48 protein-coding genes (1 of these 48 running past the window's edge) are annotated in these 57,671 nt (G+C 67.8%); 30 read left to right on the top strand and 18 right to left on the bottom strand.

Annotated elements, in window-relative coordinates; translation table 11 throughout:
* The 4 genes from ASV56_RS20525 to ASV56_RS20510 form a co-directional block, all read left to right on the top strand.
* A protein-coding gene (locus ASV56_RS20525; RefSeq protein ID WP_062563835.1) for an alpha-ketoacid dehydrogenase subunit beta crosses the window boundary here: on the top strand, window positions 1–830 show its 3' portion. Its footprint begins 187 nt before the window's first position; only the last 830 of its 1,017 coding nucleotides appear in the window; its start codon lies off the left edge, out of view; the stop codon is at window positions 828–830.
* Window position 831: 1 nt separating this feature from the next.
* A complete protein-coding gene (locus ASV56_RS20520; RefSeq protein ID WP_062563834.1) occupies window positions 832–2,133 on the top strand; it encodes a dihydrolipoamide acetyltransferase family protein in 1,302 nt (433 codons plus the stop codon).
* A 3-nt stretch (window positions 2,134–2,136) separates the two neighbouring features.
* Window positions 2,137–3,525 carry a dihydrolipoyl dehydrogenase gene (gene lpdA, locus ASV56_RS20515; protein WP_062563833.1) on the top strand — a complete coding sequence of 463 codons (1,389 nt, stop codon included), beginning with the start codon at window positions 2,137–2,139 and terminating at the stop codon, window positions 3,523–3,525.
* A gap of 73 nt (window positions 3,526–3,598) precedes the next feature.
* On the top strand, window positions 3,599–5,119 hold the full coding sequence (locus ASV56_RS20510; protein WP_062563832.1) for a phospholipase D-like domain-containing protein: 1,521 nt from the start codon (window positions 3,599–3,601) through the stop codon (window positions 5,117–5,119).
* On the opposite strand, the gene ASV56_RS20505 is transcribed toward ASV56_RS20510, so the two are convergent.
* Window positions 5,116–6,000 (bottom strand): LysR substrate-binding domain-containing protein, encoded by an 885-nt coding sequence (locus ASV56_RS20505; protein WP_062563831.1) that lies wholly within the window; start codon window positions 5,998–6,000, stop codon window positions 5,116–5,118. The genes ASV56_RS20510 and ASV56_RS20505 overlap by 4 nt on opposite strands.
* A gap of 112 nt (window positions 6,001–6,112) precedes the next feature.
* Here ASV56_RS20505 and ASV56_RS20500 point away from each other — a divergent pair, with 112 nt between their 5' ends.
* From ASV56_RS20500 to speB, 3 genes are all read left to right on the top strand, one after another.
* Window positions 6,113–7,342, top strand: coding sequence for an aminopeptidase P family protein (locus tag ASV56_RS20500; RefSeq protein ID WP_062563830.1), 1,230 nt, complete (start codon window positions 6,113–6,115; stop codon window positions 7,340–7,342).
* A gap of 131 nt (window positions 7,343–7,473) precedes the next feature.
* Window positions 7,474–8,802, top strand: coding sequence for an MFS transporter (locus tag ASV56_RS20495; protein ID WP_062563829.1), 1,329 nt, complete (start codon window positions 7,474–7,476; stop codon window positions 8,800–8,802).
* Window positions 8,803–8,876: 74 nt separating this feature from the next.
* Window positions 8,877–9,821, top strand: a complete 945-nt coding sequence (gene speB, locus ASV56_RS20490; protein WP_062563828.1) for an agmatinase — start codon at window positions 8,877–8,879, stop codon at window positions 9,819–9,821.
* A gap of 2 nt (window positions 9,822–9,823) precedes the next feature.
* Here the strand turns inward: speB and ASV56_RS20485 are convergent, their stop codons facing one another.
* The 6 genes from ASV56_RS20485 to ASV56_RS20460 all read right to left on the bottom strand — a co-directional run bounded on the left by ASV56_RS20485 (window position 9,824) and on the right by ASV56_RS20460 (window position 16,209).
* Window positions 9,824–10,804, bottom strand: a complete 981-nt coding sequence (locus ASV56_RS20485) for an ABC transporter substrate-binding protein (protein WP_062563827.1) — start codon at window positions 10,802–10,804, stop codon at window positions 9,824–9,826.
* A gap of 46 nt (window positions 10,805–10,850) precedes the next feature.
* Window positions 10,851–11,699 carry an ABC transporter permease gene (locus tag ASV56_RS20480; protein ID WP_062563826.1) on the bottom strand — a complete coding sequence of 283 codons (849 nt, stop codon included), beginning with the start codon at window positions 11,697–11,699 and terminating at the stop codon, window positions 10,851–10,853.
* On the bottom strand, window positions 11,696–12,559 hold the full coding sequence (locus ASV56_RS20475; protein WP_062563825.1) for an ABC transporter permease: 864 nt from the start codon (window positions 12,557–12,559) through the stop codon (window positions 11,696–11,698). The genes ASV56_RS20480 and ASV56_RS20475 overlap by 4 nt, the downstream gene beginning before the upstream one ends.
* Window positions 12,560–12,649: 90 nt before the next feature.
* Complete coding sequence (locus tag ASV56_RS20470) at window positions 12,650–13,435, bottom strand: ABC transporter ATP-binding protein (protein WP_062563824.1); 786 nt, start codon at window positions 13,433–13,435, stop codon at window positions 12,650–12,652.
* Between the two features lies 1 nt (window position 13,436).
* Window positions 13,437–14,888, bottom strand: coding sequence for a dihydropyrimidinase (gene hydA / locus ASV56_RS20465; RefSeq protein WP_062563823.1), 1,452 nt, complete (start codon window positions 14,886–14,888; stop codon window positions 13,437–13,439).
* Between the two features lie 70 nt (window positions 14,889–14,958).
* Window positions 14,959–16,209: a Zn-dependent hydrolase gene (locus ASV56_RS20460; protein WP_062563822.1), complete on the bottom strand. Its 1,251-nt coding sequence runs from the start codon at window positions 16,207–16,209 to the stop codon at window positions 14,959–14,961.
* A 131-nt stretch (window positions 16,210–16,340) separates the two neighbouring features.
* Here ASV56_RS20460 and ASV56_RS20455 point away from each other — a divergent pair, with 131 nt between their 5' ends.
* Both ASV56_RS20455 and ASV56_RS20450 read left to right on the top strand, forming a co-directional pair.
* A complete protein-coding gene (locus tag ASV56_RS20455; RefSeq protein ID WP_062563821.1) occupies window positions 16,341–16,988 on the top strand; it encodes a TetR family transcriptional regulator C-terminal domain-containing protein in 648 nt (215 codons plus the stop codon).
* Between the two features lie 15 nt (window positions 16,989–17,003).
* Entirely contained in the window at window positions 17,004–17,615 is a 612-nt protein-coding gene (locus tag ASV56_RS20450) for a TetR family transcriptional regulator C-terminal domain-containing protein (protein ID WP_062563820.1), read from the top strand.
* A 99-nt stretch (window positions 17,616–17,714) separates the two neighbouring features.
* On the opposite strand, the gene preA is transcribed toward ASV56_RS20450, so the two are convergent.
* Together preA and ASV56_RS20440 are read right to left on the bottom strand one after the other, a co-directional pair.
* Window positions 17,715–19,013 carry an NAD-dependent dihydropyrimidine dehydrogenase subunit PreA gene (preA, locus tag ASV56_RS20445; protein WP_062563819.1) on the bottom strand — a complete coding sequence of 433 codons (1,299 nt, stop codon included), beginning with the start codon at window positions 19,011–19,013 and terminating at the stop codon, window positions 17,715–17,717.
* Window positions 19,014–19,016: 3 nt separating this feature from the next.
* Window positions 19,017–20,354 carry an NAD(P)-dependent oxidoreductase gene (locus tag ASV56_RS20440; protein WP_062563818.1) on the bottom strand — a complete coding sequence of 446 codons (1,338 nt, stop codon included), beginning with the start codon at window positions 20,352–20,354 and terminating at the stop codon, window positions 19,017–19,019.
* Window positions 20,355–20,769: 415 nt separating this feature from the next.
* On the opposite strand from ASV56_RS20440, the gene ASV56_RS20435 reads away from it, so the two are divergent.
* The 5 genes from ASV56_RS20435 (at window position 20,770) to ASV56_RS20415 (ending at window position 25,886) form a co-directional block, all read left to right on the top strand.
* Window positions 20,770–21,657 (top strand): class II glutamine amidotransferase, encoded by an 888-nt coding sequence (locus ASV56_RS20435; protein ID WP_062564055.1) that lies wholly within the window; start codon window positions 20,770–20,772, stop codon window positions 21,655–21,657.
* Window position 21,658: 1 nt separating this feature from the next.
* On the top strand, window positions 21,659–22,342 hold the full coding sequence (locus ASV56_RS20430; protein ID WP_062563817.1) for a GltB/FmdC/FwdC-like GXGXG domain-containing protein: 684 nt from the start codon (window positions 21,659–21,661) through the stop codon (window positions 22,340–22,342).
* 11 nt (window positions 22,343–22,353) lie between these two features.
* On the top strand, window positions 22,354–23,679 hold the full coding sequence (locus ASV56_RS20425) for an FMN-binding glutamate synthase family protein (protein WP_156429277.1): 1,326 nt from the start codon (window positions 22,354–22,356) through the stop codon (window positions 23,677–23,679).
* Window positions 23,680–23,747: 68 nt separating this feature from the next.
* A complete protein-coding gene (glnT, locus tag ASV56_RS20420; RefSeq protein WP_062563815.1) occupies window positions 23,748–25,052 on the top strand; it encodes a type III glutamate--ammonia ligase in 1,305 nt (434 codons plus the stop codon).
* 117 nt (window positions 25,053–25,169) lie between these two features.
* Window positions 25,170–25,886 (top strand): FadR/GntR family transcriptional regulator, encoded by a 717-nt coding sequence (locus ASV56_RS20415; protein ID WP_253880190.1) that lies wholly within the window; start codon window positions 25,170–25,172, stop codon window positions 25,884–25,886.
* Here ASV56_RS20415 and ASV56_RS20410 read toward each other — a convergent pair.
* On the bottom strand, window positions 25,870–27,168 hold the full coding sequence (locus ASV56_RS20410; protein ID WP_062563813.1) for an ABC transporter substrate-binding protein: 1,299 nt from the start codon (window positions 27,166–27,168) through the stop codon (window positions 25,870–25,872). The two genes, ASV56_RS20415 and ASV56_RS20410, sit on opposite strands and share 17 nt — an antisense overlap.
* Window positions 27,169–27,332: 164 nt before the next feature.
* Between ASV56_RS20410 and ASV56_RS20405 the strand changes: the two genes are divergently transcribed.
* The 7 genes from ASV56_RS20405 (at window position 27,333) to ASV56_RS20375 (ending at window position 37,037) form a co-directional block, all read left to right on the top strand.
* A complete protein-coding gene (locus tag ASV56_RS20405) occupies window positions 27,333–28,676 on the top strand; it encodes an NAD(P)-binding domain-containing protein (protein WP_062563812.1) in 1,344 nt (447 codons plus the stop codon).
* Between the two features lie 66 nt (window positions 28,677–28,742).
* On the top strand, window positions 28,743–31,106 hold the full coding sequence (locus ASV56_RS20400) for a DUF1989 domain-containing protein (protein WP_062563811.1): 2,364 nt from the start codon (window positions 28,743–28,745) through the stop codon (window positions 31,104–31,106).
* A 269-nt stretch (window positions 31,107–31,375) separates the two neighbouring features.
* Entirely contained in the window at window positions 31,376–33,187 is a 1,812-nt protein-coding gene (locus ASV56_RS20395; protein WP_216635424.1) for an APC family permease, read from the top strand.
* Between the two features lie 66 nt (window positions 33,188–33,253).
* Window positions 33,254–34,393, top strand: a complete 1,140-nt coding sequence (locus ASV56_RS20390) for an aminomethyltransferase family protein (RefSeq protein ID WP_062563809.1) — start codon at window positions 33,254–33,256, stop codon at window positions 34,391–34,393.
* Window positions 34,394–34,458: 65 nt separating this feature from the next.
* Window positions 34,459–35,055 (top strand): dimethylamine monooxygenase subunit DmmA family protein, encoded by a 597-nt coding sequence (locus tag ASV56_RS20385; protein ID WP_062563808.1) that lies wholly within the window; start codon window positions 34,459–34,461, stop codon window positions 35,053–35,055.
* Complete coding sequence (locus ASV56_RS20380) at window positions 35,055–35,984, top strand: PDR/VanB family oxidoreductase (RefSeq protein WP_062563807.1); 930 nt, start codon at window positions 35,055–35,057, stop codon at window positions 35,982–35,984. Before ASV56_RS20385 ends, ASV56_RS20380 begins: the two co-directional genes overlap by 1 nt.
* Before the next feature lie 9 nt (window positions 35,985–35,993).
* A complete protein-coding gene (locus ASV56_RS20375) occupies window positions 35,994–37,037 on the top strand; it encodes a heme-dependent oxidative N-demethylase family protein (RefSeq protein WP_062563806.1) in 1,044 nt (347 codons plus the stop codon).
* Here the strand turns inward: ASV56_RS20375 and ASV56_RS20370 are convergent.
* Entirely contained in the window at window positions 37,034–37,993 is a 960-nt protein-coding gene (locus ASV56_RS20370) for a GlxA family transcriptional regulator (protein ID WP_062563805.1), read from the bottom strand. The two genes, ASV56_RS20375 and ASV56_RS20370, sit on opposite strands and share 4 nt — an antisense overlap.
* Window positions 37,994–38,121: 128 nt before the next feature.
* Here ASV56_RS20370 and ASV56_RS20365 point away from each other — a divergent pair, with 128 nt between their 5' ends.
* From ASV56_RS20365 to ASV56_RS20335, 7 genes are all read left to right on the top strand, one after another.
* Entirely contained in the window at window positions 38,122–39,372 is a 1,251-nt protein-coding gene (locus ASV56_RS20365; RefSeq protein WP_062563804.1) for a sarcosine oxidase subunit beta family protein, read from the top strand.
* A gap of 10 nt (window positions 39,373–39,382) precedes the next feature.
* Window positions 39,383–39,676 (top strand): sarcosine oxidase subunit delta, encoded by a 294-nt coding sequence (locus tag ASV56_RS20360; protein ID WP_062563803.1) that lies wholly within the window; start codon window positions 39,383–39,385, stop codon window positions 39,674–39,676.
* Window positions 39,673–42,603 (top strand): sarcosine oxidase subunit alpha family protein, encoded by a 2,931-nt coding sequence (locus ASV56_RS20355; RefSeq protein ID WP_062563802.1) that lies wholly within the window; start codon window positions 39,673–39,675, stop codon window positions 42,601–42,603. The genes ASV56_RS20360 and ASV56_RS20355 overlap by 4 nt, the downstream gene beginning before the upstream one ends.
* Complete coding sequence (locus ASV56_RS20350) at window positions 42,596–43,144, top strand: sarcosine oxidase subunit gamma (RefSeq protein WP_062563801.1); 549 nt, start codon at window positions 42,596–42,598, stop codon at window positions 43,142–43,144. The genes ASV56_RS20355 and ASV56_RS20350 overlap by 8 nt, the downstream gene beginning before the upstream one ends.
* Complete coding sequence (gene folD, locus ASV56_RS20345; RefSeq protein ID WP_062563800.1) at window positions 43,141–44,022, top strand: bifunctional methylenetetrahydrofolate dehydrogenase/methenyltetrahydrofolate cyclohydrolase FolD; 882 nt, start codon at window positions 43,141–43,143, stop codon at window positions 44,020–44,022. Before ASV56_RS20350 ends, folD begins: the two co-directional genes overlap by 4 nt.
* A 127-nt stretch (window positions 44,023–44,149) precedes the next feature.
* Window positions 44,150–45,034 carry a formyltetrahydrofolate deformylase gene (purU, locus tag ASV56_RS20340; protein ID WP_018001668.1) on the top strand — a complete coding sequence of 295 codons (885 nt, stop codon included), beginning with the start codon at window positions 44,150–44,152 and terminating at the stop codon, window positions 45,032–45,034.
* Window positions 45,035–45,141: 107 nt separating this feature from the next.
* Window positions 45,142–45,786: a helix-turn-helix domain-containing protein gene (locus tag ASV56_RS20335; protein ID WP_018001669.1), complete on the top strand. Its 645-nt coding sequence runs from the start codon at window positions 45,142–45,144 to the stop codon at window positions 45,784–45,786.
* Window positions 45,787–45,814: 28 nt separating this feature from the next.
* Here ASV56_RS20335 and ASV56_RS20330 read toward each other — a convergent pair whose 3' ends face one another.
* The 7 genes from ASV56_RS20330 to ASV56_RS20300 all read right to left on the bottom strand — a co-directional run bounded on the left by ASV56_RS20330 (window position 45,815) and on the right by ASV56_RS20300 (window position 55,747).
* Complete coding sequence (locus ASV56_RS20330) at window positions 45,815–47,197, bottom strand: ammonium transporter (RefSeq protein ID WP_082724954.1); 1,383 nt, start codon at window positions 47,195–47,197, stop codon at window positions 45,815–45,817.
* A 244-nt stretch (window positions 47,198–47,441) separates the two neighbouring features.
* Entirely contained in the window at window positions 47,442–48,734 is a 1,293-nt protein-coding gene (gene glyA / locus ASV56_RS20325; RefSeq protein WP_062563799.1) for a serine hydroxymethyltransferase, read from the bottom strand.
* A 12-nt stretch (window positions 48,735–48,746) separates the two neighbouring features.
* On the bottom strand, window positions 48,747–51,413 hold the full coding sequence (locus ASV56_RS20320) for a phosphoenolpyruvate carboxylase (RefSeq protein WP_062563798.1): 2,667 nt from the start codon (window positions 51,411–51,413) through the stop codon (window positions 48,747–48,749).
* Window positions 51,413–52,384, bottom strand: a complete 972-nt coding sequence (locus tag ASV56_RS20315; protein WP_062563797.1) for a 2-hydroxyacid dehydrogenase — start codon at window positions 52,382–52,384, stop codon at window positions 51,413–51,415. Before ASV56_RS20315 ends, ASV56_RS20320 begins: the two co-directional genes overlap by 1 nt.
* Before the next feature lie 11 nt (window positions 52,385–52,395).
* Entirely contained in the window at window positions 52,396–53,277 is an 882-nt protein-coding gene (gene sucD / locus ASV56_RS20310) for a succinate--CoA ligase subunit alpha (protein WP_018001674.1), read from the bottom strand.
* The gene (locus ASV56_RS20305; RefSeq protein WP_062563796.1) at window positions 53,277–54,473 is read right to left on the bottom strand and encodes a malate--CoA ligase subunit beta; all 1,197 of its coding nucleotides are present in this window, start codon (window positions 54,471–54,473) and stop codon (window positions 53,277–53,279) included. The genes sucD and ASV56_RS20305 overlap by 1 nt, the downstream gene beginning before the upstream one ends.
* Before the next feature lie 26 nt (window positions 54,474–54,499).
* Window positions 54,500–55,747, bottom strand: coding sequence for an aminotransferase class V-fold PLP-dependent enzyme (locus ASV56_RS20300; protein ID WP_062563795.1), 1,248 nt, complete (start codon window positions 55,745–55,747; stop codon window positions 54,500–54,502).
* 175 nt (window positions 55,748–55,922) lie between these two features.
* Between ASV56_RS20300 and ASV56_RS20295 the strand changes: the two genes are divergently transcribed.
* Together ASV56_RS20295 and ASV56_RS20290 are read left to right on the top strand one after the other, a co-directional pair.
* Entirely contained in the window at window positions 55,923–56,576 is a 654-nt protein-coding gene (locus ASV56_RS20295; RefSeq protein ID WP_062564053.1) for a response regulator transcription factor, read from the top strand.
* A 109-nt stretch (window positions 56,577–56,685) separates the two neighbouring features.
* Complete coding sequence (locus ASV56_RS20290; protein ID WP_062563794.1) at window positions 56,686–57,660, top strand: HpcH/HpaI aldolase/citrate lyase family protein; 975 nt, start codon at window positions 56,686–56,688, stop codon at window positions 57,658–57,660.
* Window positions 57,661–57,671: the final 11 nt, after the last annotated feature.

Below are 57,671 nucleotides of genomic sequence, written 5' to 3'. Positions count from 1 at the left end.
TCGTCGGCGCCGGCATCGGCATGGCCGCCTATGGGCTGAAGCCGGTGGTGGAAATCCAGTTCGCCGACTATGTCTATCCGGCCTATGACCAGATCGTGTCCGAGGCGGCGCGGCTGCGCTATCGCTCGGCCGGGCAGTTCACCTGCCCGATGGTGGTGCGCATGCCCACCGGCGGCGGCATCTTCGGCGGCCAGACCCACAGCCAGTCGCCCGAGGCGCTGTTCACCCATGTCACCGGCCTCAAGACCGTGGTGCCCTCGAACCCGCAGGACGCCAAGGGGCTGCTCATGTCGGCCATCGAGGACCCGGACCCGGTGATCTTCCTGGAACCGAAGCGGCTTTACAACGGCCCCTTCGACGGCCATCACGACCGCCCGGTCACCGCCTGGAAGACGCACGAGCTGGGCGAGGTGCCCGAGGGGCATTATACCGTGCCGCTGGGCAAGGCCGTCGTGCGCCGTCCGGGCCAGGCCGCGACGATCCTGACCTATGGCACCATGGTCCATGTCGCGCTGGCGGCGACGGCCGAGTCGGGCGTCGATGCCGAGGTGATCGACCTGCGCACCCTGCTGCCGCTCGACATGGAGACCATCACGGCCTCGGTTAACAAGACCGGCCGCTGCCTGGTGCTGCACGAGGCGACGCTGACCTCGGGCTTTGGCGCCGAACTGGCGGCGCTGGTGCAGGCGGAATGCTTCTGGCATCTCGAGGCGCCGATCCGGCGGGTTGCGGGCTGGGACACGCCCTATCCGCATACGCATGAATGGAGCTATTTCCCCGGCCCCGCACGGGTGGCCGAGGCGCTGCGTCAACTGGTCGAGGTGGCCTGACATGGGTATCCACGCAATCCGCATGCCCGACATCGGCGAAGGCATCGCCGAGGCCGAGATCGCCGAATGGCTGGTCAAGCCCGGCGACGTCCTGCGCGAGGACGACCCGATGGTCGCGGTGATGACCGACAAGGCCACGGTGGAAATCCCCTCGCCCGTCACCGGCACCGTGGTCTGGCAGGCCGGCGCGCCGGGCGAGATCATCGCCGTCGGCGCCGAGCTGATCCGGCTGGAGGTGGACGGCCCCGGCAATGTCGCCGGCGACGCCCCGGCCGCACCATCGCGCCAGGCCGAAACCGCGCCGGCCCCCGAACCCGCCCACGAACCGCCCCCCCACGAGCCGGCTGCGGCCCAGCCCAAGGCCGAACCGGAACCCGAGCCGCCACCCGCCAGGCCCGCGCCCCGCGCCACCACCACCACCACCGCACCGCTGCGCGCCGAGGGCGAAAAGCCCATCGCCTCGCCCTCGGTCCGGGCGCGGGCGCGCGAGGCGGGCGTGGACCTGCGCCTGGTGCGCGGCTCGGGACCGGCGGGCCGGATCGGGCATCAGGATCTCGACGCCTTCATCGCCTCGGGCGGCATTCCGGCACCCTCGGGCCCGCAACCCGACACCTCGGTCGAGGAGATCCGCGTCATCGGCCTGCGCCGCAAGATCGCCGAGCGCATGGAGGCCGCCAACCGCGTCCCCCAGATCACCATCGTCGAAGAGGTGGACGCGACCGCGCTGGAGGATCTGCGCGCCCGCATGAACGCCCATGGCAAGGGGCCGAAGCTGAACCCCCTGGCCTTCATCGCCCGCAGCGTCGTGCGCGCCGTGCATGAACAGCCGATCCTGAACGCGCATTACGACGCCGAGGCCAGCCTGATCCGCCGCTTCGGCGCCGTGCACCTGGGCATCGCCGCACAGACGCCCTCGGGCCTGATGGTCCCGGTCCTGCGCCATGCCGAGGCGCTGGACCTGCGCGCCACCGCCGCGGAAATCGCCCGCATCGGCGCCGCCGCCAAGGAGGGCACCGCGAAACGCGACGAGCTGACCGGCTCGACCATCACCATCACCTCGCTGGGCCCCTTGGGCGCCATCGCCTCGACCCCGATCCTGAACGTGCCCGAGGTTGCCATCGTCGGCGTCAACCGGCTGGCGGTGCGGCCGCATTGGAACGGCGCCGCCTTCGAGCCGCGCAAGATGATGAACCTGTCCTGCAGCTTCGACCACCGGGTGATCGACGGCTGGGACGCCGCCACCTTCGTGGCGCGGCTGAAAGAGCTGCTGGAGACCCCGGCGCTGATCTTCGTGGAGGGCTGAGCGATGCGCGAGATCCAATGCAGGCTGCTGATCCTCGGCGCCGGCCCCGGCGGCTATGTCTGCGCCATCCGCGCCGGGCAATTGGGCGTCGACACCGTCATCGTCGATGCCGAGCCACCGGGCGGCACCTGCCTCAACGTCGGCTGCATCCCCTCGAAGGCGCTGATCCACGCGGCCGAGGAATTCCACCGCATCGCGGCGCTGTCCTCGACTGCCGCGATGGGCATTTCGGCCGGGCCGCCGACCCTCGACCTGGCCGCCACCATGGCCTGGAAGGACGGCATCGTCAGCCGCCTGACCGGCGGCGTGGCGACGCTGCTGCGCAAGGCCAAGGTGCGGCTGGTGACCGGCATGGCCACCATCCGCGACGGCAAGACCGTCGAGGTGGCGACCCCCGAAGGCCCGGTCCGCATCCGCACCGAGGTGCTGGTCATCGCCACCGGCTCGGAGCCGATCGAGATCCCGTCCCTGCCCTTCGGCGGCAAGGTGATCTCCTCGACCGGGGCGCTGGCCCTGACCGAGGTGCCGGAACGGCTCGCCGTGGTCGGCGGCGGCTATATCGGGCTGGAACTGGGCATCGCCTTCGCCAAGCTCGGCGCCGCGGTCACCGTGGTCGAGGCCGGGCCGCGCATCCTGCCGCAATATGACGCCGAACTGACCCGGCCGGTCGCGCAGCGGCTGACGGCGCTTGGCATCCGCGTGCTGACCGGCGCCCGCGCCGGCGGCCTCTCGGACAGCGGCGCCCTGCGCGTGGCCGCCGCCGACGGGGCCGAGGAGATCGCCGCCGACAAGGTGCTGATCACGGTCGGCCGCCGCCCCCGCGCCACCGGCGCCGGCATCGACGGGCTGCGCCTGGCCATGGCCGGCCCGTTCCTGAAGATCGACGAGCGTTGCCGCACCTCGATGACCGGCGTTCTGGCCATCGGCGACGTGACGGGCGAGCCGATGCTGGCGCATCGCGCCATGGCCCAGGGCGAGATGGTCGCGGAACTGGTCGCGGGCCAGCCGCGCGCCTGGGACAAGCGCGCGATCCCGGCGGTCTGCTTCACCGACCCGGAAATCGTCAGCGTCGGCCTCGGCCCCGACGAGCTGCGCAGCCAGGGCCATGAGCCGCTGATCGGCCTGTTCCCCTTCGCCGCCAACGGCCGGGCGATGACGGCGGATGACGAGACCGGCTTCATCCGCGTCACCGCGCGGCCCGACACGCATGAGGTGCTGGGCATCCAGGCGGTCGGCGCCGGCGTCGCGGAACTGGCCGGCGGCTTCGCGCTGGCGCTGGAGATGGGCGCAAGGCTCGAAGACATCGCCGGCACCATCCACGCCCACCCGACCCGGGGCGAGGCGCTGCACGAGGCCTGCCTGCGCGCCCTGGGCCACGCGCTGCACATCTGAAGGCCGGCGCGCCCGCGGAACCGGGCGCCCGCCTTGGCGGTTCGGCATCACCGATCACGCGAAGGACAGCACGATGCAGGACCTGCAATTCACCCCCGGCCGCAACTGCTGGCGGGTCGCCACGGCGCGCTGCTTTTCGGTCATCGTCGACGGCGCCGATTATTTCCGCGCCCTGCGCGAATCGCTGCTCAAGGCCCGGCGGCTGGTGATCCTGATCGGCTGGGACTTCGACTTCGAGATCGAGATGCTGCCCGGCGAAAGCGACGCCGACGGCGACGCGCCCGACGGCATGCCGAACCAGATCGGCCCCTTCCTCGACGCGCTGGTGGACCGCCGCCCCGGGCTTGACATCTACCTGCTGAAATGGAGCGGCGGGGCGCTGATCGCGCCGGGCGGGCTGTTGCCGGCGGCGCGGATCAAGTTCCTGTCGCCCGAACAGATCCACCTGGCCTTCGACGGCCGCCACCCGATCGGCGCCTGCCACCACCAGAAGATCGTCGCCATCGACGATTCGCTGGCCTTCTGCGGCGGCATCGACGTGACCGACGGGCGCTGGGACAGCCGCGACCACACGCCCGGCGACCCCTGCCGCCGGCTGCGCGACGGCGCGGTGGCCCAGCCCTGGCACGATGCCACCACCGTGCTTTCCGGCCCCGCCGCCGCCGCGCTCAGCCGGCTCGGCCGCGCCCGCTGGGCTCGCGCCAACGATGCCGAGATGGACGAGGATTTCCGCCCCGGCGCCGATCTGTGGCCCGACAGCATCCCGGTCGGCTTTCACGACGTGCCCATCGCCATCGCCCGCACCCAGCCGCCGGAATCCGACAAGCCCAGCATCGCCGAGATCGAGCATCTCTATCTGGACAGCATCGCCGCGGCCCGCGATTGCATCTATCTGGAATCGCAGTATTTCGCCGCCGACAGCATCACCGCCGCCATCGCCCGCCGCCTGGCCGAGCCGGACGGCCCCGAGGTGATCATCGTCAACCCCCGCGCCGCCCAGGGCATGGTCGAGGACGAGGCGATGCACGTCACCCGCAGCCGCATGATCCGTCAGCTGCGGGCGCTGGACCGGCACGACCGCTTCCGCATCCTCTACCCGGTGAATGCGACGGGCGAGGACATCTATGTCCATGCCAAGGTCTCGATCGTGGACGACCGGCTGTTGCGCGTCGGCTCCGGCAACATCGACCGCCGCTCGATGGGCTTCGACACCGAATGCGACGTGGCGTTGCTGGCCAAGGACGCCGCCGACCGCCGCGCCGTCCGCGCGCTGCGCGACGGGCTGATCGCCGAACACCTGGGCCGCGACCCGGCCGAGGTGGCGCGCCGCATCGACGACACCGGCAGCGTGATCGCCGCCATCCAGCACCTGAACCGCGCCACCGGCCGCCGTCTGCGCCCCATCCGCCCGCGCAAGGAAACCCTGCTCGGCAGCCTGCTGGCCGACACACGCTTCTTCGACCCGCGCTATCGCCGCAGCGCCCAGGCCCGGCTGGGCATCACCTCGCGCCATGTCATGCTGGGCGGGGCGGCGCTGGCGGCCGGGCTGTTCCTGTGGTGCAGGACCCGGCCGAGCAGGCCGCGCCAGGACTAGCCGGCGTCGCGCTCGGCAAAGGCCCAGGCGCGAAACGCCGCCGCATCCTCGGCCAGCGCCGGCGGCAGCGCCTCGGTGCAAAGCAGGTAATAGTCGAACTGGTCCAGCACCGCCTCGGCCGACAGCTGCACCAGCCGGCCCGAATCGAGGTCGTCGCGGATCATCGCCAGCGGGCACAGCGCCACCCCCTGCCCGGCCAGCGCGGCGGCGCGCAGCAGGTTGAAATCCTCGAACAGCGGCCCGGGATCCTGCGGGTCCAGCCCCGATCCCGCCTGCGCCAGCCATTCCGCCCAGCCCGAGCGGTCGGTGTCGTGCAACAGCCCCGCCGCCTTGATCTCGGCCACCGTCGCCGTCGCCGGCAGCCGCTGCGGGCTGCACACCGGCACGCAGGCCCCCGACAGAAAGGCCAGCGTCTCGACCCCCGGCAGCTGCGGCACCCGGTCGGCATAGACGAAGGCCAGGTGAGTCGCGCTGAAGTCGATCTCATGCCCGTGCATGGCATAGACCACGCGCAGCGCCACCTCGGGGTGGCTTTCGCGGAACCGCGCCAGCCGCGGGATCAGCCAGCAGATCGCGACCGAGGGGATGGCCGCGATCACCAGCACCCGGTCCTGGCGGGCTTGGGCGATGCGCCGGCAGGCGGCGTCGATCTCGGCGAAGGACAGGCTCAGCGTCCGCGCAAGCTCTTGTCCTGCTGGCAGAATTCGCGGCCGCGCGCCGGAGCGGTCGAACAGCGGCACCCGCAGGAAATCCTCCAGGTGCCGGATCTGGTGGCTGACGGCCGACTGGGTGACGAACAGCGCATCCGCCGCCGCCTTGAAGCTTTTCAACCGCGCCGCCGCCTCGAAGGCCCGCAGCGCATTCAGCGGAGGCAGCGGCATCCCGGCCCCTTCCGGCTTGAGATTTTCTCACAGAAAGCATGAGAAACCGTCTTTTGACAAGACCGGCCCGCAACCCCGATCCTGCTGCCATCCCCAAGGACAGGAGAGCCCCATGACCACCCGCGAACGGCTGCAGAACTATGTCGGCAACGGCAGCAAGGCGCAGCCGACCTTCTCGGCCGCCGAGATGCAGCGCCGCCACGATGCCATCCGCGCCCATATGGCCCAGGCCGGCGTCGATGCGGCGCTGTTCACCAGCTACCACAACATCAACTACTACGCCGATTTCCTGTATTGCCAGTTCGGCCGGCGCTATGGCTTCCTGATCGACCACGACCACGCCACCTCGATCAGCGCCGGCATCGACGGCGGCCAGCCCTGGCGCCGCACCTTCGGCAACAACCTGACCTATACCGACTGGCAAAAAGACAACTATTTCCACGCCATCCGCCAGATCGTGGGCGCCGCGAAACGCATCGGCATCGAATTCGACCATGTCACGCTCGACCTGCTGGCGCTTCTGAAATCGGAATTCCCCGGCGTCGAATTCGTCGACATCGCCGCCCCGGCGATGCGGCTGCGCATGGTGAAATCGCCCGAGGAAATCGCCCATATCACCCAGATGACCCGCATCGCCGACATCGGCGGCGCCGCCTGCGTCGAGGCCACCGCCGTCGGCACGCCCGAACACGAGGTCGCGCTGCACTCCACCGCCACCATGGTGCGCGAGATCGCCAAAACCTGGCCCGAGGCCGAGCTTCTGGACACCTGGACCTGGTTCCAGTCCGGCATCAACACCGACGGCGCCCACAACCCGGTCACCTCGCGCAAGATCGAGGCCGGCGACATCCTGTCCCTGAACTGCTTCCCGATGGTCGCCGGCTATTACGTCGCGCTGGAGCGCACGCTCTTTGCCGAACATGCCAGCGACGAACACCTGCGGCTGTGGGAAATCAACTGCAAGGTCCACGACCGCGGCAAGGAGCTGCTCGTGCCCGGCGCGAAATGCGCCGACATCGCCGCCGAGCTGAACGAGATCTATGCCGCCGAAAACCTGCTGCAATACCGCAGCTTCGGCTATGGCCACAGCTTCGGCGTGCTCTGCCACTATTACGGCCGCGAGGCCGGGCTGGAACTGCGCGAGGATTGCGACACCGTGCTGGAACCCGGCATGGTCGTCTCGATGGAGCCGATGATCACCATCCCCGACCACCTGCCCGGCGCCGGCGGCTATCGCGAACACGACATCCTGGTGATCGAGGAGACCGGCAACCGCAACATCACCGGCTTCCCCTACGGCCCCGAACACCTGATCGTCCGGGGCAAGGCCAAGGCCGCCTGATCCAGGAACCGGCGGGGCCAGAAGCCCCGCCGGTTTTCGCTTTTGCCAGCATGCAAAGCCGTCCGGCCGACCGGGAGGGTCGCGCCGTCGACGATGATCGTCACCATCATCGGTTCCCATGGGAGGAGACCATGACCGCTATGACCATCCCCGCCGCTGCGGGCCCGAACGGCGTGTCCGACGCCCAGGCCAGCCCGGCCGTCCTGCGCAAGGTTCTGACCGCCAGTTTCATCGGCAATTTCGTCGAATGGTTCGACTATGCCTCCTATGGCTATTTCGCCACCGTGATCGCCGCGGTCTTCTTTCCCGAGATCGCGCCGCAGGCCGCGCTGCTGGCGACCTTCGCGGTCTTCGCGATCTCCTTCGTCATCCGCCCGATCGGCGGCATCGTCTGGGGCAGCATCGGCGACCGCATCGGCCGCAAGACCGCGCTGTCCTGGTCGATCCTCATCATGTCCGGGGCAACGACCGTCATCGCCCTGCTGCCGTCCTATCACCAGATCGGCATGCTGGCGCCGGTGCTGCTGCTCATCGTGCGCATGGTGCAGGGCTTTTCCGCCTCGGGCGAATATGCCGGGGCGACGTCCTTCCTGGCCGAATATGCGCCGCCCGCAAAACGCGGCTTCTACACCAGCATGGTGCCCGCCAGCACGGCCGCCGGGCTGCTGGCCGGATCGCTGATGTCGGCGCTGCTGTTTTCGCAGCTCGAGACCGCGCAACTGCATGGCTGGGGCTGGCGGCTGCCGTTCCTGCTGGCCTTTCCGCTGGGCCTGGTCGGGCTCTATATCCGGCTGAAGCTCGAGGACACGCCGAAGTTCCGCGAGCTGGAAGCAAAGCACCATGTCGAAGCGACGCCGATCAAGGAACTGTTCACCACCTATCGCAAGCCGATCATCCGCGCCTTTGCCGTCACCTGCCTGAACGCCGTCGGCTTCTATCTGATCCTCAGCTACATGCCGACCTATCTCATCACCGAAATGGGCATGGAGGAAAGCGCCTCGTTTCTGGCCAACAGCATCGCGCTTTTTGCCTATATCTTCCTGATCTTCCTGATGGGCCTGCTGTCGGATCGCTTCGGGCGCAAGACGGCGCTGATCGCGGCCTCGGTGCTGTTCATCGTCCTGACCGTGCCGCTGTTCGGCATGCTGGACGGCGCCAGCTTCGCGATGATCGTGCTGATCCAGGTGATTTTCGGGGCGCTGCTGACCGTGAACGACGGCACGCTGCCCTGCTTCCTGACCGAGATCTTTCCGACCCGGGTGCGCTATTCCGGCTTTGCCTTCAGCTTCAACACCGCCAATGCGCTGTTCGGCGGCACGGCGCCCTTCGTCGCCACCTGGCTGATCGGCGCCACCGGCAGCAAGACCGCCCCGGCCTGGTATCTGGTCGCAGCCGCAGTCGTGGCCCTGGTCGCCATGCTGGCCGCGCGCGAAACCGCCGGCAAGCCCTTGCGCGACTGACGCAGCACGGACGCTTGCCCCGACGCGGGCAGGCGTCCTAGGCTGGGGCCCGCAGCCACAGCCCGAGGCCCCCGATGCCCTTCCACGAACCCGTCGATGCCGCCCTTGTCCCGCGTTTCGCGGGACATTCGACCTTCATGCGCCTGCCCGCGCTCAGCGACCCGACCGGGCTCGACGTGGCGATCCTCGGCATTCCCTGGGACGGCGGCACCACCAACCGCCCCGGCGCCCGCCACGGCCCGCGCGAGGTCAGGAACCAGTCCAGCCTGATGCGCCGCGTGCATCACGTCACCGGGGTCGCGCCCTATGAACGGCTGCGGGTGGCCGATCTGGGCGACTTGGCCGTGCAGCCCATCGACCTGATGGCGGCGCTGGCGCAGATCGAATCCGGCATCAGTGCCATCTGCGCGGCCGGCGCGCGCCCGCTCTCGGTCGGCGGCGACCACCTGACCACGCTGCCGGTGCTGCGCGCCATCCACAAGGCCGGGCGCGGCCCGCTGGGGCTGGTGCAGTTCGACGCCCATTCCGACACTAACGACAGCTATTTCGGCGGCAACCGCTATACCCACGGCACCCCCTTCCGCCGCGCGATCGAGGAAGGCATTCTCGACCCGCGCCGCATGGTGCAGATCGGCATCCGCGGCTCGATCTACGCCGCGGACGAACACCAATGGGCGCAGGACCAGGGCATCCGCATCATCTATATCGAGGAATTCGCCCGCCGCGGCGCCGATGCGGTCTCGGCCGAGATCCGCGCCCTGATGGGCGATGCGCCCTGCTACGTCACCTTCGACATCGACAGCATCGACCCCGCCATGGCCCCCGGCACCGGCACGCCCGAGATCGGCGGCTTGACCACGCGCGAGGCGCAGGCGCTGGTGCGCGGCCTCTCGGGGCTGAATATCGCCGGCGCCGACGTGGTCGAGGTCTCGCCGCCCTTCGACATCGGCGGCATCACCGCGCTGACCGGCGCGACGATGCTGTTCGAGCTGCTCTGCGTGCTGGCCGAGACCCGCTAGCCTTACTGCAAGGCCTTGTCGGTGATCTCCAGCACATAGGCCCCTTCGGGCGCCTTCGAGATCACCGGGTCCGAGCCGCCGCCCAGCAGCACCTTGACCGTGCGGTCGTAATCCGCCGGATCCAGCGCGCCATTGGAGCCGGCCGTCAGCTTGGCGATCTCGCCCATCATGCGGGCCTGCACCTCCAGCGTCTGCGCGCCGGTCTCGTCATTGTCGATGACGATCTGCGCCGCCTCGTCGGGATGCGCCTCGGCATATTTCCAGCCCTTCATCGAGGCGCGGACGAATTTTTCCATCTTGGCGACGAAAGCCGGGTCCTTCAGCTTGTCCTCCATGACATACAGCCCGTCCTCCAGCGTGGCGACGCCCTCGTCCTCATATTTGAAGGTCACCAGGTCCTCGGGCTTCAGCCCGGCGTCGATCACCTGCCAATATTCGTTATAGGTCATGGTCGAGATGCAGGCCGCCTGCTTTTGCAGCAGCGGATCGACGTTGAAGCCCTGCTTCAGCACCGTCACCCCCTCGGGCGAGCCGTCGGTCGGGATCTTCAGCGTCGCCATCCAGCTGAGGAACGGGTATTCGTTGCCGCCGAACCAGACCCCCAGGGTCTTGCCGCGGAAATCCTCGGGGCCGGTGATGCCGCTTTCCTTCAGGCAGGTCAGCATCATCCCCGAGCTTTTGAACGGTTGGGCGATATTGACCAGCGCCAGCCCCTTTTCCCGCGCGGCCAGGGCCGAGGGCATCCAGTCCACCGTCACATCCGCGCCGCCCCCGGCCATGACCTGCGTGGGCGAGATGTCGGGCCCGCCGGGCATGACGTCGACCTCCAGCCCTTCCTCCTCATAGAAACCCTTGTCCTTGGCGACGTAATAGCCGGCGAACTGGGCCTGCGTGACCCATTTCAGCTGCAGCTTCACCTCTTCCGCCTGCGCCGCCCCCACCGCGAGGGCTGCCAGAGCGGCTCCGATCAGAAATCTGTTCATTCCCGTCTCCACTGTTGGTTGCCGGTTTATCCCGGGCCGGTTGAAATCATCGCCCCCGCTGCGAAGGGTGCCAAAAGGTGACCGCCTTTTCGGCCAGCGTCATCAGGCCGAAGAAGCCGCTGCCGGCCAGCGCCGCCACCGCGATCTCGGCCCAGACCAGCGGCAGGTCCAGCTGCCCCACGGCGGTCGCGATGCGAAACCCCATGCCCCGCGTGGGCGAGCCGAAGAACTCGGCCACGATGGCGCCGATCAGGGCCAGGGTGGTGGCGATCTTCAGCCCGTTGAACAGGAACGGCATCGCCGCCGGCAGGCGCAGCTTCAGCAGCGTGTCGCGGTAGCTCGCGGAATAGGTCCGCATCAGGTCGCGTTGCAGCGGATCGGTGGCCGCCAGCCCCGCGACCATGTTCACCAGCACCGGGAAGAACACCATGACCACGACCACGGCGGCCTTCGATTGCCAGTCGAAGCCGAACCACATCACCAGGATCGGCGCGATGCCGACAATGGGCAGGGCGGCGACGAAATTGCCGACCGGCAGCAGCCCCCTTTGCAGGAAGGGAAAGCGGTCCACCGCGATGGCGGTCAGCACGGCGGCGCCGCAGCCGATGACATAGCCCGACAGCGCCCCCTTCAGGATGGTCTGGCTGAAATCGCCCCACAGCAGCGGCAAGCTGCCGGCAAGGCGCGCCGCGATGTCGGTCGGCGCCGGCAGGATCACCGGGCTGACCGCCAGCCCGCGCACCAGCCCCTGCCACAGCACCAGCAGCGTGATGCCGAACAGCGTCGGCACGAAGACCCGCGCCCATCGCGCCGCGCCATGCCGGTTCGCGACCTGCACGTTCAGCGCCATGGCCGCGATCCAGAAGCCGATGGCGGCCCAGCCCTGCCAGCTCATCGCGAAAACCCCATGCGGCTCAACGTCACCCGCTCGACCGCGCCGATCAGCATGACCAGCACCGCGGCCAGGATGGCGGCGGCGAACAGCGCCGCCCAGATCTGCACGGTCTGGCCGTAATAGCTGCCCGACAGCAGCCGCGCGCCCAGCCCCGCCGTCGCCCCTGCCGGCAGTTCCGCGACGATGGTCCCGACCAGCGCCGCCGCGATCCCGACCTTCAGCGAGGCGAACAGATAGGGCACCGAGGACGGCAGCCGCAGCATCCGCAAGCTCTGCCCCTGCGAGGCATTATAGGTCCGCAGCAGGTCCAGCTGCATCCCGTCCGGCGCCCGCAAGCCCTTGACCATGCCGACCAGCACCGGGAAGAAGCTCAGATAGGCGGCGATCAGCGCCTTGGGCAGCAAGCCCTTGATCCCGAGCGAGGCCAGCACCACGATCACCATCGGCGCGATCGCGAGGATCGGGATGGTCTGCGAGGCGATGGCCCAGGGCATCACGCTCATGTCCATCGCCCGGCTGTGCACGATGCCGATGGCCAGCAAAAGCCCCGCCGCCGTCCCCAGCGCGAACCCGGCCAGCGTCGCCGACAGCGTCACCCCGGCATGCCAGACCAGGCTGCGCTTCGAGGTGATCTTCTGCCCGGCCACGCCGTCCCACAGCCCCTTGGCGACCTGATGCGGCGCCGGCAGCACCGGCCGGTCCTGCGCCATGGTCTCGCGCAGCATCTGGCTGAAGCCGACCTCGCTGCCCGCCCGCGCCGCCTGGTCCAGCACCCAGGCCCGGTTCAGCATGACTGCCGCAGCGTACCAGATCACCAGGATCGCCAGCAGCACGGTCAGGACCGGCAGGACGCGGCTCATGTCGCAATCCTTCCGCAAACGGCGCCAAACGGTGCATCCTCGGTGTACGCGCGGTGTACGCCCCGTGCATCCGCGGTGCGGGCCGCAGCCTCAATCATGACCGTGTCCCTCGTGCAAACCCTCGCGCACCTCATGGGCGATGCGGATGAACTCGGGCGAGTCGCGAATATCCAATGGCCGGACCCGCGGCAGCGGGCTTTCGATCACCTTGGTGATGCGCCCCGGGCGCGGCGACATGACCACGATCCGGGTGGACAGGTAAACCGCCTCGGGGATGGAATGGGTGACGAAGGCGATGGTCTTGCCGGTCCGCTGCCACAGCCGCAACAGCTCCTCGTTCAGCCGGTCGCGCACGATCTCGTCCAGCGCGCCGAAGGGCTCGTCCATCAGCAGGATCTCGGCGTCGAAGGCCAGCGCGCGGGCGATGCTGGCGCGCTGCTGCATGCCCCCCGACAGCTGCCAGGGGAACTTGCGGCCGAACTGGCCCAACTCGACCAGATCCAGCACCGCCTGGACCCGCTCGGCCTGCTCGGCCTTCGGATAGCCCATGATCTCCAGCGGCAGGCGGATGTTCCCGGCGATGGTGCGCCAGGGATAAAGTCCAGCCGCCTGAAAGACATAGCCATAGCTCCTGGCCCGCCGCGCCGCGTCCGCCGTCATGCCGCGCACGGTCAGGCTGCCGCCGGTCGGCGTCTCCAGCGCGGCGATGCAGCGCAGAAGCGTGGTCTTGCCGCAGCCCGAGGGGCCGATGAAGCTGATGAAATCGCCGGGCGCCACGGTCAGGTCCACGTCCTTCAGCGCATGGACCGGGCCGTCGTCGGTGGGAAAGGTCAGGTTCAGGTGCCGGGCCTCGATGACCGCCGGTGCCGCCTCCACCTCACACCCCGCTGGCCGGAATGCCGGCGCGCGACACCGGCCTGGGCTCGCTCAGCGCCTTCCAGGTCGACAGCGCCCGGCCGACAGCGCCCCGGGGCTCGCGCGCCACGAACTGGCCATGGCCCTCATGCGTATCGACCTTGCCCTCGGTCACCGCGACCACGCCGCGGGTCAGGGTAAAGCGCGGCAGCCCCACCACCTCGCGCCCCTCGAAGACGTTGTAATCAATGGCGGATTGCTGCCGCGCCGCCGTGATGGTCTTTTTCGCCTCCGGATCCCAGACCACCAGATCGGCATCCGCGCCAACCAGCACCGCGCCCTTCCTGGGATAGATGTTCAGGATCTTGGCGATATTGGTCGAAGTCACCGCCACGAACTCGTTCGGCGTCAGCCGCCCGGTCCTGACACCCATGGTCCACAGCATCGGCATCCGCTCCTCAAGGCCGCCGGTGCCGTTCGGGATCCTGGTGAAATCGCCGATGCCAAAGCGTTTCTGCGCGGTGGTAAAGGCGCAATGATCCGTCGCCACGCAAGACAGGCTGCCCGAGGCTAGCCCGGCCCACAGGCTGTCCTGATGCCGCTTGTCGCGGAACGGCGGCGACATCACCCGCCGCGCCGCATGGTCCCAATCCGGGTTGGCATATTCGCTCTCGTCCAGCACCAGATGCTGGATCAGCGGCTCGCCCCAGACCCGCTTGCCCAAGCTCCGCGCCCGCCGGATCGCCTCATGGCTTTCCTCGCAGGAGGTATGCACGACATAAAGCGGCACCCCGGCCATGTCGGCGATCATGATGGCGCGGTTCGTCGCCTCGCCCTCGACCTGGCTCGGTCGGGAATAGGCATGCGCCTCGGGCCCGGTGTTGCCCTCGGCCAGCAGCCTGGCCGACATGCTGGCGACGATGTCGCCATTCTCGGCATGGACCAGCGGGATCGCCCCCAGCTCGGCGCAGCGCCGGAAACTGGCGAAAAGCTCCTCGTCATTCACCATCAGGCTGCCCTTGTAGGCCATGAAATGCTTGAAGGTATTGATGCCGCGCTCGGTCACGGCCTGCATCTCGTCAAAGACCTGCTCGCCCCACCAGGTCACGGCCATGTGAAAGGAATAGTCGCAACAGGCCCGCCCGGCCTTGTTGTCCCATTTCTTCAAGGCATCCAGCAGCCCCTCGCCCGGGGCAGGCAAAGCGAAATCCACCACCATCGTGGTGCCGCCCGCCAGCGCCCCCCGCGTCCCGCTCTCGAAATCGTCGCTGGAATAGGTGCCCATGAACGGCATCTCCAGATGCGTATGCGGGTCGATCCCGCCCGGCATGACATAGCAGCCCGTCGCATCCAGCACCGTGTCGCCCGCCAGCCCTTCGCCGATCCCGGCGATCCGCCCGCCCTCGATCAGCACATCCGCCGGATAGCTCAGATCCGCCGTGACGATTGTGCCGCCCTTGATGACCGTGCTCATGCCTCAGCCCTTCTTTGTTGCGAAAATACCCCGGGGGTCCGGGGGCAGAGCCCCCGGCCCGGCCGCGCCATCACGCGACCACCTCGGCCGTCTCCAGCACCGCATGCAGCAGCACGTCGGCCCCGGCCGCGGCCCATTCCGGGCTGATCTCCTCGGCCTCGTTATGCGAGAGCCCACCCACGCAGGGACACATGACCATGGTGGCCGGCGCCACCTTCGCCGCCCAGCAGGCATCATGCCCCGCACCCGAGATGATGTCGCAATGATCCAACCCCAGCCGCTCGGCCGCCTCGCGCACCCGCCCGACCAGCACCGGATCGAAGGTCACCGGGTCGAAATGCCCCACCGCCTCGACCGAACAACCCACTGACGACGCGTCACAAATCTCCTGCGCGCGCCTCTCGATCACGGCCCGCATCCCGTCCAGCTTGGCCTGGTCGGGGCTGCGGATGTCGACCGTGAACACCACCGTTCCCGGCAGCACGTTGCGCGAATTCGGGCTGAACTTCACCTGCCCGACACCGCCCACGGCGCCGGGCTGGGCGGCCATTGCAACCTCTTGAACCATCTCGAAAATTCGCGCCATGGCCAGCCCGGCATTCACCCGCATCTCCATGGGCGTCGAGCCGGTATGCGCCTCGCGCCCGGTCAGGGTGAATTCCAGCCACCACAGCCCTTGGCAATGCGTCACCACGCCGATGGTCTTCTGCTCGGCCTCCAGGACCGGGCCCTGCTCGATGTGATATTCGAAATAGGCGTGCATCTTGCGGGCGCCGACCTCTTCCTCGCCCAGCCAGCCGATGCGCTTCAACTCGTCGCCGAAGCGCAGGCCCTGCTGATCCTCGCGAGCATAGGCATAGTCCAGGTCCAGCACCCCGGCGAAGACGCCCGAGGCCAGCATGGCCGGCGCGAAGCGCGCGCCCTCCTCATTGGTCCAGTTCGTCACCACGATCGGATGCCGGGTGCGGATGCCGAGGTCGTTCATCGTCCGCACCAGCTCCAGCCCGGCCAGCACGCCCAGCACGCCGTCGTATTTTCCGCCGGTCGGCTGGGTATCCAGATGCGAGCCGACATAGACCGGCAGCGCGTCCGGGTCCTCGCCCGGCCGGGTGGCGAACATGGTGCCCATGCGGTCCACGCCCAGGCTCAGGCCCGCCTCCTCGCACCAGCGCTGGAACAGGGCGCGGCCCTCGGCATCGGCATCGGTCAGGGTCTGGCGATTGTTGCCCCCGGCCACGCCGGGACCGATCCTGGCCATCTGCATCAGGCTGTCCCACAGCCGCGCGGAATCGATGCGGAGATTCTCTCCGGGTGCTGGCATGTCCTTGATCTCCCTGTCGGCTTCGGGGCTTCGGCCCTCTTGCGACGAATCCTTTTCTGACCGTATGGTCAGATTGCAGGAGGCCACGTTCTGACCATTCGGTCAACAAAAATTCAGCCGCAGAGGCCCGGATGAGTGCCAGTTCCGATGCAGAAGGCCCAAGAATCGGGCGACGCGAGGCAAACCGCCGCGCCACCGAGGAGGCGATCCTGAACGCGGCCGAGACGATCTTTGCCGAGGCCGGCTTCGGCGGCGCCACCATGCAGCTGATCGCGGGCCTTGCCGGCCTGCCGAAAGCCAACCTGCACTATTATTTCGCCAGCAAGGAAGAGCTTTACCGCCGCGTGGTCGAGCGCATCTTCCAGATCTGGCTGGAAGCCGCGCGGGCCATGGACGACGCCCCCGGCCCCGCCGAGGGCATCGCTGCCTATATCGACGCCAAGATGGAGATCTCGCGCCGGCATCCGAACGGCTCGAAGGTCTGGGCCAGCGAGGTGATGCATGGCGCGCCGGTGATCCAGGACTATCTGGAGACCACGCTGCGCGACTGGACCGCCGGGCGGGCCGCGGTGATCCAGGGCTGGATCGACGCCGGCAAGATGGCGCCGACCGATCCGCAGCACCTGCTTTACATGCTCTGGGCCGCGACGCAGCATTACGCCGATTTCGGCCACCAGATCGAGGTGCTGAACGGCGGGCCGCTGGGCGATGCGGACTGGCGCGCGGCGCGGGAATCGGTCAAACGGGTCATCCTGCGCGGCATCGGCGTGGCGGTCTGACGGGAAAGGGCGACATTGGACGACGGCAATCCGGCACGGACGCGCATCCAGCGCCGCAACCGCAAGGCCATTCTGGAGGCCGCGCTGGAGGTGTTTTCCGCCCAGGGTTTTCGCGGCGCGACGTTGGACCAGATCGCCGCCGAGGCCGGGCTGTCGAAGCCGAACCTGCTGTATTACTTCGCCTCGAAGGAGGCGATCCATGCCGAGCTGCTGGCCGGCCTGCTGGATATCTGGCTGGCGCCGCTGCGCGAGCTGGACCCGGCCGGCGCGCCGCAGGCCGAGATCCTGCGCTATGTCCGCCGCAAGCTGGAGATGAGCCGCGCCATGCCGCGCGAAAGCCGGCTTTTCGCCAATGAGATGCTGCAGGGCGCGCCGCGCCTGGCCGAGGCGCTGCCCGGGCTGAAGGCGCTGGTCGACGAAAAGGCCGGCGTCATCCGCGCCTGGAGCGAGGCGGGAAGGCTGGCGCCGGTCGATCCGCATCACCTGATCTTCGCCATCTGGGCCCTGACCCAGCATTACGCCGATTTCGAGGTGCAGGTGCGCGCCGTGCTCGGCCCCGGCCATGACCCTTACGACGAGGCCGGCGCATTCCTGGACCTGCTGTTCGCGCGGTTGCTGCGGGTCTGACGCGCGGCAGCCGGGGGTTTCACACCCCCGGACCCGCTCGATACCGGGGGTTTCACACCCCCGGACCCCCGTGGGGTATTTGCAGAGCAAAGAAGGCGATCATTCGGCGGCGCGGCTCATCGGGTTGTTGGGATGCGTGGTCCAGTTAGCATAGCTCGCGACCGGGCGGCCGGTGCGCGGGTCGATGTCGCCCTGCGGCAATTCCTTCATGGTGATGCAATCGACCGGGCAGACATCGATGCAGAGGTTGCAGGCGACGCATTCCTCGTCCTTGACGACATAGGTGCGGCCGGGCTCGACGCCGATGGCCTGGTGCGAGGTGTCCTCGCAGGCGGCGAAGCAGCGGCCGCATTTGATGCAGGCGCCCTGATCGATCACCGCCTTGGTGGTGTAGTTCAGGTTCAGGTATTGCCAGTCGGTGACCTTGGGGACCGCGCGGCCGACCAGATCCGCGACCGAGGTGAAGCCCTTGTGGTCCATGTAATCCGACAGGCCCGAGATCATCTCCTGCACCACCTTGAAGCCATAGGTCATGGCCGCGGTGCAGACCTGGACCGAGCCGGCGCCAAGCGCCATGAACTCGGCCGCGTCGCGCCAGGTGGTGACGCCGCCGATGCCCGAGATCGGCAGGCCCCGGGTGGCCGGGCTGCGGGCGATTTCCGCCACCATGTTCAGCGCGATGGGCTTGACCGCCGGGCCGCAATAGCCGCCATGCGTGCCCATGCCGTCGATCATCGGCTCGGGGCAGAAAGCGTCGAGGTTGACCGAGGTGATCGAGTTGATGGTGTTGATCAGGCTGACCGCGTCGGCGCCGCCGCGCTTCGCCGCCTCGGCGGGCTTGCGGACATCGGTGATGTTCGGAGTCAGCTTGACGATGCAGGGCATGCGGGAGTGGGTCTTGACCCAGCGCGTCACCATCTCGATGTATTCCGGCACCTGGCCCACGGCCGAACCCATGCCGCGTTCGGCCATGCCATGCGGGCAGCCGAAGTTCAGCTCGACCCCATCGGCGCCGGTGTCCTCGATCCGGTGCAGGATGTCCTTCCAGCTTTCCTCGTCGCAGGGCACCATCAGGCTGATGACCAGCGCGCGGTCGGGATAGTCGCGCTTGACCGACTTGATCTCGCGCAGGTTCACCTCCAGCGGGCGGTCGGTGATCAGCTCGATGTTGTTCAGCCCCATGACGCGGCGGTCGGGGCCGTGGATGACGCCGTAGCGCGGGCCGTTCACGTTGACGATCGGCGGGCCTTCGGCGCCGAGCGTCTTCCAGACCACGCCGCCCCAGCCGGCCTCATAGGCGCGGCGGACGTTGTATTCCTTGTCCGTGGGCGGGGCCGAGGCCAGCCAGAACGGGTTCGGCGACTTGATGCCGATGAAGTCGGTCGCGAGATTCGCCATGGCTCAGGCCCCCATCAGGAAATTGTGGATGTCCTCGGCGGCGTCGCGGCCCTGGGCCACCGCCGTCACGGTCAGGTCGTCGCCGCCGAGCGCGCAGTCGCCGCCGGCCCAGACCCCGGCGGCCGAGGTGCGGCCCAGGGCATCGGTGCGGATCTTGCCGGATTCCAGCGCGATCTCGGCCGGCATCGGGCCGAGGGTCTGGCCGATGGCCTTGAATACCTGGTCGGCCGGCAGGCGGAAGGTCTGGTCGGTCAGCTCCAACCCCAGCGCGCCGCGGCGGGTATAGGCGAATTCGACCTCGCGCACCGCGCCATTGCCATGGATCGCCACCGGGGCGGCGTTCTCGATGATGCGCACGCCATTGGCCAAGGCGTGCTCTTGTTCATGGGCCGAGGCCGGCATCTCGGCCCGGGCGCGGCGATAGACGATCGAGACGTTCAGCGCCCCCAACAGCCGCGCCTGCACCGCGGCATCGACCGCGGTCATGCCGCCGCCGATCACCACCACGTCGCGGCCGATGGGCAGCGCCGCGAGGTCGCGCGCCTGGCGCAGTTCGGCGATGAAGCCGGTCGCGGGCTCGACGCCGCGCTTGTCCTCGCCCTCAAGGCGCAGGGCGTTGACGCCGGACAGCCCCATGCCCAGGAAGACCGCGTCGTAATCGCCGACCAGATCCGCAAGCACGCCGTCGCGGCCCAGCTGCCAGTCGTCGATCAGGCGGATGCCGCCGATCTGCATCAGCCAGGCCACCTCGCGCGCGGCGAAGCCGTCCACCGCCTTGTAGGAGGCGATGCCGTATTCGTTCAACCCGCCGGGCTTGGCCCGCGCCTCATGCAGCACCACGTCATGGCCGTGCATCGCCAGCCGGTGCGCGCAGGCCAGGCCCGCGGGCCCGGCGCCGACCACGGCGACCGTCCTGCCGGTCGCGGCGGCGCGCAGGAAGGGGTGGCTTTGCCGCGCCATGATCGTGTCGGTAGCGTGGCGTTGCAGCGCGCCGATCTCGACCGGCTTGCCCTCGGCGGTCTGACGCACGCAGGAGCCTTCGCACAGGTTCTCGGTCGGGCAGACGCGGGCGCACATGCCGCCCAGGATGTTCTGCGACAGGATGGTCAGCGCCGCCGCCTCGGGCGTGCCGGTCGCGATCTGGCGGATGAACAGCGGGATGTCGATCGAGGTCGGGCAGGCCTCGGTGCAGGGCGCGTCGTGGCAGAAATAGCAGCGGTCCGATTCCACCCGGGCCTGATGCGCATCCAGCGGCGGCGCCACGTCGCTGAAATTGGTGCAATAGCTGTCATGCGACAGCCGGCCGGGCACCACCCCCGGCGTGAACTGGCTGTTGGTCACGATGGACCTCCCTGGCTTGTTATTGCCTGCGAGCGTCTCACAGGCTGATTTTTTATCAAGTGGTAAAATTCAGAACCGCCGCCGCCGGAGCGCGAAAACCGCGCGCCGAGGCAGACGCCTGCGCAGGCTGCGACAGAATGCGGCATATGCACATGAATCGCTGCTGCGATGCAGCGACTCAGTGCTCGGCTTCGGAACGGCGGAAAATCGCAGAGCCCGCCGCCGAAGCTCGGCAGGGCCTGTCGCCGGTCGCGGCCGGATGCTTGGGAAAAACGCTGGATTCTGCTGATTTTTTCGGCTGTAATTCCCCGCAGGAAAGCATTTCTCCCTGAGAGAAAGTTTCTCTTGAAGAAAAACGAATTCCGGTGAATAAATTTTCTCAGAGCCTTCCCTGAACATGATGGAGAAGAAAAACATGTGCGGCATTGTTGGCCTGTTCCTCAAGAACGACGCCTTGCACCCCAAGCTGGGTGACCTGTTGACCGATATGCTGATCACCATGACCGACCGCGGCCCGGACAGCGCCGGGATCGCGATCTATGGCGATGACAGCAACAAGCTGAAGATCACCGTGCAGTCGGACACGCCCGACGAAACCTTCCACGGGCTGGACACCGCGCTGTCGCTGGCGCTGGACGGGCCGGTGACGATGCGCGTTATCGATACCCACGCCGTGCTGACCCTGCCCGAGGGCACCGAGGCCCAGGCCCGCGCCTTCATGGCCGAGAAGGGCATCCGCGTCATGGGCGCCGGCCATTCGATGGAGATCTACAAGGAAGTCGGCCTACCCAAGGACGTGGCCGAGCGTTTCCACCTGCGCGACATGGCCGGCAGCCACGGCATCGGCCACACCCGCATGGCGACCGAAAGCGCCGTGACCACGCTGGGGGCGCACCCGTTCTCGACCGGCGACGACCAGTGCCTGGTGCATAACGGCTCGCTCTCGAACCACAACCAGATGCGCCGCATCCTGACCGAGAAGGGCTTCAAGCCGCAGACCCAGAACGACACCGAGGTCGCCGCCTGCTATATCTCGTCGCGGCTGGCCGAAGGCGCCAACCTGGGCGAGGCGCTGGAGGGCACGCTGGACGACCTGGACGGGTTCTTCACCTTCGTCGTCGGCACCAAGAACGGCTTCGGCGTCGTGCGCGACCCGATCGCCTGCAAGCCCGCCGTCATGGCCGAAACCGACGATTACGTCGCCTTTGGCAGCGAATACCGCGCATTGGCCAACCTGCCGGGCATCGAAACCGCCCGCGTCTGGGAGCCCGAGCCTGCCACCGTCTATTTCTGGGAACGCTGACATGCAGACTATCGACCTTGCCAAAACGCCGCTGCGCGAACTGAACCAGGCCCTGCAAGCGCAGGCCGAACAGACCAACCAGACCGAATGGGTGATCGAGAATCCCAAGGGTGGCCATGCCATCGCCGTGGGCCTGGATGCGCCGATCGAGGTCACCGTAAAGGGCTCGACCGGCTATTACTGCGCCGGCATGAACCAGCAGGCGACGATCAAGGTCACCGGCTCGGCCGGGCCGGGCGTGGCCGAGAACATGATGTCGGGCACCGTCATCATCGACGGCGACGCCAGCCAATATGCCGGCGCCACCGGCCAGGGCGGGTTGCTGGTCATCAAGGGCAATGCCTCGTCGCGCTGCGGCATCTCGATGAAGGGCATCGACATCGTGGTGCATGGCAACATCGGCCACATGTCGGCCTTCATGGCGCAGTCCGGCAACCTGGTGGTGCTGGGCGATGCCGGCGACGCGCTTGGCGACTCGCTTTACGAAGCGCGGCTGTTCGTGCGCGGCAAGGTCAAGTCGCTGGGCGCCGACTGCATCGAGAAGGAGATGCGGCCCGAGCATGTCGAGATCCTGAAGGACCTGCTGGAACGGGCCGGCGCCGACGCGGACCCGTCCGAGTTCAAGCGCTACGGCTCGGCCCGCAAACTCTACAACTTCCACGTCGACCACGCTGGCGCCTACTGATGAGGGACATCATGGACAAGACCCCGCAAACGCTGCCCCGCGAAAGCTACACCTACTCGGCCAGCATCAACTCGGAAATCCGCCGCGCCGCAGACACCGGGATCTACGACATCCGCGGCGGCGGCGCCAAGCGCAAGGTGCCGAGCTTCGACGACCTGCTGTTCCTGGGCGCCTCGATCAGCCGCTATCCGCTGGAAGGCTATCGCGAGCGCTGCGACACCTCGGTGACGCTGGGCACGCGCTTTGCCAAGAAGCCGATCGAGCTGAAGATCCCGGTGACCATTGCCGGCATGAGCTTCGGCGCGCTGTCGGGCCCGGCGAAAGAGGCCCTGGGCCGCGGCGCCACCCTGGCCGGCACCTCGACCACCACCGGCGACGGCGGCATGACCAACGAGGAACGCGGCCACTCCGAAAAGCTGGTCTATCAGTACCTGCCGTCGCGCTATGGCATGAACCCGAACGACCTGCGCCGCGCCGACGCCATCGAGATCGTGGTCGGCCAGGGTGCGAAGCCGGGCGGCGGCGGCATGCTGCTGGGCCAGAAGATCACCGAGCGCGTCGCCCGGATGCGCAACCTGCCCATCGGCATCGACCAGCGCTCTGCCTGCCGGCATCCCGACTGGACCGGCCCGGACGACCTGGAGATCAAGATCCTGGAGATCCGCGAGATCACCAATTGGGAAAAGCCGATCTACATCAAGATCGGCGGCGCCCGGCCCTATTACGACACCGCGCTGGCGGTGAAGGCGGGCGCGGACGTGGTGGTGCTGGACGGCATGCAGGGCGGCACCGCCGCGACGCAGGACGTGTTCATCGAGCATGTCGGCCAGCCGACGCTGGCCTGTATCCGCCCCGCCGTGAAGGCGCTGCAGGACCTGGGCATGCATCGCAAGGTGCAGCTGGTGGTCTCGGGCGGCATCCGCTCGGGCGCCGATGTGGCCAAGGCGCTGGCGCTTGGCGCCGATGCTGTCGCCATCGGCACCGCGGCGCTGATCGCGCTTGGCGAGAACGACCCGAAATGGGCCGCCGAATACGACACGCTGGGCACCACGGCCGACGCCTATGACGACTGGCACGAGGGCAAGGACCCGGCCGGCATCACCACCCAGGATCCCGAGCTGATGAAGCGCTTCGACCCGATCGAGGGCGCGCGCAAGCTGCGCAACTTCCTGGCGGTGATGACGCTGGAATGCCAGACCATCGCCCGCGCCTGCGGCAAGAGCCATGTCCACAACCTGGAGCCCGAGGATCTGTGCTCGCTGACGCTGGAGGCGGCCGCGATGGCGGGCGTTCCGCTGGCTGGCACGAGCTGGATCCCTGGTCAGGGCGGCTTCTGATCAAGACCAGAAGGGCGGGCCACGCGAGCCCGCCCCGGCTTTATCCGTATTCAACAGGGACCAAATCAATGACCGATCTTGCCGAATTCGCCCGGGAAAAAGGCGTCAAGTATTTCATGGTGTCCTACACCGACCTGGGTGGGGCGCAGCGCGCCAAGCTGGTGCCGGCCTATACGATCAACAACGTCGTCAAGGGCGGCGCCGGCTTTGCGGGCTTCGCGGGCGGGTTCGTCCTGACCCCCGCGCATCCCGACATGCTGGGCGTGCCGGACCCGACGACCGTCATCCAGCTGCCCTGGAAGCCCGAGGTGGCCTGGGTCGCGGCCAACCCCGCGATGTACGACAGCCCGCTGCCGCAGGCGCCGCGCAACGTGCTGCGCAACGTGATCGCCGATGCCGAAAAGGAAGGCCTGCGCATCAAGACCGGGGTCGAGCCCGAGTTCTTCTTTCTGTCGCCCTGCGGCGGTCAGATCGCCGATACCCGCGACGTGGGCTCCAAGCCCTGCTACGACCAGCAGGCGATCATGCGCCGCTATGACGTGATCTCGGAAGTCAGCGACTACATGATCGACTTGGGCTGGGAGCCCTATCAGAGCGACCACGAGGACGCCAACGGCCAGTTCGAGATGAACTGGAAATACGACGACGCGCTGGCGACCGCCGACAAGCTGGCCTTCTTCAAGTTCATGCTGAAATCGGTCGCCGAGAAGCACGGGCTGCGCGTGACCTTCATGCCCAAGCCGTTCCTGGAGCTGACCGGCTCGGGCATGCATGCCCATATCTCGGGCTGGAGCCTCGACGGCGAGACCAACGCCTTCTACGACGGCAATGACGAGCTGGGCCTGTCCGAAGTCGGCCACCACTTCCTGGGTGGCATCATGAAGCACGCCTCGTCGCTGGCGGCGATCACCAACCCGACGATCAACAGCTACAAGCGCATCAACGCGCCGCGCACCTCGTCGGGCGCGACCTGGGCGCCGAACTCGGTCACCTGGTCGGGCGACAACCGCACCCACCTGGTCCGCGTCCCCGGCAAGGGCCGGATCGAACTGCGCCTGCCGGACGGGGCCTCGAACCCCTACCTGCTGCAAGCCGTCATCATGGCCGCCGGGATCGACGGGGTCCGCAACAAATGCGACCCCGGCAAGCGCCTGGACATCGACATGTATGCCGACGGCCACACCGTCAACGACGCGCCCAAGCTGCCGCTGAACCTGCTGGACGCCATTCGCACCTTCGATGCCAACACCGAACTGAAGGCGGCGCTTGGCGAAGAATTCGCGCAGGCTTTCGTCGAGATGAAGACCAAGGAATGGAATTCCTACTGCGGCCATCTGACACAGTGGGAGCGGGACAACACGCTTGACATCTGAACCAATTCTGCCCCGGCCCTGCGCCGGGGCCAAAATTGGATCAATTGGTTCCTTTTGGACTGGCAGACCCCGGAGCAACGCGTTACAAATGGCGTATTGAAACCGGAGTCTGCCATTTTGTCGTCTCTCCCGCAGCCGCCGCATGTCGCCGCCCCCAGCAAGCCCGCGTCCGGCCCCGCCGTGCAGATGGTGGTCGACGCCCTGAGCAATCGGCTGGCCTCGGGCGATTATCCACAGGGCAGCCGCCTGCCGGCCGAGCGCCAGCTGGCCGCCAGCCTGCAGGTGGCGCGCAATACCCTGCGCGAGGCATTGGACATCCTGGAACAGAAGGGTCTGATCCAGCGCCGCGCCGGCGCCGGCTCCTATGTCGTCGAGCCCGAGCATTGGGACAATACCGTGCCGGTCGCCGCCGCCACCGGGCCGCTGCATCTGCATGTCACCCGCGGCATCCTGGAACCCGAGATCGTGCGGCTGGCGATCCTGAACATGCCCGCCGCCGGGATCGAGACGCTGGCCCAGCTGGTCGAGGAGATGCGGGCGACCAACGACCCGGCGCAGTTCACCCGCGCCGAGGAGGATTTCCAGCAGAAGCTGGCCGAGGGCACCGGCAATCCGCTGCTGGTCAGCTGCTACAACCTGGTGGTCAAGGCGCGCCGCCAGCGCCACCGCGCCGCCATGCTGCGCCGGCTAATGACCGCCGAGCGCCTGGCCTTCCAGCGCTGCGTCCATGCCGCGCTGCTCAATGCCATCGCCTCGCGCGATATCGCCGCCGCGACGGAACTGGTCCAGGAAATGCTGGTCGAGGAACAGCGCCTGCTCATGCAGGAGGACTGATCCCCGCCCCCGGCAGCCACTTGCCACCCATGCCGGCACGCTGCTGCCACAGCAGGCCCAGGGCCTCCATCTCGTGCAGAAGCAGCGCCTCGTGCCGGTCGAGCCAGCCCAGGACCGAGCGGAAGCTGGCGATGCGGGCCACGCCATCGGTCACGCGCACCACCGGCCAGTTGCCGATCAGGGCGTTGTCGATGCCGAACAGCGCCTCGCCATACCAGCGCGCCGGGCCGAAAACCTGCATCATCTGGCCGCCGCGCTTCATCGAATCGAGCACGCTCAGCGGCTCGGTGGTGCCGGCGATCTCGACCGCCTGGTGCCACAGGTCCAGCGCGGCCGCATATTCCCAGCTGACCGCCGACCAATGCCCCGGGAAACGCTGCTGATAGGCGGCGTGAAATGCCGCCGGCTGGCGAAAGAAGAACGCCGTGCCTGCCAGCGCCGGATCGTCGAAGTCCGGGAAATGAAAGGTGAAATCCTGCATGAATTCGACCGAGGTCCGCGCCACCAGCCGGTGGTAGTTGTCGCCGGTGGCCGACAGGATCGGGCCGCGGAAGCCGGCGTGAAAGGCGGCCTCGGTCAGGGCATGGACCATATGCGGCTCGGACGAGCACCAGCACAGCACCTCGGGGTCCTGCGCCAGCATGGCCGCGACCATCGCCTCGGCGTCGCATTCCTGCGGCGGATAGCGCAGCTCGGAAACCACGGTCATGCTTTCCGCAGCGAAAGCAGCGCGGTAGCTGGCAAGCGAGGGCAGGCCCAGCATGTCCTCCTGGCTGCATAGCGCAACGCGCCTCAACTCGGGCCGGGCCTCGGCCAGCCATTCGACGCCGGTGACGACAAAGATCGGATGCACCTCGGCCGGGGCGATCAGGCTGGGGGTATCGGGCGACAGGTCGAAGGGCAGCAGCGTCGTGGTCAGCACCCGTCGCGTCATCAGCCAGGGCAGCGCCGGGGCCAGCGAATCACCCCCCAGCGTCAGCATGACCCGCACCCCCAGCCGCTCGACCAGCTCCATGGCCGCCATGCGGGTTTCGTCGGGACCGATGGCGGCATCGCGGGCCAGGATCTCGACCCGGCGGCGCTGCGCGCCCAGGATCAGCCCGCCCTGTTCGTTCACCCAATCCGCCCAGATCTGGCAGCCCTCCAGCCCCGGCTTGCCCCAGGGCGCGGACGGCCCGCTGAGCGGTGCCAGCAGGCCGATTCGCACCGGGCCGGCGCTGCGGCGCAGATTTCGCGGCAGGCTGCCGGCCAGTGCCAGCCGCTGTGCCAGTGAGCTTTGCATGTTCGTTCCCGATTTGCGCGAATCCTCGCCACGTTACACGGAATTTCGCGCTGAAACTCTTCCTCGCAATAAAAATTCTTGACCAAAGGGGAACCAGAGCCTCTAATTGGTCCAATCCAAATATATCGGAACCATAAATTGGTCCGAACCACAGGGAGCAACACATGACGAAGCGAGTCGCCGTTATCGGCGCTGGCCCTTCCGGGCTTGCCCAGCTACGTGCCTTTCAATCCGCCGCCCGCAAGGGCGCCGAGATCCCCGAGATCGTCTGTTTCGAGAAGCAGTCGAACTGGGGCGGGCTGTGGAACTATACCTGGCGCACCGGCACCGACGAGCATGGCGAGCCGGTGCATGGTTCGATGTACCGCTATCTCTGGACCAATGGTCCGAAAGAGGGGCTGGAGTTCGCCGACTATTCCTTCGAGGAGCATTTCGGCAAGCAGATCGCCTCCTATCCGCCGCGCGCGGTCATGTTCGACTATATCGAGGGCCGGGTGAAGAAGGCCGGCGTGCGCGACTGGATCCGCTTCAACACCGTGGTGCGCTGGATCGAATATGACGAAGAGGCGCAGGACTTCACCGTCACCGTGCACGACATGACCCGCGACCACGTCTATCGCGAGCGTTTCGACCACGTCATCGTCGCCTCGGGGCATTTCTCGTCGCCGAACGTGCCGGAATACCCGGGCTTCGACCAGTTCTACGGCCGCATCACCCATGCCCACGACTTCCGCGACGCCCGCGAATTCAGCGGCCAGGACGTGCTGATCGTCGGCTCCAGCTATTCGGCCGAGGACATCGGCTCGCAATGCTGGAAATACGGCGCGAAATCGGTGACCTCCTGCTATCGCTCGGCGCCGATGGGCTTCAAATGGCCCGACAACTGGGAAGAAAAGCCGGCCATGGAGCGGGTCGAGGGCAAGACCGTGTTCTTCAGCGACGGCAGCAGCCGCGAGGTCGATGCGATCATCCTGTGCACCGGCTACCGGCATTATTTCCCGTTCCTGCCGGACGACCTGCGGCTGAAGACGGCGAACCGGCTGGCGACGGCGGATCTCTACAAGGGCGTGGTCTATGTCCACAACCCGCGCATGTTCTATGTCGGCATGCAGGACCAGTGGTTCACCTTCAACATGTTCGATGCCCAGGCCTGGTACGTGCGCGACATCATCCTGGGCCGCATCGCGGTGCCCGCCGACAAGCAGGCGATGCTGGCCGACGTGGCCGAGCGCGAGGAGCGCGAGGAAGCCAGCCCCGACGTGAAATATGCGATCAAATACCAGGGCGACTACGTCAAGGAGCTGATCGCCGAAACCGACTATCCCAGCTTCGACGTCGATGGCGCCTGCGCGGCCTTCTACGAATGGAAGCACCACAAGGCCGAGGACATCATGGCCTTCCGCAACCATTGCTATCGCTCGGTCATCACCGGGACCATGGCGCCGGTGCACCATACGCCCTGGAAGGACGCGCTGGACGACAGCATGGCCGCCTATCTGCGCAACTGATCCCCCCGACTGGGGGTGGTGGCAGCATCCGCCACCCCCGTCTTTTTCCCGGCAATGGAGGCTCGGATGAGCGCCATCACCTATCCCGGCCTGCTTCGCCCCGGCCCGCCCCGGCCCAGCGGGCTGCGCGTGGCATCCCCCGTCAGCCGCGCCCCCGCGCAGGAACGCCACACCGTGACCGGCGGCGGCGCGCTGCTGTTGCCGCTGGCGCAGGGCGACCGCGTCACCGTCATTAACGCCGAGGGCGGCCAGCGCGCCGAGTTGGTCGCGGTGGACATGCAGGGCCGTCCCGGCCTCTTGGGCCCGGCCTCGGACGAGCCGCACGGGCTGCGCCGGGCGCTGAGCTCGGGCGAGGACAGCCTGACCCGGCTTGCCCGCGGCATCGCGGCGCGCGGCATCGACCTGTCGAAGAACCACGCCATCGCGCTGTTCGGGGCGGAAAGCCCCGCCGGCGACCGCGCCGAATTCACCGCCGAAGGCGCCGGCTGGCTGATCGCCTGCGCGCCCGGCGATCCGATGGACCCGGAGAGCGGCGACACCGCCAGCCCGCTGACCCTGCTGATCGACCGCGCGAGCCCGCGCGCCAAGCAGGGGTTCGCGCTGCCCGACCCGCTGGCCGACCCGATCCTGGACATCCGGGTGAAATCCGCCACGGCCGAGGCCTATCTGGTCCGGGCCGGCGAATATATCCAGATCCAGGACGTGGACGGCCGGCAATGCACGGATTTCCAGTGTTTCGACGCCCGCAAGCTGGATCGCGGCATCCAGAACCCGCTGGACGTCACCACGACCCGCACCATCCTGGGCCACAGCTATGCCATGCCCGGCCTGCATGCGAAATATTTCGACCAGGACAATACCCCGCTGGTCGAGGTGGTGCAGGACACCTGCGGCCGGCACGACGCCTTTGCCATGGCCTGCTCGTCGAAATATTATGACGACATCGGCTATCCCGGCCACGCCAATTGCTCGGACAATTTCAACGGCGCGCTGGCGGAATACGGCGTCGATCCGCGCAAGGGCTGGATGGCGGCGAATTTCTTCTTCAACACCTGGATCGACGCGCATGGCGTGCTGATGACCGACGAGCCCTGGTCCCGGCCGGGCGACTACGTGCTGCTGCGGGCACTGACCGACATCGTCTGCGTGTCCTCGGCCTGCCCCGACGACACCAGCCCCGCCAATGGCTGGCACCTGTCGGACATCCATGTCCGCAGCTATGCCGCCAGCGAACGCTTCCAGCGCGCCGTCGCCTGGCGGCCCATGCCAGAGTCAGAGCCGATCATGACCCGACAGACCGCCTTTCACGACAATTTCGCCGCGCTGACCCGCGACTTCATCGAATACAAGGGCTTCTGGCTGCCGAACACCTTCCCGAACTCCTCGCCCGAAGAGGAATACCGCGCCTGCCGCAGCGGCGTGGCGGTCATGGACCTGTCGGCCCTGCGCAAGTTCGAGGTGACCGGCCCGGACAGCGAGGCCCTGATGCAATGGGTGCTGACCCGCGACGTCAAGAAGCTGGGCGTGGGCCAGGTGGTCTATTCCGCGATGTGCTATCCGCATGGCGGCATGGTCGACGACGGCACGCTGTTCCGCATGGGGCCGGACCGCTTCCGCTGGATCGGCGGCACCGATTACGGCGGCGAATGGATGCGCGAGCAGGCTCAGGCGCTGGGGCTGAACGTGATGATCCGCGCCTCGACCGACCAGCTGCACAACCTGGCCGTCCAGGGGCCGAAAAGCCGCGAGGTGATGAACGCGGCGATCTGGACCGCGCCGCACCAGACCGCGATCCCGGAACTGGGCTGGTTCCGCTGGACCGTCGGCCGGGTGAACGGCCCGAACGGCGCCCCGGTGGTGGTCTCGCGCACCGGCTATACCGGCGAGCTGGGCTATGAGATCTTCTGCCATCCCAAGGACGGGGCCGAGGTCTTTGCCGCCGTGGCCGAGGCCGGCGCGCCCCATGGCATCAAACCCATGGGCCTGGCCGCGCTGGATCTGTTGCGCATCGAGGCCGGGCTGATCTTCGCGGATTACGAATTCACCGACCAGACCGACCCGTTCGAGGCCGGCATCGGCTTCACCGTGCCCTTGAAGACCAAGCCCGACGACTTCATCGGCCGCGAGGCGCTGGTCCGGCGCAAGGAGAACCCGCGCTGGAAGCTGGTCGGGATCGAGATCGACAGCCGCATCCCGGCGCATCACGGCGACTGCCTGCATATCGGCCGGGCGCAGATCGGCGAGATCACCTCGGCGATGTGGTCGCCGCTTCTGGACAAGCAGATCGCCCTGGCCCGCGTGGACGTGACCCATGCGGACGAGGGCACCGAAATCGAGGTCGGCAAGCTCGACGGGCAGCAGAAACGCCTGCCCGCGCGCATCACCGCCTTCCCGCATTACGACCCGAAGAAAGAACGACCGCGGTCCTGAAACCGCGGCGCTGACGACAGAGAGGTTCGACATGATTGCAGCCCGGCGTCCCACGACGCTGGCCGGTTCCGCGCAGCCCCAGGGCTGCCCGGTGCCGGACAGAACCCCCGCCGCATCGCGGAGGGGCGCGCCTGTCGCTGCCTGTGACGGACAAAGCAAGGGAATGCCGCCGGGGCATGAGGGGTGCCCCGGCGCCGCAACATACCGAGCCAGCCTGAAAGCGACCGCGACAGGGTCCGGGGCGGCTTGTCCAACAGGGAAACGCGCATATGGTTGAACAATCAACGGCCGGCCCGATGGTCGGCGCGACGGGGGACGACGGCTTGGCCGCGTCGGGCAGACTGCACCGCACCTTGGACTGGCGCGGGGCCTTCTGGGTCGCGGCGGGCGTGCCGCCGCTGGTCCTGTTTTCCATCGGCGGCATCGCTGGCGTCGCAGGCAAGGCCGCCTTCGTGGTCTGGATGCTGTCCATGTGCATGGGCTTTCTGCAAAGCTTTACCTATGCCGAGATGGCCGGGATGTTCGGCAACAAGTCGGGCGGAACCTCGGTCTATGGCGCGACGGCCTGGCTGCGCTATTCGAAGCTGATCGCGCCCTTGTCGGTCTGGTGCAACTGGTTCGCCTGGAGCCCGGTGCTGTCGCTGGGCTGCGCCATCGCGGCCGGCTACATCCTGAACTCGCTGTTCCCGATTCCGCTGGCGACCAGCCAGCCGGTGATGGATTGGGTCGCGGCCAACATCGGCAGCTATACGGCGCAGAGCCAGGCGGTCATCGACTATATCGCCGCCAATCCCGGCGCGGCCACCGATGCCGCCATCCAGGCCGTGGCCCGGGCGGACGCCGTCGCCGCCCTGACCCCCACCTTCCGCACCTGGGAGGCGCTGGCGCTGCCGATCCCCGGCCTGGGCACGCTGCATTTCAACGCGACCTTCGTCATCGGCGTGGTCCTGATGCTGATCATTTTCGCGATCCAGCACCGGGGCATCTCGTCGACCGCGAAAGCGCAGCGGGTCATGGCCATCATCGTGCTCGTGCCGCTGTTCCTGGTCGGGTTGGTGCCGATCCTGAACGGCTCGATCAACACGATGAACGTCACCGGCATCGTGCCGCCGACCGCCGCCTATGCCGCGACGGACGGGGCCTGGGACATCGGCGGCTGGACGCTGTTCCTGGGCGCGATGTATATCGCCGCCTGGTCGACCTATGGCTTCGAGACCGCGGTCTGCTACACGGCCGAGTTCAAGAACCCGGCGACGGATACCTTCAAGGCGATTTTCTATTCCGGCCTGCTGTGCATGGTCTTCTTCTTCCTGATCCCCTTCGCCTTCCAGGGCGTGCTGGGCCACGAAGGCATGCTGGCCCCTGAAATCGTCGACGGGACCGGGGTCGGCGCCGCCTTGGCCGGGCTGGTCAGCGGCGGCGCGGTCATCACCCAGATCCTCGTGATGCTGATGATCCTGGCGCTGTTCCTGGCGATCATGACCGCGATGGCGGGATCGTCGCGCACGCTCTACCAGGGGTCGCGCGATGGCTGGCTGCCGCGCTTTCTGGGCCATGTGAACGAACATGGCGCGCCGACCAACGCGATGTGGACCGACCTGTTCTTCAACGTGTTCCTGCTGGCGCTGGCCTCGGACCCCGGCGGCTATTTCTACGTGCTCGCCATCTCGAACGTCGGCTATATCATGTTCAACTTCATGAACCTGAATGCCGGTTGGATCCACCGCATCGACAGCCCGCATCTGGTGCGTCCCTGGAAGGCGCCGACGGTGCTGATCGGGATCAACACCTGCCTGGCCTTCGTGAACGCCATGTTCCTGGGCGCGGGCGCCAAGGTCTGGGGCTATTCCGGCGCGCTGTGGTCGGGGCTGATCATGGCCAGCTTCATCCTGCCGGTGTTCTGGTTCCGCCACTACTACCAGGACAAGGGCCATTTCCCGCGCGAGGCGATGGAGGACCTGGGCCTCAGCGACCACGGCGACCTCGGCCCGCGCCGCGCCGGCATCCTGCCCTATCTGGCGCTGATCGCCGGGGCCGCGGTGGTGCTGTTCAGCAACTGGTTCTTCCAGCTGCCAGCCTGACCCGAAATCGGCGGGATCGGCAGCCCGGTCCCGCCCCAAACGCAAGACTATTGGGAGAATGACGAGATGACGAATTCCTGGCGCTTTTCGACGCTGGCCGACCGCCACCGCGCCCTTGGCTCCGAGCTGGAGGACTGGAGCGGCATGGGCACCGCCTGGTCCTATACCTCGGGCGACCCGGATGCCGAATACATGGCGATCCGCACCAAGGCCGGGCTGATGGACGTGTCGGGCCTGAAAAAGGTCCATATCACCGGCGCCGCCGCCAGCCATGTCATCGAGCGCGCGACCACGCGCAACCTTGAAAAGCTGATGCCCGGCCGCTCGGTCTATGCCTGCATGCTGAACGACGCCGGCAAGTTCATCGACGACTGCGTGATCTATCGCACCGGCCCGAACGCCTTCATGGTGGTCCACGGCGCCGGCCAGGGCTTCGAGCAGCTGACCATGGCCGCCTATGGCCGCGACGTGTCGGTGATCTTCGACGACAACCTGCACGACCTGTCGCTGCAAGGCCCGCTGGCGGTCGACTACCTGGCCAAGCACGTCCCGGGCATCCGCGACCTGCCCTATTTCGCGCATATGCAGACCTCGCTGTTCGGCAAGCCGGTGATGATCTCGCGCACCGGCTATACCGGCGAGCGCGGCTACGAGATCTTCGTGCGCGGCCAGGACGCCGGGCTGGTCTGGGACCGCATCCTGGAAGAGGGCAAGGAGATGGGCATCATCCCCTGCCGCTTCACCACGCTCGACATGCTGCGGACCGAAAGCTACCTGCTGTTCTTCCCCTACGACAACTCGGAAATGTATCCCTTCGAGAACGAGCAGGGCGGGGATACGCTGTGGGAACTGGGCCTGGACTTCACCGTCTCGCCCGGCAAGACCGGCTTCCGCGGCGCGGATGAGCATTACCGCCTGAAGGGCAAGGAGCGCTTCAAGATCTGGGGCCTGAAGCTGGAAGGCGACAAGGTTCCGGGCAACGGCGCGCCGGTGATGCAGGACGGCAAGCAGGTCGGCGTGGTGACGCAGGCCATGCATTCGCCGCTGAACGACTGGACCGTCGCCATCGCCCGTCTGCCGGTCGAACTGGCGAACGACGGCACCAGGCTGGTCGTGAACTGCGCCACCCATGGCGAGATCCCGGCGACCACCGGCCAGATGCCGTTCTTCGACCCGGAAAAGAAACGCCGCACCGCCAAGGGCTAAGCCACCGGCCGGGGGCGGGACTGCCGCCCCCGCCCCCTCAGCCAAATCTGCCAGGGACCACCGCAATGAGCTCGCCGCCGACCCAAACCTTCACCAGCCGCCCGGTTTACGCGACCCTGGAACCGCGGCCCTGTCGCAGCGCCCTGATGGTCGCCGACGACGCCGGCGCGGCGGCGCTGGTCGCGCTGGCCGAAAAGGCGCCCGACCTGATGGCCAAGGCCACGCTGCTGCATCTTCAGGACGGCTTTTCCATGGCCCCCGCGCTGCGGGCGCTGAACCCGGCAAACCTTGTCACGCTTGGCGCGACCGCCGAGTTGCCGGCGGCGCTGGAGTGCGCGCTGGACGGCGCGGCGATGGGCTTGCAGGCCTTTCTCGCCGGCTCCGAAGGGCTGATCGCGCAGGCACAGGCGCAGCTTCTGGATGCCGGCCTGCCACTGGGCGCGATCCAGTCCGAACATCGCGGCACCGCCGCGCGGCGCATGCAATGCGTGCATTGCAAGACCGTCGCCGAGGGCGTGACGACCGACCCCTATACCTGCCCCGGCTGCGGCCGGGCGCTGTTCGTGCGCGACCATTTCTCGCGCCGGCTGGGCGCCTTCCAGGGCGTCTGCATCGACGCCGAAACCCCCGGCGAGGTGCCTGAACCCGTGGAGATCCGCTGATGCAACCCCTGATCCTGACCGCGCGCGAAACGCTGTCGCCCCGCATCACCCGCTTTCGCTTCGAACGCCCCGACGGGGGCCCGCTGCCGCTGTTTTCCGGCGGCGCCCATGTCATGGTCGAGATGCAGGACGGCAACATCCTGCGCCGCAACGCCTATTCGCTGATCTCGGACCCCGAGGACGGCTCGGGCTACGAAATCGCCGTGCAGCGCGAGGACCAGGGCCGCGGCGGCTCGCTGTTCATGCACCGCGAGGCGCAGCCGGGGATGCTGATGCATATCGGCAATCCGGTGAACCTGTTCGCGCTGAACCTCAAGGCCCGCAAGCACCTGCTGATCGCCGGCGGCGTCGGCATCACGCCCTTCCTCGCGCAGGTGCGCGAGCTGCGGCGGCTGGGCCTGCCCTATGAGCTGCATTACGCCGTGCGGGCGCGGGACGAGCTGGCCGCCCTGCCCCTGCTGCCCGAGGGCGTGCATGTCCATGTCAGCGCCGAAGGCTCGCGCATGGACCTGGGCGCGCTGCTGTCGGCGCAGCCGCTCGGCACGCATCTGTATGTCTGCGCCTCGGACCGGATGATCTCGACGGTGCTGGATTCTGCGCTGGCGCTCGGCTGGCCCCGCGACGCGCTGCATTCCGAGGAATTCCTGGCCCCCGCCCCCGGCGAGCCCTTCGAGGTGCATTGCGCGCGCAGTCACAAGACCCTGACCGTCGGCGCCCATGAAAGCCTGCTGGAGGCGCTGGAAAACGCCGGCATCGACGCGCCCTGGCTGTGCCGGGGCGGCGCCTGCGGGCAATGCGAAACCGATGTGCTGGCCTGCGACGGCACCATCGAACACCACGACCACTGGCTGGAACCCGAGGAACGCGCCCGCAAGATCATGCCTTGCGTGTCGCGCTTCCGCGGCCGGCTGCTGACCATCGACCGATAGGAGGCTCCGATGACCATCACCTTCAACAAGGAAAGCTTTCGCGGCGACTACAGCTATCACAACTCGCCCGCCGCGATCCGCCGCTTTCCCTTCCCCTTCGACCGCGACGAATACATGTATTCGGTGAACATGGAGCCGCATCGCGCCGCCGGTCCCGACCACAGCGTGTTCCAGCGCCGCTTCGACGTGGACGAGCATTACGTAGCCGAGATGGCGGACCGCGCCATCACGCTGCAGCGCGACCCGGGCCGCTGCCAGTCGCTGCCGCATATGCGGCTGGCGGGCTGGGATCTGCTGGAACTGATCATGACCGCCAAGTCCGAGGACTATCCGGACCTGTTCGAGCTGCACCGCGACGGCGACCGCTGGCGCTGGGTGAACAAGCCCTTGGGCATCGACGACAGCTTCACCTTCATGGACGATCTCAGCCTGCCCTATGGGCCGATGGAATACATCACCCGCCAGACCCAGGGCGATTTCGCGCTGCTGGACCAGCGCGAGAACAACCTGTGGATGGATGCGGGCATGGTGACGTCGCAGGCCGACTGGAGCCTGGATTTCGACATCGGCATGAACTTCTTCGAATGGCACGCGCCGGTGCCGCGCGCGGCGGAAATGGGCATCTTCCAGCGGGCGCTGAAGTTCCTGCTGAACGTGCAGCAGGACACGCCGGCCCGGCGGCTGAACTGGACCATGACCGTGAACCCGCGGCTGGACACCAGCCCCGAGACCTATCCCGAATGGGGCCCGGAAAAGCGCACGCTGACCCCGGAAAACGTCGGCCAGAAGCAATATCTGCGCGTCGAGCTGCAGACCTTCTTCCGGCTGCCGCGCTCGAACGCCATCGTGTTCCCGATCCGCTGCTATCTCTGCGCGCTCGAGGACATCGTGAAGGTGCCGAAATGGGGCCGCCGGTTGCATCGGGTGATCCGCGACGTGCCGGACGACCTGGCGACCTACAAGGGCTTCCTGGTCAACAAGCCGCTGATCGTCGAATACCTGTCGAAGTTCGACGACGGCGCGCCCACCTCGCCCGGCATCTACCCGGACTAGGGCCGCTTGCGCATCGCCTGCCGGCGCCGTGCCGGCGGCATGCCGAACCGTGCCGCGTAAAGCCGCGAGAAATGCGCGGCGCTGGTGAACCCTGTGACCAGCGCCACGTCCAGCATGCTCAGCGCCGTCTGCTGCACCAGCTCGTCGGCCTTGCGCAGCCGCATCTCACGATAGAACTCCATCATCGAGGAACCGAGTTGATCGCTGAACAACCTCTGCAACTGGCGCGGGCTGCAGCCGACCTGGGCGGCGATCTGCTCGGGCGTCAGCGGGTCGGACAGGTGGCTGAACATCAGGTCCACCGCCTGCGCCAGCATGGGGTGGCGCAGGTCGAAGCGCTCGGCGACCGGGGATTGCTGCGGCTCGTCGGCATTGCGGGCGCGGGGGTGGATGAACCACTCGGCCACCTGCCGGGCGAAGGGTGCGCCGTGGTCGCGGGCGATCAGCGCACACATCATGTCCAGCGCGGCGACACCGCCGGCGCAGGTGAAGCGGTCGCGGTCGATGACGTAAAGCGCGCGCTCGATCAGCAGGTCGGGCTGGTGCTCGGCCAGGGCGTCGATATGCGCCCAGTGCAGGGTGAAGCGGCGCCCCTCCATCAGCCCCAGCCGGGCCAGGATCGCCGCGCCGCCGGAAATCCCGCCCAGCCGGACCTTGCGGTTCTGCAGCGCCCGCAGCCCCCGCGCCAGCGCCGCATCCTCATAGCGCAGCGGGTTGCCGCCGGCGACGACCAGCGCCAGGTCCAGCGCCGCCGGATCGGGCAGGGTCTCGGTAGCGAAACCGCCGCCCGAGGTGGACGCGGCAAAGCCGCCGGCGACGGAATGATAGCTGGGGCGATAGAGTGCGCGCCCCGCCAGCTGGTTCGCCGCGCGCAGCGGCTCGACCGCCGCGGTCAGCGACATCAGGGAATATTCCGGCGTCAGGATGAAGCCGATTCGCAGCATTTCCTCGGCCATGCCGCCCTCGCGTCACAAAAACTTTGTCCCCGTCCCCTAAAGGCAATTTTTTGTCCGTTCAAGACAAATGACGCCGAAAATCCCGCGTATCTTTCCTGTGAGGAAAGGCGAATCGGAGTGCTGACACCGTGAGATATTCGGGTTTTCGCGTCATCAAGGAGGCCCTGACGGGCCATAAGGGCTGGAAGCCGATCTGGCGCAATCCCGATCCCCAGCCCGCGTATGACTATATCATCGTGGGCGGCGGCGGGCATGGCCTGGCGACGGCCTATTACCTGGCCAACACCTTCAAGAAGGCCCGCATCGCGGTCCTGGAGAAAAGCTGGCTGGGCTCGGGCAATATCGGGCGCAACACCACCATCATCCGCTCGAACTACATGCTGCCGGGCAACGAGCCGTTCTATGAATTCTCGATGAAGCTCTGGGAGAACCTCGAGCAGGAATTCAACTTCAACGCCATGGTCAGCCAGCGCGGCATCCTGAACCTGTGCCACACCGATGCGCAGCGCGACGCCTTCCGCCGCCGCGGCAACGCCATGATCTTCGCCGGCGCCGATGCGGAACTGCTGGACCGCGAGGGCGTGCGGGCCATGTATCCCTGGCTGAACTTCGACAATGCCCGCTTCCCGATCAAGGGCGGGCTGTTGCAGCGCCGGGCCGGGACCGCGCGCCATGACGGCGTGGCCTGGGGCTATGCCCGCGGCGCCGACCGGGCCGGCGTCGACCTGATCCAGAACTGCGAAGTCACCGGCTTCCGCATCGAGGGCGGCAAGCTGCGCGGGGTCGAGACCTCGCGCGGCTATATCGCGGCGAACAAGGTCGGCGTCGCGGTGGCCGGCTCGTCGGGTCGGGTCATGGCCCAGGCGGGCATGCGCCTGCCGATCGAAAGCCACGTGTTGCAAGCCTTCGTCTCCGAGGGGTTGAAGCCCACCATCGACGGCGTCATCACCTTCGGCGCCGGGCATTTCTATGTCAGCCAGTCCGACAAGGGCGGCCTGGTCTTCGGCGGCGACATCGACGGCTACAACTCCTATGCCCAACGCGGCAACATGGCGGTGATCGAGGACGTGGCCCAGGGTGGCATGGCGCTGATGCCGGCCATCGGCCGGGCGCGGCTGCTGCGGGTCTGGGGCGGCATCATGGACATGTCGATGGACGGCTCGCCCATCATCGACAAGACGCCCGTCGAGGGACTCTACCTGAACGCCGGCTGGTGCTACGGCGGCTTCAAGGCCACCCCGGCCTCGGGCTATACCTTCGCGCATCTGCTGGCCACCGACACGCCGCACGACACCGCCAAGGCCTATCGGCTGGACCGGTTCGAGCGCGGCTATCCCATCGACGAAAAAGGCATGGGCGCGACGCCCAATCTGCACTGAGGGCCATGACATGCTGATCCCCCATCCCCTGCTTGGCCTGCGCGACTCGGAAGAGTTCTCGTACCTCGGCGATGCCACCCTGCTGGAGCGTCCCGACGGCATGGCCGCCGACGCGCCGCAGCGCTTCTATGAATACCAGCACCTGCGCGACAACCCGGCCGGCGTCCACCGCGAGCTGTGGTTCCACGAACAGGGCGACCGCAGCTGGCTGGTCGTCACCCGCAACACCGTCACGCACGAGATCCTGGGCGCCGAGCTTGCCCGCGACGTGAAGCTGGCGATGGCGAAAGGCGGTGCGGCATGACCCGTCTTTCCGGCGGTCTGATCGACCGCAACCGCAGCCTGAACTTCACCTTCGACGGCAAGTCCTACACCGGCCATGCCGGCGACACGCTGGCCTCGGCCCTGCTTGCCAACGACGTGCGGCTGATGGGCCGCGGCTTCAAGTATCACCGCCCGCGCGGCGTCTTCACCGCGGGCTCCGAGGAACCGAACGCGCTGGTCGAGCTGCGCGCCGGCAACCGGCAGGAGCCGAACACCCGCGCCACCGTGGCCGAGCTGTTCGAGGGGCTGGACGCCCGCAGCCAGAACCATGTCGGCTCGCTGGGCTTCGACCTGCTGGCGGTGAACGACCTGATGTCGCCCTTCTTCGCGGCGGGCTTCTATTACAAGACCTTCATGTGGCCCAAGGCGTTCTGGGAAAAGCTCTACGAGCCGATGATCCGTCGCGCGGCGGGCCTGGGCAGCCTGTCAATGCAGGCCGACCCGGACAGCTATGACGCGGGCTTCCTGCATTGCGACCTCTTGGTCATCGGCGGCGGCGCGGCGGGGCTTGCGGCGGCGCTGACCGCGGCGCGGACCGGCGCACGGGTGATCCTGGCCGACGAGGACTTCCGCCTGGGCGGCCGCTTGCTTGCCGAAAGCGCGCCGCTGGACCGGCCGGCGGCCGAATGGATCGCCGAGGTCGAGGCCGAATTCGCCAGCCTGCCGAACCTGCGCGTCATGCGCCGCACCACGGTCTGGGGCGCCTTCGACCACGGCATCTATGGCGCGGTCGAGCGGGTTTCGGACCACCTGCCGACGCCCGGCAAGCGCGTGCGTCAATCGCTGTGGCGCATCACCGCCAAGCGCGCGATCCTGGCCGCCGGCGCGACCGAGCGTCACATTCCCTTCGCCAACAACGACCGGCCCGGGGTGATGATGGCGGGCGCGATGCGGGCCTATGCCAACCGCTGGGCGGTCAGCCCGGCCAAGCGGGTGGCGATCTTCACCAACAACGACGACGGCCACCGCACCGCCGCCGACCTGGCCGCCAAGGGGGTCGAGATCGCCGCCGTGGTCGACAGCCGCCCCGACGCGCCCGCGCGCGGCAGCTACCGGACCATTGCCGGCGGCATGGTCACCGACAGCAAGGGCCGGCTGGGCCTGGCCAAGGTCGAGGTGACGCAGAACGGCCGCGCGGAATGGATCGACTGCGGCGCGCTCGGCGTCTCGGGCGGCTGGAACCCGAACCTGCACATCGCCTCGCACCATCGCGGGCGGCCGGTCTGGAACGAAGCCGCGCAGGCCTTCCTGGCCGAGGACGGCAATGTCGCGGGCCTCAGCATCGCCGGCGCCGCCGCCGGCAAGGGCTCGACCGCGCAGGCGCTGGCCTCGGGCGCGCAGGCGGCGGTCGCCGCGCTGGCCGACATCGGCATCAGCGCGCATCTGCCCGACCTGCCCCGCGCCGAGGACGAGGCACTGAACCTCAAGCCGCTGTGGCACGTCCCCGGCAAGGGCCGCGCCTGGGTCGATTTCCAGAACGACGTGACCGTCAAGGACGTGAAGTTGGCCTATGTGGAAAACCTGCGCCCGGTCGAGCACCTGAAGCGCTGGACCACGCTTGGCATGGCGACCGACCAGGGCAAGACCTCGAACGTGACCGCGATCGCGGTGATGGCGGAACTGACGGGCCAGTCGATCAACCAGACCGGCACGACGATCTTCCGCCCGCCCTATACGCCGGTTTCCATGTCGGTGCTGGGCGGCGGCGACACCGGCGCGCATTTCCGCCCGCGCCGGCTGACGCCGACGCATGAATGGGCGAAATCGCAGGGCGCGGTCTTCGTCGAGGTCGGGCAATGGATGCGGGCGCAGTATTTCCCCCGCAAGGGCGAGACCGAGTGGCGCCAGACCGTGGACCGTGAGGTCCTGGCCACCCGCGCGGGCGTCGGCATCTGCGACGTGACCACGCTGGGCAAGGTCGACGTGCAGGGCGCCGACGCCGGCGAGTTCCTGGACCGGGTCTATGCCAATGCGATGAAATCGCTCAAGGTCGGCATGGTCCGCTATGGCCTGATGCTGCGCGAGGACGGCTTTGCCTGGGACGACGGCACCTGCGCCCGGCTGGCCGAGGACCAGTATGTCGTGACCACGACCACGGCCAACGCCGGCACGATCTACAAGCATATGGAGTTCTGCCGGCAATGCCTGTGGCCGGAACTCGACGTGCAGCTGATCTCGACCACCGATGCCTGGGCGCAGATGTCGGTCGCCGGCCCGCATGCCCGCAAGCTGCTGGAGCGGGTGGTGGACGGGTTCGACATCTCGAACGAGGGCTTCCCCTTCATGGCCTGCGCCAACCTGACGGTCTGCGGCGGCCTTCGGGCGCGGCTGTTCCGCATCAGCTTCTCGGGCGAATTGGCCTATGAGATCGCGGTGCCGGCACGCTATGGCAATGCGCTGATGGCGCGCATGCTGCAGGTCGGCGCCGACCTGGGCGCCACGCCCTATGGCACCGAGACGCTGGGCGTGCTGCGCATCGAAAAGGGCCATGCCGCCGGCAACGAGCTGAACGGCCAGACCACGGCGCAGATGCTCGGCATGGGCAAGATGGTCTCGACCAAAAAGGACTCGATCGGCGCGGTGCTGTCGCGGCGCGAGGGCATGGTCGCCGACCGGCGCGTGCTGGTCGGGTTCCAGCCCGTCAACGCCGCCGATCCGGTCATGGCAGGAGCGCATCTCTTTGCCGAAGGCGCGGCGCAGGATACCGCGAACGACCAGGGCTGGATCACCTCGGCCTGCTATTCGCCGCATGTCGGCAGCGCCATCGGGCTGGGCTATCTGGTGAATGGCGACAGCCGCAAGGGCGAGGTGGTGGTCGCCGCCAACCCGCTGCAAGGCCAGTCCGTGCGCGTTCGCGTGGTCTCGGCCCATTTCGTTGACCCCGAAGGAGGCCGCGTCCGTGACTGACCTGACGCCGATCTGCGCCCTGGGCGCCGCCGTGCCGCAAAGCCGCACCATCGGCGCGGTGACCCTGACCGAAAACGCCGAGCTGGGCCTGGCCTCGCTGGCCCTGCGCCGGGGCGGCGCGGCCCCCGACCTGGGCCTGACGCTGCCCGGCCCCGGCGGCTGGGCCGAAGGCCAGGGCATCGCCGCCTTCTGGACCGGACCCGACCAGTGGATGGTCGAGTTCCCGGGCCAGGCCAGCCAGGATGTCGCGGCCCGGCTCGCCGGCCCCGGCGTCTCGGTGACCGAGCAGACCGACGGTTTCGCCGCTTTCGAGATCACCGCGCCCGAGCCGGTGCTGGTCGCGCTGATGGAAAAGCTGGTGAACGTCGATCCGGCCCGCTTCGGTTCCGGCTCGGCCACCCGCTGCGGCTTTCACCACATGAGCATCTTCATCATCCGCCGCGCCGCGGACCGGCTGGCGGTGCTGGGCATGCGCTCGGCCGCCGGCACCATCTGGCACGCGCTCGTCGACGCCGCCGAACAGCAGGAGATCCGGGCATGAGCAACATCATTGACGGGAAGGCGTTTGCCTTGGGCTTGCGGGGGCGGGTTGCCTCGGGGGTTGCGGGTCTTGCGGCGCGGGGGATCGTGCCGGGGCTGGCGGTGGTGCTGGTGGGCGAGGATCCGGCCTCGGAGGTCTATGTCCGGAACAAGGGCATCCAGACCCGCGAGGCCGGCATGGCCTCCTGGGAGCACAAGCTGCCGGCCGAGACCGGACAGGCGGAGCTGCTGGCGCTGGTCGAGAAACTGAACGCCGACCCGGCGGTGCATGGCATCCTGGTGCAGCTGCCGCTGCCCGCGCATATGGATGCCGAGGCGGTGATCAACGCCATCGATCCGGCAAAGGACGTCGACGGCTTCCACATCCTGAACGTGGGCCTTCTGGGCACCGGGCAGAAGAGCATGGTGCCCTGCACGCCCCTGGGCTGCCTCTTGATGCTGCGCGACCGGCTGGGCGATCTCTCGGGGCTGAACGCGGTCGTGGTCGGGCGCTCGAACATCGTCGGCAAGCCGATGGCGCAGCTCTTGCTGGGCGAGAGCTGCACCGTCACCATCGCGCATAGCCGCACGAAGAACCTGGCCGAGGTCTGCCGCAGCGCCGACATCCTGGTCGCCGCCGTCGGCCGGCCGCGGATGATCCCCGGCGACTGGGTCAAGCCCGGCGCCACGGTGATCGACGTCGGCATCAACCGCATCGAGGAGGACGGCCGCACCCGGCTGGTCGGCGACGTGGACTTCGACAGCGCGGCCCGGGTCGCCGGCGCCATCACCCCGGTGCCGGGCGGCGTCGGGCCGATGACCATCGCCTGCCTCTTGGCCAATACGCTGACCGCCTGCTGCCGGGCGAACGGGCTGCCCGACCCCGAGCTGGTCGGCTGAGATTGCCGGGGGCCGGGGGCTCTGCCCCCACCCGCCCGCGGCCCCAGGGTGGGGCCACGGGCGCGTTCCCCCGGGATATTTGCACAAGAAAGAAGCCGGGCCCCGCCCGGGCACAGTGGAGAGCACGATGACCAAATACTGCCTGACCGTAGCCTGCCCGACGACGCGGGGCATCGTTGCCGCCATCTCGGGCTATCTTGCCGAGAAGGGCTGCAACATCACCGACTCGAGCCAGTTCGACGACATGGAGAACGACAAGTTCTTCATGCGCGTCAGCTTCCTGTCCGAGGAGGGCGTCGGCCTCGAGGAGCTGCGCGCCGATTTCGCCGAGACCGCCAAGGCCTTCGGCATGGTCTCGGCCTTCCATGACGAGGCCGAGAAGATGAAGGTCGTGATCATGGTCAGCCGCTTCGGCCATTGCCTGAACGACCTTCTGTATCGCTGGCGCATCGGCGCCTTGCCGATCGAGATCGTGGCGGTGATCTCGAACCACATGGACTATCAGAAGGTGGTGGTGAACCACGACATCCCCTTCCACTGCATCAAGGTCACCAAGGAGAACAAGCCGCAGGCCGAGGCCGAGCAGATGCGCATCGTGCGCGATTCCGGCGCCGAGCTGATCGTGCTGGCGCGCTACATGCAGGTCCTGTCGGACGAGATGTGCAAGGCGATGTCGGGGCGGATCATCAACATCCACCACTCGTTCCTGCCCAGCTTCAAGGGCGCCAATCCCTACAAGCAGGCCTTCGAGCGCGGCGTGAAGCTGATCGGCGCCACCTCGCATTACGTGACCGCGGATCTCGACGAGGGCCCGATCATCGAGCAGGACATCATCCGCGTCACCCATGCCCAGTCGCCCGACGACTATGTCTCGCTGGGCCGCGACGTCGAAAGCCAGGTCCTGGCCCGCGCCATCCACGCCCATATCCACCGCCGCGTCTTCCTCAACGGCAACAAGACCGTCGTCTTCCCGCCCTCCCCGGGGTCCTATGCCTCCGAGCGCATGGGGTGAAAAGCGACAAATCCGGCACAGGCGACGGCCAAGGCTCTGCCGAGGATTGTAATCTGTCGCAATCCTCAGCAGACTTCTTTCCTCTGAGGAAAGGAAGCCGAGCCGACATGGCCAGGAAATCGGTCAGCCAGATGAAACTGTCGCAGGACCCGCATGCCCTGCGCGACAGTTCCGAACGCAACCTCGAGGTCGCCATCGGCCGCGCCGTGCGCGAGCTGCGCAAGCGCCAGCGCATGACCGGGGCCGATCTGGCGATGCAGACCGGCCTGTCGGTCGGCATGTTGTCCAAGATCGAGAACGGGGTGATCTCGTCCTCGCTGGGCACCCTGCAGGCGCTGGCGAATGCCCTGCGGGTGCCGCTGATCCAGCTGTTCCAGGGCTATGCCGAGCCGCGCGGCGCCATGCATGTGAAATCTGGGCAAGGCGTCGAGATCGAGCGCGCCGGCACCCGGTCCGGGCACCAGTATCACCTGCTGGGCCATATCGGCTCGAACAATTCCGGCGTGGTGGTCGAGCCCTACATGATCGTGCTGACCACCGAGAGCGACCGTTTTCCGACCTTCCAGCACGAGGGGATCGAGCTGCTCTACATGCTGGAAGGCATCGTCGGCTATCGCCATGGCGAGCAGGTCTATCGGCTGGAGCCGGGCGATACGCTGCTGTTCGACGCCGATGCGCCGCATGGGCCGATCGAGTTGATCGAGCTGCCGGCGAAATACCTGTCGATCATCACCTACCCGCAAAGCAAATAGGGCCGGACGTCGCGCCCGGCCCGGTGGATCAGCTGCGGGCCGGTGCCAGGGCGGGCGCGGCGGCCGGGCTGCCCGGCTGCGCGGCGATGGCCGCGCCGGCATAGGTGCCGTCGCCCAGGCGATAGCCGACCTCGCCATGTTCGGCGGTGTCGAGCCCGTCGAATTCGGCGTCCTCGTCGACGCGCAGCCCGACCAGGGCGTCCGCGACCTTCAGCGCGATCCAGGTCGTGACCAGCGAGATGAGGATGGAAAAGCCCATGATCGCCAGTTGCGGCACCATCTGGGTCATCAGCGTGCGGCCCTCGGGGTAGCCGAGGCCGCCCAGCACCGGCGCGGCGAAGATCACCGTCAACACGCCGCCGACCGCCGCGCCGACGCCGTGGACGCCGAACACGTCGAAACTGTCGTCATAGCCGAAGCGGCGCTTGACCACCTCGACGGCGAAGACGCAGACCGGGGCGGTCAGGAAGCCCACGGCCACCGCGCCGGCCGGGCCGACGAAGCCGCAGGCCGGGGTGATCGCCACCAGCCCGGCGATGGCGCCGGAGAGCAGGCCGAAGGTGCTGGCCCGGCCGCGATGCAGCCATTCCGCCGCCATCCAGCCAAGCGCGCCGCCGGCACCGCCCAGCATGGTGTTCAGCATCACCAGCGCCGAAAAGCCGTTCGCTGCCAGCGCGCAGCCGCCGCAGAAGGCAAGCCAGCCGACCCAGAGCATGGCGCCGCCGGTATAGGTCATGGTCATGTTGTGCGGCGCCATCATCGTGCTGCCGTAGCCCTGGCGCGGCCCGGCAACCAGCGCGCAGACCAGCGCCGCCATGCCCGCGTTCAGGTGCACGACATTGCCGCCGGCGAAATCCTGCACGCCGATGTCGAAGACCCAGCCGCCGCCCCAGGCCATATGCGCCATGGGGACATAGTTGATGGTCAGCCAGACCGCCATGAAGATCAGCACGGCGGCGAATTTCATCCGCTCGGCAAAGGCGCCGACGATGATCGGCGGCGTGATCGCCGCGAACATCAGCATGAAGAGCACATAGAGATATTCAGGAATCGTGCCGACCATGCTGTCCTGGGTGACGCCCGACAGGAAGAGTTTCGAGGTGCCGCCGATCAACGCGTTCAGCGGCCCTTCGGCGAAGCTCAGCGAATAGCCGAAGGCGATCCACAAGACCGCGATCAGCGCAACCGAGGCGAAGATATGCGTCAGCACCGAAAGCACGTTCTTCGATCGCGCCATGCCGGCATAGAACAGCCCGAGCCCGGGCAGCATCATCAGCATCACGATCAGCGCGCAGGTGGCGACGAAGGCGGTATCCCCGGCGCTGAGCGCGGGTCCGGCCTCTTGCGCCTGGGCAAGGGCGGGCAGCAGGGCCGCGGCCAGTCCGGCCGGCAGGGCTTTCTTCAATCTCATGGCGATACCCATCATGGCAAGGTGAACGGGTTCATGATGGGCGGGCGGAGCGCAAAGGAAAGTTTCTTGGCGATAAATTTCCGATCCTGGAAAGAAGATCGCCGGATTGCCGCGCCCGTGGTCAGCCTGCCCGATCCCGCGCCAGAATGCTGACGCGGTCCCGCCAATGCCAAACGGCGGCCGGGCTCATTTGCCCCGCCGCCGCGCCGGTCCTGCAGCCGCGGGGTCGCCCCCGCGCCATGTCTCACATGCCCTTGTACAGCGGGAATTTCGCGCAGAGCGCCTCGACCTCGGCCTTGACGCGGGCCTCGACCTCGGCGTTGCCGGCCTCGCCGTTCGAGGCCAGCCCGTCCACCACCTCGACGATCCAGCGCGCGATCTGGCGGAACTCCGCCTCGCCGAAGCCGCGCGTGGTGCCGGCCGGCGCGCCCAAGCGCACGCCCGAGGTCACGAAGGGCTTCTCGGGGTCGAAGGGCACGCCGTTCTTGTTGCAGGTGATATGCGCCCGACCCAGCGCCGCCTCGGTCGCCTTGCCGGTCACGCCCTTGGGACGCAGATCGGCCAGGCACAGGTGGTTGTCGGTGCCGCCCGAGACGATGTCGATGCCGCCCTTCATCAGCTCGTCGGCCATGGCCTGCGCGTTCTTCACCACCTGGGCCGCGTAATCGCGAAAGCCCGGGCGCAGCGCCTCGCCGAAGGCCACCGCCTTGGCCGCGATCACATGCATCAAGGGGCCGCCCTGCAGGCCGGGGAACACCGCCGAGTTGATCTTCTTCGCGATCTCGGCATCGTTGGTCAGCACCATGCCGCCGCGCGGGCCGCGCAGGGATTTATGCGTCGTCGTGGTCACGACATGGGCATGCGGCAAGGGCGAGGGATGCTGGCCGCCCGCCACCAGGCCCGCGATATGGGCCATGTCGACCATCAGGTAGGCGCCGACCTCGTCGGCGATCTTGCGGAACTCGGCCCAGTCCCAGATGCGGCTGTAAGCGGTGCCGCCGGCGACGATCAGCTTGGGCTTGTGCTCATGCGCCTTTTTCCGCACGTCCTCCATGTCCAGCAGCTGGTCCTGCTGGCGCACGCCGTAGCTGACGACGTTGAACCACTTGCCCGACATGTTGACCGGCGAGCCATGCGTCAGGTGGCCGCCCGAATTGAGGTCGAGCCCCATGAAGGTGTCGCCGGGGCTGAGCAGCGCCAGGAACACGGCCTGGTTCATCTGGCTGCCCGAATTCGGCTGCACATTGGCGAAGCCGCAGTCGAACAGTTGCTTGGCGCGCTCGATCGCCAGGTCCTCGACGATGTCGACATATTGGCAGCCGCCGTAATAGCGCTTGCCCGGGTAGCCCTCGGCGTATTTGTTGGTCAGGACCGAGCCCTGCGCCTCGAGCACCGCCTTCGAGACGATGTTCTCGGACGCGATCAGCTCGATCTCGTCGCGCTGCCGGCCAAGCTCCTGACGGATCGCCCCGAAAATCGCAGGGTCGCGCGTCGAAAGCGGCTCGGTGAAAAAGCCCGAAGGGGTCTGTTCGTTCATGCTGTCTGCTCCTTATCCAGTCCAGCCCAGAGCGGCGGAAATGCAATTCATCGTCTGCATCAGCGCGACCGGCAGGCCTGGCCCGGTCTGGTCGCGATTCTTGCGCAGCAGCGCGACCTGAAGGTCATGCACCCGGTCCAGATCGGCGCGCACCCGGCCGAAGCGCGCCGACATGTTCGGGAAGCGCGCGCCGATCTCGGTGCCGCCGTTCAGGAAGGTCACCGCCGCGCGGCTGTCGTCATACTCCTGGCGGATGCGGCCGAAGATGTCGTCGCCCACCCCGTCGTCGGCGACCAGCGCCCGGTATTTCGCCGCCACCGCCATGTCGGCATGGAACAGCGACTTTTCCGTCTCGTCCACGATCAGCCGGAACACGCGCGATTCGCGGACCATGCGCAGCAGCAGCTTGTCGCCCTCGGCGCGGTGGAAGCGGCGGAAGGTGGCGATGGCCGAGCCGAAGCCATACCAGCCCGAGATCAGGTGGCGGTTCTGCGACCAGGCAAAGACCCAGGGGATGGCCCGCAGGTCGTCGAGGCTTTGCGCGCCGAAGCGCCGGGCCGGGCGCGAGCCCATCTTGAGCATGGCCAGCTCCTCGACGGGGCTCGACTGGTTGAAATAGTCGATGAAGCCCGGCCGGTGCAGCAGCCCGCGATAGGCGGTGCAGGACAGATCCGACAGCGCCTCGAGCGTGTCGTTGAACTCGGGCCGCACCGGCTCGACCGCACTCGCCAGCGACTGCGCCATGACCGACGAGGCCAAGAGCTCCAGCTCGTATTGCGCGGTGCCGCGGTTGGCGTATTTCGACGACACCACCTCGCCCTGTTCGGTGGTGCGCAACCGGCCGTTCACCGTGCCGGCGGGCTGGGCCGCGATGGCGCGTTCGGTCGGCGCCTGGCCGCGGCTGACCGAGCCGCCGCGGCCGTGGAAGAACACCGGCATCAGCCCGTGTCCGGCCAGCACCCGCGCGATGCTGCGCTGCGCCTTTTCCAGCTCGCGGCTGGCGCAGAGGAAGCCGCCGTCCTTGTTGCTGTCGGAATAGCCCAGCATGATCTCGATGCGGCGGTCCTCGGTTTCCAGGCTGCGCCGGGCCAGCGGCACGCGCAGCAATTCGTCCAGGATCGCCGGCGCGGCGCGCAGGTCGCCGATGGTCTCGAACAAGGGCACCACGCGCAGGTCCAGCCGTTCCGGGCCGAAACCGGCATAGCGCGCCAGCAGGAACACACCCAGCAGGTCGTCGCAAGAGCGGGTCATCGACAGGATGAACGGGCCGATGGCCAGCGGGTCGGCGCCGAAGCGGGTGACGCGCATCAGGTCCAGGAGGTCCAGAAGTTCGGCCGTCTCGGCCGGCAGCGCCTCGCGCCGGGGACTCGGCAGCCTGTCCTGCACGATCTCGGCCCGCAGCCGCGCCGACCATTCCGGCGTGCCGTAGTCCGGCGCGCCCTCGCCCCAGAGCGAGGCCAGCGCCCGCGTCGTGACCGAGGAATTCTGCCGCACGTCCAGCGTGACGGTGCGGAAGCCGAAGATCTCGGCCTGCCAGCGCAGGGGCCGCACCAGCCGTTCGGCCAGCTGGCCGGCCCCGATCAGCTCCAGCGCGGTTTCGACGCGGCGCAGCTCGGCGATATAGTCGCGGATATGGGCATAGGCCGGACCGTTGCCCGAGGCGGTGGCCTCGATGCGGCGGGCAATGGCGCTGATCGCCTGGCGGAACAGCTCGCCGGGGTTGCGGTGCTGCTGCCCTTCGGGCGGCGGGGCGGCGTCGATCACCGCCTGCAGTAGGCCAAGCGCCTGGCCGGGCAGATGCGCGATGGCGCTGCTGATGCTGAGCTGGCGCGCGGCCAGCTCCAGCCCCTGCCGGCAGCGGTCCAGGGCCGCCGCGCGGCCGCGGTCGAGCGCGGTGCGGGTGGTCTCGGTCGTGACATGCGGGTTGCCGTCGCGGTCGCCGCCGATCCAGGAATGGAAGCGCAGCAGCGGCACCGGCCGGTCGGCGGGGTCGGCGCCATGGTCCTGCGCCGCGGCCTGCTGGAAGCGGCGCATGACGTTCGGGGCGGCGTCGAACAGGCTGTCGCGAAAGAATTGCAGGCCCCATTCGATCTCGTCGAGCGGCGTCGGGCGCTGGCGACGCAATTCGCCGGTCAGCCACAACAGGTCGATCTCGGCCTCGAGATCGGCGAAAAGATCGGCCCTTTCGCGCGGGGTCCAGCGGTCGGTCTCCAGCGTGACCAGCGCGCGATAGATGCGGCGGTGGATCTCCAGCACGGTGACGCGCTTGGCCTCGGTCGGATGCGCGGTCAGCGTCGGGCCGACGCAAAGCCCCTGCACATTGCGCCAGAAGGTCTCGGGCGCCAGCTGCGGGCCTTGCGCCAGCACGCGGGCGAAGCTGCCATTGACCGCGGCCGGGCCGTCGCCGGTCTCGACCATGCGGCGGGCGCGGGTCGCGACATTCTCGTCGATGATCTTTAGCAGCTGGAACCAGATGTTCAGCGCCTGAAGGCAGACGGTCACGTCGCCGTCCTGCGGCAGCTCGGCCGACTCGCCCGACAGCAGCGGCAGGATGCCGGGCGCGCGGCGGGCGATGACATTGGTCCAGAGCGCGCGCAACTCGGCCCGCAGCCGCCCGCCATAGGCGTCCTCGGTTTCGTCGGGGGGCAGGCTGCCGATCCGCTGAACCCCGCTTTGCATCAGTTCACCCTGTCGCGCGGTGCGCGTCCTGCGAAGAAATCTTCAAGGTTGTCGAGCACGCGGAAGCCCATCGCCTCGCGCGCCTCGCGGGTGGCGCTGCCCAGATGCGGCAGCATCACCAGCCGGTCGCTGTCACGCAGCGCCGGGTTGATGTTCGGCTCGCCGTCGAACACGTCCAGCGCGGCGCCGCCGATGGATTCGAACCACAGCGCATGCGACAGCGCCATCTCGTCGATCACCTCGCCGCGCGCGGTGTTGATCAGGAAGGCGTCGGGCCGCATCAGCCCCAGCCGGCGCGAGTTGATCAGGTGCCGGTTCGCCGCGCCGCCCGGGCAATGCAGCGAGACGAAATCGCATTGCGGCAGCAGTTCGTCGATGCTGGCGACCTGGGTGGCCTGGCATTGCGCCAGCACCTCGGGCGCGACCGGGCTGCGGTTATAGGCCAGGATCTTCATGCCGAAGCCGTGATGCGCGCGCCGGGCCATTTCCTGCCCGATGCGGCCATAGCCGATGATGCCCAGCGTCTTGCCGGAAACCTTGGTGCCGACCAGATGCGTCGGCCGCCAGCCGGTCCATTGCCCGGCGCGCAGTTCGCGCTCGCCCTCGCCGGCGCGGCGCGCCACCATCAGCAGCAGCGTCATCGCCAGGTCGGCGGTGCATTCGCTGAGCACGTCCGGGGTATTGGTCACGACGATGCCGTGCCGGCCGACGCTGTCGAGATCGATGTGGCTGTAGCCCACGCCGTAATTCGCCAGGATCCGCACCTGCGGCTTGTCGATGTCCAGCGCGGGCGCGCCCAGCTTGTCGGTGACGGTGGGCAGGATCGCGTCGTAATCCCGCATCGCCGCCCGGAAATCCTCGGGCGTGAGCGGCTTGTCGGCGGTGTTCAACCTGACGTCGAACGCCTCCGCCAGCCGCGCCTCGACCGCCGCGGGCCAGCGGCGCGTGACAAGAACCCGAGGTTTCGCCATGTCTGCCTCCGTTACTGCAGGACGCGGGCGATGGTCTGCCCGATCACGGCGGGGTTTTCCGCCATGGTGATGCCGGCCGCCGACAGGATTTCCACCTTTTCCGAGGCGCTTTCCCCGAAGGCCGAGATGATGGCGCCGGCATGGCCCATGGTGCGGCCCTTGGGCGCGGTCAGGCCGGCGATATAGGCCACCACCGGCTTCGTCACATGCTCGCGGATGTAATCCGCGGCCTCGGCTTCCTGCGGCCCGCCGATCTCGCCGATCAGGCAGATGGCATGGGTGTCGTCGTCGTTCTGGAAATGCTCCAGCACGTCGCGGAAGGACGAGCCGTTGATCGGGTCGCCGCCGATGCCGACCGAGGTCGAGACCCCCAGCCCCAGCTCTTTCAGCTGCGCCGCCGCCTCATAGCCCAGCGTGCCCGAGCGGCCGATGATGCCGACATGGCCCTGCATGTAGATATGGCCCGGCATGATCCCCAGCATGGCCTTGCCGGGGCTGATGGTGCCGGCGCAGTTCGGGCCGGTCAGGATCATCCGGCGCTCTTTCGGATAGCGGTACATGTAGCGCTTGACGCGGATCATGTCCTGGGCCGGGATGCCGTCGGTGATGCAGACGCAGTACTGGATGCCGGCATCGGCCGCTTCCATGATGCTGTCGGCCGCGGCCGGCGGCGGCACGAAGACCAGCGAGGCCTGGGCGCCGGTCGCCTCGACCGCTTCCTTGACGGTGTTGAAGACCGGCACGCCCTCGCAGGTCTCGCCGCCCTTGCCGGGCACGACGCCGCCGACGACATTGGTGCCGTAGTCGATCATCTCCCTGGTATGGAAGCGGGCCATCTTGCCGGTGATGCCCTGAACGATGACGCGGGTTTCACGATCCAGAAAAATGCTCATCACACGGCCCTCAGGTTGGGGTTCTGCTTGGTATCGGCGCGCCATGCGGCGACGGCGCGTTCGGCGGCTTCCATCAGCGTGGTGGCGCGGATCAGCGGCAGCCCGCTTTGCGCCAGGATCTTCTGGCCTTCCTCGACATTGGTGCCGGCCAGGCGCACCACGACCGGCACATCCACCGGCTCGTCGCGCAGCGCCTTGACGACGCCCTCGGCCACCCAGTCGCAGCGGTTGATGCCGGCGAAGATGTTGACCAGGATCGCCTGCACGTTCTTGTCCGACATCACCAGCCGGAACGCCTTGGCCACCCGTTCGGGCGTGGCGCCGCCGCCGATGTCGAGGAAGTTCGCAGGCTCGCCGCCGGCCAGCTTGATGGTGTCCATCGTCGCCATGGCCAGGCCGGCGCCGTTCACGATGCAGCCGATATTGCCTTCCAGCCCGACATAGGACAGGCCGCGGTCGGCGGCGCGGGATTCGCGCGGATCCTCTTGCGACTTGTCGCGCAGCTCGCTGATCTGCGGATGGCGGAACAGGGCGTTGTTGTCGAAGGTCATCTTGGCGTCCAGCGCCAGGATGCGGTCGTCCGAGGTCACCACCAGCGGGTTGATTTCCACCATGGTCGCATCGAGGTCGCGGAAGGCGCGGTAGCAGCCCATCAGCGTGCGCACCATCTGCTGGACCAGCCCGGGCTTGATGCCAAGCGCGAAGGCGATCTCGCGGGCCTGGAATTCGCGCAGGCCGACCGCCGGCTCGATGGCGGCGCGGACGATGCTGTCGGGCTTCTCGGCCGAGATCTCCTCGATCTCCATGCCGCCCTCGCCCGAGGCGACGATCATCACGCGCTGGCTGGCGCGGTCCAGCACGAAGCCCAGATAGATCTCGCGCAGGATCGGCACCGCGGCCTCGACATAGACGCGGTAGATGCCCTTGCCCTCGGGCCCGGTCTGATGCGTCACCAGCTTCTGGCCGAACATGTTCTCGGTCACGTCCTGGATCTCGGTGTCGCTGCTGCAGACCTTGACCCCGCCGGCCTTGCCGCGGCCGCCGGCATGGACCTGGGCCTTGACGACCCAGCGGTCGCCGCCCATCTCGCGCGCCCGGTAAGCCGCCTGTTCCGGGCTATAGGCCAGCGCGCCGGTGGGAATGCCCACCCCGAACTTGCTGAGCAGTTCCTTGGCCTGGTATTCGTGGATATCCATCGTCTTCTCCCCTCCCTGGGTGTCGCTTATTCGGCGGCGACGGCCGTATCGTAGTGACGCTGCAGGCCCTCGAGCACCGGGCCGGTGTCGATGCCGGCGCCCATGTCGTTCAGCGCCGCCGCAAAGCGGGTGACGATGTCGGTGATGGCGCGCTGGTTCAGCAGGTTCAGGATGCCGATGCGCACCTGCACGGGTTCCGAAAGCGTCGGCCAGATGCCGAAGCCCTTGGCACGGCAGGAGGCCACCAGCTCGGCCTCGCGGCCCGCCAAGGCCGGCGGCAGGTTCAGCACCACCAGCGAGGTCATGTTCGAGGTGACCTTGCAGCCCATCGCCGTCACCGCATCGCGCAGCGCCGCCTCGTGGAAGGCATAGGAGCGCGCCCGGCCGGCCACGCTCTGCTGCAGCAGGATGCGCAGCGCCTCGTGGAAGGCCGCGACGGCATAGGCGCTGTGGGTGCGGTGATAGGCGCCCTTTTCCACGTCCTTGCCGTCGATGATGCCCCAGTGCCGGGCCTCGAGGATCGGGTGATGCACGAAGGTGCGGGCGCCGGATTTCTTCAGGCTGTCGATATAGCGGTCGGTGAAGCTGACCGGCGCATAGGTCAGCGGCAGGCAGCAGATCCCTTTTTGCGGGCACGAGGCCCAGCCGGCGACGCCCGGGTAATCGTCGATCGAGAAATCCTCGACCCCCAGCGACGACACGGCATCCACCAGGCCCATCGCGCCATGCTTCTCGCAGGCGTCGGAAAAGCCCTGGATGTCGTTGATGCGGCCCGATCCGGTTTCCCAATGCGCCATCGCGGCCCATTTCGGCTTGTGCTCGGCCAGCGCCTTTTCGACGATCTCGCCGGTGACCGACTGGCCATGCGGCACGGAGACGACCACGACCGAGGCCGGTTTCGGGTCCAGCGGCGCCGCGGCCAGTTCCTCGGCCGTGGCGGCCTTCATGCGCAGCGTCAGCCCGTCGATGCCCGAGAAGGTGCCGTTGACGAAGGCCACCACCTTGTCGCCCGGCATCACCGCGCTGAACAGCGTGTCGAGCCCGCTCCAGCCGGTGCCGGCGACGCCGAAGGTGTGGATGTTCCGGGTCCCCATGACCTGGCGCAGCATCAGCTTGGCCTCGATCATGCCACGCAGCACATCGGCCTGCATGTGGTCGGCCACGCCGGCACTGGCAAATCGTTGCAGCACCCGCAGATCGGTATTGCCCGGACCCGGACCGGCTGCCAGCGTGTCGGGGATTTCCAGCTGCGGAAAGATCGTCGCGTCAGTCATGCGCAATTTCCTTCAGTTCAAGAATGTTGAATTGAAAGAAACATGCTCTGGACAGCTGCCACAACGTAAGATTATGTTGCATCGAGGTATCCGTTCGGGTGGGGCAAAACCTACCCGAATGAATGGGAGGAAGGAATTGGCCCAGCATTTGCCGCCGCAAGGCGCAAGCGCGGTCATGGACAGGCCGATCCGCACCGTGCGCGGGGCGGAAACGGCGATTTCGGTGATTCTCGCCGACAGCAACCCGCTGGTCCTGTCCGCCATGTCCGAGGTGTTCGAACGCGACGCGCGCTTTTCGCTGCTGGCCACCTCGGCCACGGCCGAGGGCTTCCTGGCCACCACCCGCCGGGTGCCGGCCCGGGTCGGAATCATCGACTGGGACCTGCCCGAGATGGGCGGCGCCCGGCTGATGGAGCAGCTGCGCGAACAGGAGGCCGCGCCCCGCGTCATCGTCTATGCCCGCGAATCGAGCCAGGGCCATATCTCGGCCATGGGCGCCGGCGCCGCCGGCTTCGTCTCGCGCAACGGCCCGGTCGAGACCCTGCTCGAGACCTGCATCGCGGTGGCGGCCGGGCGGATGGTGTTCCCGTTCCTGGACGTGCGCGAGTTGCAACGCAATCCGCTGCACTCGCTGTCGCGGCGCGAAACCGACATGCTGGCCGCGCTGGCCCGCGGCCTGACCAACCGCGAAATGGCGCGCGAACTCGGCATCTCGCCCAATACGGTCAAGTTCCACCTATCGAACCTTTACGACAAGCTGTCGGTGAAAAGCCGCTCCCAGGCCATCGCGTTTTTCTATTCCCAGCAGGGCTCGCGACCGGGCGGCTGAGCGGCGATCTAGAACTTTTCGCTTTGTCAGAAATTATATTTCTTGACAGTAAATAGAAATATTCTTTCCCTTTGCGCGAGTTTTACCCCCGCCAAGGAGGCATCCCGCCATGAGTTTCTTCCCGATCGAACCCGCGCCCGCCCGCCTGAACCGCAGCGAGCTTGCCGTGCCCGGCAGCCAGCCGAACATGTTTGAAAAGGCTGCGAAATCCGACGCCGACGTCGTCTTCCTGGACCTCGAGGACGCGGTGGCGCCGGACGAAAAACCGCAGGCGCGCAAGAACATCATCAAGGCCCTGAACGAGCTCGATTGGGGCAAGAAAACCATGTCGCTGCGAATCAACGGGCTCGACACGCATTACATGTATCGCGATGTCGTGGACGTGGTCGAACAGGCCGGCGAGCGGCTGGACCTGATCATGATCCCCAAGGTCGGCACCGCCGCCGACGTCTATGCCGTCGACATGCTGGTGACGCAAATCGAGGATGCCAAGGGCTATAAAAAGCGCATCGGCTTCGAGCATATCATCGAGACCGCCCTGGGCATGCAGAACATCAACGAGATCGCCGCGGCGTCCAAGCGCAACGAGAGCCTGCATTTCGGCGTCGCCGATTACGCCGCCTCGACCCGCGCCCGCACCACCGTCATCGGCGGCGTGAACGAGCATTACGCGGTGCTGACCGACAAGCTGGACGACGGCGCGCGCCAGATCCATTGGGGCGACATGTGGCATTACGCGCTGTCGCGCATGGTGGTCGCGGCGCGCGCCAACGGGCTGCGGCCGGTCGACGGACCCTTTGGCGATTTCTCGGATCCCGACGGCTACAAGGCGGCCGCCTATCGCGCCGCGGTGCTGGGCTGCGAGGGCAAATGGGCCATCCACCCCAGCCAGATCGCGCTGGCCAACGAGGTGATGAGCCCCTCGGCCGCCGAGGTGGACCGGGCGCAGCGCATCCTCGACGCCATGGCCAGGGCCGAGGCCGAGGGCAAGGGCGCGGTCTCGCTGGACGGGCGGCTGATCGACTATGCCTCGATCCGCCAGGCCGAGGTGCTGGTCGCCAAGGCCCGGCAGATCGCGGCGTGAGCGTCGGCCTG

The organism is Paracoccus aminovorans, assembly GCF_001546115.1.
Lineage (GTDB): Bacteria > Pseudomonadota > Alphaproteobacteria > Rhodobacterales > Rhodobacteraceae > Paracoccus > Paracoccus aminovorans_B.
The sequence above is the reverse complement of the archived record's forward strand: the minus strand, read 5'-3'. Positions and strand labels throughout refer to the sequence as shown.

Excerpts from the sequence above, each read along its gene's own strand:
- ASV56_RS20405 (WP_062563812.1), top strand. The coding sequence starts at position 27,333 with ATGACGAAGCGAGTCGCCGTTATCGGCGCTGGCCCTTCCGGGCTTGCC.
- ASV56_RS20290 (WP_062563794.1), top strand. The coding sequence starts at position 56,686 with ATGAGTTTCTTCCCGATCGAACCCGCGCCCGCCCGCCTGAACCGCAGC.
- ASV56_RS20460 (WP_062563822.1), bottom strand. The coding sequence starts at position 16,209 with ATGCCAGCACCCGGAGAGAATCTCCGCATCGATTCCGCGCGGCTGTGG.
- ASV56_RS20400 (WP_062563811.1), top strand. The coding sequence starts at position 28,743 with ATGAGCGCCATCACCTATCCCGGCCTGCTTCGCCCCGGCCCGCCCCGG.
- ASV56_RS20435 (WP_062564055.1), top strand. The coding sequence starts at position 20,770 with ATGTGCGGCATTGTTGGCCTGTTCCTCAAGAACGACGCCTTGCACCCC.
- ASV56_RS20425 (WP_156429277.1), top strand. The coding sequence starts at position 22,354 with ATGGACAAGACCCCGCAAACGCTGCCCCGCGAAAGCTACACCTACTCG.
- folD (WP_062563800.1), top strand. The coding sequence starts at position 43,141 with ATGAGCAACATCATTGACGGGAAGGCGTTTGCCTTGGGCTTGCGGGGG.
- ASV56_RS20335 (WP_018001669.1), top strand. The coding sequence starts at position 45,142 with ATGGCCAGGAAATCGGTCAGCCAGATGAAACTGTCGCAGGACCCGCAT.
- ASV56_RS20355 (WP_062563802.1), top strand. The coding sequence starts at position 39,673 with ATGACCCGTCTTTCCGGCGGTCTGATCGACCGCAACCGCAGCCTGAAC.
- lpdA (WP_062563833.1), top strand. The coding sequence starts at position 2,137 with ATGCGCGAGATCCAATGCAGGCTGCTGATCCTCGGCGCCGGCCCCGGC.
- ASV56_RS20330 (WP_082724954.1), bottom strand. The coding sequence starts at position 47,197 with ATGAGATTGAAGAAAGCCCTGCCGGCCGGACTGGCCGCGGCCCTGCTG.
- ASV56_RS20300 (WP_062563795.1), bottom strand. The coding sequence starts at position 55,747 with ATGACTGACGCGACGATCTTTCCGCAGCTGGAAATCCCCGACACGCTG.
- ASV56_RS20430 (WP_062563817.1), top strand. The coding sequence starts at position 21,659 with ATGCAGACTATCGACCTTGCCAAAACGCCGCTGCGCGAACTGAACCAG.
- ASV56_RS20485 (WP_062563827.1), bottom strand. The coding sequence starts at position 10,804 with ATGAACAGATTTCTGATCGGAGCCGCTCTGGCAGCCCTCGCGGTGGGG.
- ASV56_RS20375 (WP_062563806.1), top strand. The coding sequence starts at position 35,994 with ATGACCATCACCTTCAACAAGGAAAGCTTTCGCGGCGACTACAGCTAT.
- ASV56_RS20385 (WP_062563808.1), top strand. The coding sequence starts at position 34,459 with ATGAGCTCGCCGCCGACCCAAACCTTCACCAGCCGCCCGGTTTACGCG.
- preA (WP_062563819.1), bottom strand. The coding sequence starts at position 19,013 with ATGGCGAATCTCGCGACCGACTTCATCGGCATCAAGTCGCCGAACCCG.
- purU (WP_018001668.1), top strand. The coding sequence starts at position 44,150 with ATGACCAAATACTGCCTGACCGTAGCCTGCCCGACGACGCGGGGCATC.
- ASV56_RS20410 (WP_062563813.1), bottom strand. The coding sequence starts at position 27,168 with ATGCAAAGCTCACTGGCACAGCGGCTGGCACTGGCCGGCAGCCTGCCG.
- ASV56_RS20455 (WP_062563821.1), top strand. The coding sequence starts at position 16,341 with ATGAGTGCCAGTTCCGATGCAGAAGGCCCAAGAATCGGGCGACGCGAG.
- sucD (WP_018001674.1), bottom strand. The coding sequence starts at position 53,277 with ATGAGCATTTTTCTGGATCGTGAAACCCGCGTCATCGTTCAGGGCATC.
- ASV56_RS20320 (WP_062563798.1), bottom strand. The coding sequence starts at position 51,413 with ATGCAAAGCGGGGTTCAGCGGATCGGCAGCCTGCCCCCCGACGAAACC.
- ASV56_RS20380 (WP_062563807.1), top strand. The coding sequence starts at position 35,055 with ATGCAACCCCTGATCCTGACCGCGCGCGAAACGCTGTCGCCCCGCATC.
- ASV56_RS20480 (WP_062563826.1), bottom strand. The coding sequence starts at position 11,699 with ATGAGCTGGCAGGGCTGGGCCGCCATCGGCTTCTGGATCGCGGCCATG.
- glyA (WP_062563799.1), bottom strand. The coding sequence starts at position 48,734 with ATGAACGAACAGACCCCTTCGGGCTTTTTCACCGAGCCGCTTTCGACG.
- ASV56_RS20395 (WP_216635424.1), top strand. The coding sequence starts at position 31,376 with ATGGTTGAACAATCAACGGCCGGCCCGATGGTCGGCGCGACGGGGGAC.
- glnT (WP_062563815.1), top strand. The coding sequence starts at position 23,748 with ATGACCGATCTTGCCGAATTCGCCCGGGAAAAAGGCGTCAAGTATTTC.
- ASV56_RS20520 (WP_062563834.1), top strand. The coding sequence starts at position 832 with ATGGGTATCCACGCAATCCGCATGCCCGACATCGGCGAAGGCATCGCC.
- ASV56_RS20315 (WP_062563797.1), bottom strand. The coding sequence starts at position 52,384 with ATGGCGAAACCTCGGGTTCTTGTCACGCGCCGCTGGCCCGCGGCGGTC.
- hydA (WP_062563823.1), bottom strand. The coding sequence starts at position 14,888 with ATGAGCACGGTCATCAAGGGCGGCACAATCGTCACGGCGGATCTGAGC.
- ASV56_RS20295 (WP_062564053.1), top strand. The coding sequence starts at position 55,923 with ATGGACAGGCCGATCCGCACCGTGCGCGGGGCGGAAACGGCGATTTCG.
- ASV56_RS20505 (WP_062563831.1), bottom strand. The coding sequence starts at position 6,000 with ATGCCGCTGCCTCCGCTGAATGCGCTGCGGGCCTTCGAGGCGGCGGCG.
- ASV56_RS20510 (WP_062563832.1), top strand. The coding sequence starts at position 3,599 with ATGCAGGACCTGCAATTCACCCCCGGCCGCAACTGCTGGCGGGTCGCC.
- ASV56_RS20390 (WP_062563809.1), top strand. The coding sequence starts at position 33,254 with ATGACGAATTCCTGGCGCTTTTCGACGCTGGCCGACCGCCACCGCGCC.
- speB (WP_062563828.1), top strand. The coding sequence starts at position 8,877 with ATGCCCTTCCACGAACCCGTCGATGCCGCCCTTGTCCCGCGTTTCGCG.
- ASV56_RS20305 (WP_062563796.1), bottom strand. The coding sequence starts at position 54,473 with ATGGATATCCACGAATACCAGGCCAAGGAACTGCTCAGCAAGTTCGGG.
- ASV56_RS20475 (WP_062563825.1), bottom strand. The coding sequence starts at position 12,559 with ATGAGCCGCGTCCTGCCGGTCCTGACCGTGCTGCTGGCGATCCTGGTG.
- ASV56_RS20370 (WP_062563805.1), bottom strand. The coding sequence starts at position 37,993 with ATGGCCGAGGAAATGCTGCGAATCGGCTTCATCCTGACGCCGGAATAT.
- ASV56_RS20360 (WP_062563803.1), top strand. The coding sequence starts at position 39,383 with ATGCTGATCCCCCATCCCCTGCTTGGCCTGCGCGACTCGGAAGAGTTC.
- ASV56_RS20500 (WP_062563830.1), top strand. The coding sequence starts at position 6,113 with ATGACCACCCGCGAACGGCTGCAGAACTATGTCGGCAACGGCAGCAAG.
- ASV56_RS20495 (WP_062563829.1), top strand. The coding sequence starts at position 7,474 with ATGACCGCTATGACCATCCCCGCCGCTGCGGGCCCGAACGGCGTGTCC.